This window comes from Streptomyces sp. NPDC051018 (assembly GCF_044456085.1).
Classification (GTDB): Bacteria; Actinomycetota; Actinomycetes; order Streptomycetales; family Streptomycetaceae; genus Streptomyces.
Map to the genome: position 1 here is coordinate 55,536 of NZ_JBITFN010000007.1, position 56,448 is coordinate 111,983.

51 protein-coding genes (1 of these 51 cut by a window edge) are annotated in these 56,448 nt (G+C 71.1%); 19 read left to right on the forward strand and 32 right to left on the reverse strand.

Annotation, left to right across the window (positions count from 1 at the left end; all coding sequences use genetic code 11):
* Positions 1–97: 97 nt before the first annotated feature.
* The 4 genes from ACIBCM_RS14220 to ACIBCM_RS14235 all read right to left on the reverse strand — a co-directional run bounded on the left by ACIBCM_RS14220 (position 98) and on the right by ACIBCM_RS14235 (position 3,911).
* On the reverse strand, positions 98–958 hold the full coding sequence (locus ACIBCM_RS14220; RefSeq protein WP_399242822.1) for a 1,4-dihydroxy-6-naphthoate synthase: 861 nt from the start codon (positions 956–958) through the stop codon (positions 98–100).
* On the reverse strand, positions 955–1,740 hold the full coding sequence (locus ACIBCM_RS14225; protein WP_399242824.1) for a futalosine hydrolase: 786 nt from the start codon (positions 1,738–1,740) through the stop codon (positions 955–957). Before ACIBCM_RS14225 ends, ACIBCM_RS14220 begins: the two co-directional genes overlap by 4 nt.
* A 26-nt stretch (positions 1,741–1,766) precedes the next feature.
* Positions 1,767–2,243 carry a DUF2771 domain-containing protein gene (locus ACIBCM_RS14230; RefSeq protein WP_399242826.1) on the reverse strand — a complete coding sequence of 159 codons (477 nt, stop codon included), beginning with the start codon at positions 2,241–2,243 and terminating at the stop codon, positions 1,767–1,769.
* Positions 2,244–2,534: 291 nt separating this feature from the next.
* Positions 2,535–3,911, reverse strand: coding sequence for an MFS transporter (locus ACIBCM_RS14235; RefSeq protein WP_399242828.1), 1,377 nt, complete (start codon positions 3,909–3,911; stop codon positions 2,535–2,537).
* 302 nt (positions 3,912–4,213) lie between these two features.
* On the opposite strand from ACIBCM_RS14235, the gene ACIBCM_RS14240 reads away from it, so the two are divergent.
* A complete protein-coding gene (locus ACIBCM_RS14240) occupies positions 4,214–5,149 on the forward strand; it encodes a DUF3027 domain-containing protein (RefSeq protein ID WP_399242830.1) in 936 nt (311 codons plus the stop codon).
* Between the two features lie 523 nt (positions 5,150–5,672).
* A complete protein-coding gene (locus tag ACIBCM_RS14245; protein WP_399242832.1) occupies positions 5,673–8,825 on the forward strand; it encodes a sacsin N-terminal ATP-binding-like domain-containing protein in 3,153 nt (1,050 codons plus the stop codon).
* A 325-nt stretch (positions 8,826–9,150) separates the two neighbouring features.
* Here the strand turns inward: ACIBCM_RS14245 and ACIBCM_RS14250 are convergent, their stop codons facing one another.
* The 3 genes from ACIBCM_RS14250 to ACIBCM_RS14260 form a co-directional block, all read right to left on the reverse strand.
* Positions 9,151–9,747 carry a hypothetical protein gene (locus ACIBCM_RS14250; protein ID WP_399242834.1) on the reverse strand — a complete coding sequence of 199 codons (597 nt, stop codon included), beginning with the start codon at positions 9,745–9,747 and terminating at the stop codon, positions 9,151–9,153.
* A gap of 177 nt (positions 9,748–9,924) precedes the next feature.
* The gene (locus ACIBCM_RS14255) at positions 9,925–12,381 is read right to left on the reverse strand and encodes an HAD-IC family P-type ATPase (protein ID WP_399242836.1); all 2,457 of its coding nucleotides are present in this window, start codon (positions 12,379–12,381) and stop codon (positions 9,925–9,927) included.
* Between the two features lie 331 nt (positions 12,382–12,712).
* Positions 12,713–13,006, reverse strand: a complete 294-nt coding sequence (locus ACIBCM_RS14260) for a DUF2530 domain-containing protein (RefSeq protein ID WP_399242838.1) — start codon at positions 13,004–13,006, stop codon at positions 12,713–12,715.
* A 158-nt stretch (positions 13,007–13,164) separates the two neighbouring features.
* On the opposite strand from ACIBCM_RS14260, the gene ACIBCM_RS14265 reads away from it, so the two are divergent.
* Positions 13,165–14,610 carry an NCS2 family permease gene (locus ACIBCM_RS14265; protein WP_399242840.1) on the forward strand — a complete coding sequence of 482 codons (1,446 nt, stop codon included), beginning with the start codon at positions 13,165–13,167 and terminating at the stop codon, positions 14,608–14,610.
* 194 nt (positions 14,611–14,804) lie between these two features.
* Here ACIBCM_RS14265 and ACIBCM_RS14270 read toward each other — a convergent pair whose 3' ends face one another.
* The 3 genes from ACIBCM_RS14270 to ACIBCM_RS14280 form a co-directional block, all read right to left on the reverse strand.
* A complete protein-coding gene (locus ACIBCM_RS14270; protein ID WP_399242842.1) occupies positions 14,805–15,671 on the reverse strand; it encodes a hypothetical protein in 867 nt (288 codons plus the stop codon).
* Positions 15,672–15,713: 42 nt separating this feature from the next.
* Positions 15,714–16,778 (reverse strand): NAD(P)-dependent oxidoreductase, encoded by a 1,065-nt coding sequence (locus ACIBCM_RS14275; RefSeq protein WP_399242844.1) that lies wholly within the window; start codon positions 16,776–16,778, stop codon positions 15,714–15,716.
* A 463-nt stretch (positions 16,779–17,241) separates the two neighbouring features.
* Positions 17,242–17,424 (reverse strand): ribbon-helix-helix protein, CopG family, encoded by a 183-nt coding sequence (locus tag ACIBCM_RS14280; RefSeq protein ID WP_399242846.1) that lies wholly within the window; start codon positions 17,422–17,424, stop codon positions 17,242–17,244.
* Between the two features lie 133 nt (positions 17,425–17,557).
* On the opposite strand from ACIBCM_RS14280, the gene ACIBCM_RS14285 reads away from it, so the two are divergent.
* The 6 genes from ACIBCM_RS14285 to ACIBCM_RS14310 all read left to right on the forward strand — a co-directional run bounded on the left by ACIBCM_RS14285 (position 17,558) and on the right by ACIBCM_RS14310 (position 24,958).
* Entirely contained in the window at positions 17,558–18,028 is a 471-nt protein-coding gene (locus ACIBCM_RS14285) for a MarR family winged helix-turn-helix transcriptional regulator (RefSeq protein WP_399242848.1), read from the forward strand.
* Positions 18,029–18,054: 26 nt separating this feature from the next.
* Positions 18,055–19,371 (forward strand): MFS transporter, encoded by a 1,317-nt coding sequence (locus ACIBCM_RS14290; RefSeq protein WP_399242850.1) that lies wholly within the window; start codon positions 18,055–18,057, stop codon positions 19,369–19,371.
* A gap of 197 nt (positions 19,372–19,568) precedes the next feature.
* Positions 19,569–20,153, forward strand: a complete 585-nt coding sequence (gene thpR, locus ACIBCM_RS14295) for an RNA 2',3'-cyclic phosphodiesterase (protein WP_399242852.1) — start codon at positions 19,569–19,571, stop codon at positions 20,151–20,153.
* 330 nt (positions 20,154–20,483) lie between these two features.
* Positions 20,484–21,473: an aldo/keto reductase gene (locus ACIBCM_RS14300; RefSeq protein WP_399242854.1), complete on the forward strand. Its 990-nt coding sequence runs from the start codon at positions 20,484–20,486 to the stop codon at positions 21,471–21,473.
* A gap of 796 nt (positions 21,474–22,269) precedes the next feature.
* Positions 22,270–23,328, forward strand: a complete 1,059-nt coding sequence (locus tag ACIBCM_RS14305; protein ID WP_399242856.1) for a glycosyltransferase family 2 protein — start codon at positions 22,270–22,272, stop codon at positions 23,326–23,328.
* Between the two features lie 13 nt (positions 23,329–23,341).
* Positions 23,342–24,958 (forward strand): DUF6056 family protein, encoded by a 1,617-nt coding sequence (locus ACIBCM_RS14310; protein WP_399242858.1) that lies wholly within the window; start codon positions 23,342–23,344, stop codon positions 24,956–24,958.
* 286 nt (positions 24,959–25,244) lie between these two features.
* Here ACIBCM_RS14310 and ACIBCM_RS14315 read toward each other — a convergent pair whose 3' ends face one another.
* From ACIBCM_RS14315 to ACIBCM_RS14330, 4 genes are all read right to left on the reverse strand, one after another.
* The gene (locus ACIBCM_RS14315) at positions 25,245–27,947 is read right to left on the reverse strand and encodes a tetratricopeptide repeat protein (protein ID WP_399242860.1); all 2,703 of its coding nucleotides are present in this window, start codon (positions 27,945–27,947) and stop codon (positions 25,245–25,247) included.
* Positions 27,948–28,110: 163 nt separating this feature from the next.
* Complete coding sequence (locus ACIBCM_RS14320) at positions 28,111–28,410, reverse strand: trypco2 family protein (RefSeq protein WP_399242862.1); 300 nt, start codon at positions 28,408–28,410, stop codon at positions 28,111–28,113.
* A 186-nt stretch (positions 28,411–28,596) separates the two neighbouring features.
* Entirely contained in the window at positions 28,597–28,740 is a 144-nt protein-coding gene (locus ACIBCM_RS14325; protein WP_399242864.1) for a hypothetical protein, read from the reverse strand.
* Between the two features lie 331 nt (positions 28,741–29,071).
* Positions 29,072–29,437 carry a hypothetical protein gene (locus ACIBCM_RS14330; protein ID WP_399242866.1) on the reverse strand — a complete coding sequence of 122 codons (366 nt, stop codon included), beginning with the start codon at positions 29,435–29,437 and terminating at the stop codon, positions 29,072–29,074.
* 266 nt (positions 29,438–29,703) lie between these two features.
* Here ACIBCM_RS14330 and ACIBCM_RS14335 point away from each other — a divergent pair, with 266 nt between their 5' ends.
* Entirely contained in the window at positions 29,704–30,681 is a 978-nt protein-coding gene (locus tag ACIBCM_RS14335; RefSeq protein WP_399242868.1) for a WD40 repeat domain-containing protein, read from the forward strand.
* 126 nt (positions 30,682–30,807) lie between these two features.
* Here the strand turns inward: ACIBCM_RS14335 and ACIBCM_RS14340 are convergent, their stop codons facing one another.
* Positions 30,808–31,593, reverse strand: coding sequence for a TetR/AcrR family transcriptional regulator (locus ACIBCM_RS14340; protein WP_399242870.1), 786 nt, complete (start codon positions 31,591–31,593; stop codon positions 30,808–30,810).
* 169 nt (positions 31,594–31,762) lie between these two features.
* Here ACIBCM_RS14340 and ACIBCM_RS14345 point away from each other — a divergent pair, with 169 nt between their 5' ends.
* A complete protein-coding gene (locus ACIBCM_RS14345) occupies positions 31,763–32,728 on the forward strand; it encodes an ATP-binding cassette domain-containing protein (RefSeq protein WP_399242872.1) in 966 nt (321 codons plus the stop codon).
* A complete protein-coding gene (locus ACIBCM_RS14350) occupies positions 32,725–33,600 on the forward strand; it encodes an ABC transporter permease (protein ID WP_399242874.1) in 876 nt (291 codons plus the stop codon). Before ACIBCM_RS14345 ends, ACIBCM_RS14350 begins: the two co-directional genes overlap by 4 nt.
* A gap of 116 nt (positions 33,601–33,716) precedes the next feature.
* Here the strand turns inward: ACIBCM_RS14350 and ACIBCM_RS14355 are convergent, their stop codons facing one another.
* The 3 genes from ACIBCM_RS14355 to ACIBCM_RS14365 all read right to left on the reverse strand — a co-directional run bounded on the left by ACIBCM_RS14355 (position 33,717) and on the right by ACIBCM_RS14365 (position 34,751).
* Positions 33,717–34,001 carry a hypothetical protein gene (locus ACIBCM_RS14355; RefSeq protein ID WP_399242876.1) on the reverse strand — a complete coding sequence of 95 codons (285 nt, stop codon included), beginning with the start codon at positions 33,999–34,001 and terminating at the stop codon, positions 33,717–33,719.
* Positions 33,998–34,381, reverse strand: coding sequence for a hypothetical protein (locus tag ACIBCM_RS14360; RefSeq protein ID WP_399242878.1), 384 nt, complete (start codon positions 34,379–34,381; stop codon positions 33,998–34,000). Before ACIBCM_RS14360 ends, ACIBCM_RS14355 begins: the two co-directional genes overlap by 4 nt.
* Before the next feature lie 139 nt (positions 34,382–34,520).
* On the reverse strand, positions 34,521–34,751 hold the full coding sequence (locus ACIBCM_RS14365) for a hypothetical protein (protein WP_399242880.1): 231 nt from the start codon (positions 34,749–34,751) through the stop codon (positions 34,521–34,523).
* Between the two features lie 102 nt (positions 34,752–34,853).
* Between ACIBCM_RS14365 and ACIBCM_RS14370 the strand changes: the two genes are divergently transcribed.
* Both ACIBCM_RS14370 and ACIBCM_RS14375 read left to right on the forward strand, forming a co-directional pair.
* On the forward strand, positions 34,854–35,693 hold the full coding sequence (locus ACIBCM_RS14370; RefSeq protein WP_399242882.1) for a helix-turn-helix domain-containing protein: 840 nt from the start codon (positions 34,854–34,856) through the stop codon (positions 35,691–35,693).
* Complete coding sequence (locus ACIBCM_RS14375) at positions 35,690–35,905, forward strand: DUF397 domain-containing protein (RefSeq protein WP_399242884.1); 216 nt, start codon at positions 35,690–35,692, stop codon at positions 35,903–35,905. The genes ACIBCM_RS14370 and ACIBCM_RS14375 overlap by 4 nt, the downstream gene beginning before the upstream one ends.
* Positions 35,906–36,026: 121 nt before the next feature.
* On the opposite strand, the gene ACIBCM_RS14380 is transcribed toward ACIBCM_RS14375, so the two are convergent.
* The 9 genes from ACIBCM_RS14380 to ACIBCM_RS14420 all read right to left on the reverse strand — a co-directional run bounded on the left by ACIBCM_RS14380 (position 36,027) and on the right by ACIBCM_RS14420 (position 43,662).
* Positions 36,027–36,470, reverse strand: coding sequence for an NUDIX domain-containing protein (locus ACIBCM_RS14380; protein WP_399242886.1), 444 nt, complete (start codon positions 36,468–36,470; stop codon positions 36,027–36,029).
* Between the two features lie 229 nt (positions 36,471–36,699).
* Positions 36,700–37,119 carry a dTMP kinase gene (locus ACIBCM_RS14385; RefSeq protein ID WP_399242888.1) on the reverse strand — a complete coding sequence of 140 codons (420 nt, stop codon included), beginning with the start codon at positions 37,117–37,119 and terminating at the stop codon, positions 36,700–36,702.
* A complete protein-coding gene (locus ACIBCM_RS14390) occupies positions 37,116–38,660 on the reverse strand; it encodes a B12-binding domain-containing radical SAM protein (RefSeq protein WP_399242890.1) in 1,545 nt (514 codons plus the stop codon). Before ACIBCM_RS14390 ends, ACIBCM_RS14385 begins: the two co-directional genes overlap by 4 nt.
* Positions 38,661–38,672: 12 nt before the next feature.
* Positions 38,673–39,479, reverse strand: a complete 807-nt coding sequence (locus tag ACIBCM_RS14395; protein ID WP_399242892.1) for a hypothetical protein — start codon at positions 39,477–39,479, stop codon at positions 38,673–38,675.
* 308 nt (positions 39,480–39,787) lie between these two features.
* Positions 39,788–40,627, reverse strand: coding sequence for a helix-turn-helix domain-containing protein (locus ACIBCM_RS14400; RefSeq protein ID WP_399242894.1), 840 nt, complete (start codon positions 40,625–40,627; stop codon positions 39,788–39,790).
* On the reverse strand, positions 40,617–41,141 hold the full coding sequence (locus ACIBCM_RS14405; protein ID WP_399242896.1) for a DUF6879 family protein: 525 nt from the start codon (positions 41,139–41,141) through the stop codon (positions 40,617–40,619). Before ACIBCM_RS14405 ends, ACIBCM_RS14400 begins: the two co-directional genes overlap by 11 nt.
* A complete protein-coding gene (locus ACIBCM_RS14410) occupies positions 41,125–41,331 on the reverse strand; it encodes a hypothetical protein (protein ID WP_399242898.1) in 207 nt (68 codons plus the stop codon). Before ACIBCM_RS14410 ends, ACIBCM_RS14405 begins: the two co-directional genes overlap by 17 nt.
* A gap of 513 nt (positions 41,332–41,844) precedes the next feature.
* Positions 41,845–42,963, reverse strand: coding sequence for a phosphoserine transaminase (gene serC, locus ACIBCM_RS14415; protein WP_399242900.1), 1,119 nt, complete (start codon positions 42,961–42,963; stop codon positions 41,845–41,847).
* 72 nt (positions 42,964–43,035) lie between these two features.
* A complete protein-coding gene (locus ACIBCM_RS14420; protein ID WP_399242902.1) occupies positions 43,036–43,662 on the reverse strand; it encodes a GTP-binding protein in 627 nt (208 codons plus the stop codon).
* Positions 43,663–43,882: 220 nt separating this feature from the next.
* On the opposite strand from ACIBCM_RS14420, the gene ACIBCM_RS14425 reads away from it, so the two are divergent.
* Positions 43,883–46,960 (forward strand): FAD-binding and (Fe-S)-binding domain-containing protein, encoded by a 3,078-nt coding sequence (locus tag ACIBCM_RS14425; protein WP_399242904.1) that lies wholly within the window; start codon positions 43,883–43,885, stop codon positions 46,958–46,960.
* 281 nt (positions 46,961–47,241) lie between these two features.
* Here the strand turns inward: ACIBCM_RS14425 and ACIBCM_RS14430 are convergent, their stop codons facing one another.
* The gene (locus ACIBCM_RS14430) at positions 47,242–48,135 is read right to left on the reverse strand and encodes a LysR family transcriptional regulator (protein ID WP_399242906.1); all 894 of its coding nucleotides are present in this window, start codon (positions 48,133–48,135) and stop codon (positions 47,242–47,244) included.
* An 87-nt stretch (positions 48,136–48,222) separates the two neighbouring features.
* Between ACIBCM_RS14430 and ACIBCM_RS14435 the strand changes: the two genes are divergently transcribed.
* Positions 48,223–49,476 carry an EamA family transporter gene (locus ACIBCM_RS14435; RefSeq protein WP_399242908.1) on the forward strand — a complete coding sequence of 418 codons (1,254 nt, stop codon included), beginning with the start codon at positions 48,223–48,225 and terminating at the stop codon, positions 49,474–49,476.
* 169 nt (positions 49,477–49,645) lie between these two features.
* Here ACIBCM_RS14435 and ACIBCM_RS14440 read toward each other — a convergent pair whose 3' ends face one another.
* On the reverse strand, positions 49,646–50,746 hold the full coding sequence (locus tag ACIBCM_RS14440) for a citrate synthase 2 (RefSeq protein ID WP_399242910.1): 1,101 nt from the start codon (positions 50,744–50,746) through the stop codon (positions 49,646–49,648).
* Positions 50,747–51,268: 522 nt separating this feature from the next.
* Here ACIBCM_RS14440 and pdxH point away from each other — a divergent pair.
* Together pdxH and ACIBCM_RS14450 are read left to right on the forward strand one after the other, a co-directional pair.
* Positions 51,269–51,955: a pyridoxamine 5'-phosphate oxidase gene (pdxH, locus tag ACIBCM_RS14445; RefSeq protein ID WP_399242912.1), complete on the forward strand. Its 687-nt coding sequence runs from the start codon at positions 51,269–51,271 to the stop codon at positions 51,953–51,955.
* 471 nt (positions 51,956–52,426) lie between these two features.
* Positions 52,427–53,836, forward strand: a complete 1,410-nt coding sequence (locus ACIBCM_RS14450) for a PAS domain-containing protein (RefSeq protein WP_399242914.1) — start codon at positions 52,427–52,429, stop codon at positions 53,834–53,836.
* A 16-nt stretch (positions 53,837–53,852) separates the two neighbouring features.
* On the opposite strand, the gene ACIBCM_RS14455 is transcribed toward ACIBCM_RS14450, so the two are convergent.
* Positions 53,853–54,062 carry a DUF397 domain-containing protein gene (locus tag ACIBCM_RS14455; protein ID WP_399242916.1) on the reverse strand — a complete coding sequence of 70 codons (210 nt, stop codon included), beginning with the start codon at positions 54,060–54,062 and terminating at the stop codon, positions 53,853–53,855.
* Positions 54,059–54,889 (reverse strand): Scr1 family TA system antitoxin-like transcriptional regulator, encoded by an 831-nt coding sequence (locus tag ACIBCM_RS14460; RefSeq protein ID WP_399242918.1) that lies wholly within the window; start codon positions 54,887–54,889, stop codon positions 54,059–54,061. The genes ACIBCM_RS14455 and ACIBCM_RS14460 overlap by 4 nt, the downstream gene beginning before the upstream one ends.
* Positions 54,890–55,444: 555 nt before the next feature.
* Here ACIBCM_RS14460 and ACIBCM_RS14465 point away from each other — a divergent pair.
* The gene (locus ACIBCM_RS14465) at positions 55,445–55,873 is read left to right on the forward strand and encodes a hypothetical protein (protein WP_399242920.1); all 429 of its coding nucleotides are present in this window, start codon (positions 55,445–55,447) and stop codon (positions 55,871–55,873) included.
* Positions 55,874–56,101: 228 nt separating this feature from the next.
* On the opposite strand, the gene ACIBCM_RS14470 is transcribed toward ACIBCM_RS14465, so the two are convergent.
* Positions 56,102–56,448, reverse strand: the 3' portion of a protein-coding gene (locus ACIBCM_RS14470) for a GNAT family N-acetyltransferase (RefSeq protein ID WP_399242922.1). 226 nt of this gene lie beyond the right edge of the window; the window shows 347 of its 573 coding nt (coding positions 227–573); its start codon lies beyond the right edge, outside the window; it ends in the stop codon at positions 56,102–56,104.

The following is a 56,448-nucleotide window of genomic DNA, read 5'->3' on the forward strand; positions in this document are numbered from 1 at the left end:
CCCGGGGCTCGCGCCGGGCCCTCCCGGTGGCGGTCCCCCTGCCGGCCCCGGTCCCGCCGGGCCCGGCGGACGTACTCCCCGGTGCCGTCAGGGGGGCCTATCCCCGGCGCAGGAACTCCAGCGCGTCCCGGCCGAGGGGCGGTACGAGCCCCTCGGCCGCGGCCCGTGTGAGCAGCCCGCGCACCGCCGCGTAACCGTCGGCCCCGAGGTCGGCGGTGAACTCATTGACATACAGGCCGATATGCCGGTCGGCGACGGCCGGATCCATCTCCTGCGCGTGCTCCCGGACATACGGGCGGGACGCCTCCGGATCGTCCCAGGCCATCCGCACGGACGCCCGGATCGACTCCGCCAGCAGGGCCAGCGTCTCCTCGCCCAGCGAGCGCTTGGCGACGATCGCGCCGAGCGGGATCGGAAGCCCCGTCGTGGACTCCCAGTGCTCGCCCATGTCGGCGAGACAGCGCAGCCCGTAGTTCTGATACGTGAACCGCGCCTCGTGGATGACCAGTCCCGCGTCCACCTTCCCGTCCCGTACGGCGGGCATGATCTCGTGGAACGGCATCACCACCACCTCGCCGACCCCGCCGGGGATCCGGTCCGCGGCCCACAGCCGGAACAGCAGATACGCCGTCGAGCGCTCGCCCGGCACGGCGACCGTACTCCCGGCCAGATCGACGCCCTCCTCACGGGACAGCACGAGCGGACCGCAGCCACGGCCGAGCGCGCCCCCGCAGGGCAGCAGCGCGTACTCGTCGAGGACCCACGGCAGCACCGCGTACGACACCTTCAGGATGTCGCCCTCGCCGCGCTCGGCCATGCCGTTGGTGATGTCGATGTCCGCGAAGGTGACGTCGATGGGGGGTGCGCCCGGCACCCGGCCGTGCGCCCAGGCGTCGAACACGAAGGTGTCGTTCGGGCAGGGCGAGTACGCGATGTCGTACGCGGTCCGGCGGGTCACGGCGACTCCTCCTCGAAGAGCGGGCTGAGCCGCTGGAAGGCGTGGGCCAGCGCCTCCAGGGCGTCCTTGATCCGCCAGGCGGCCCGGTCGCGCGGGCCCACGGGGTTGGAGACCGCCCGGATCTCCAGCACGGGCACACCGTGCGCGACCGCAGCCTCCGCGACCCCGAAGCCCTCCATCGCCTCGGCTCCGGCGCCCGGGTGACGCTCCGCCAGCAGCGCCGCGCGCCCGGCCGAGCCGGTGACCGTCGAGACCGTGAGGACGGGCGCGAGCAGCGCGCCCGTCGCCCCGGCGGCACGCGAGGCGAGGGCGGCGGGCGGAAGATGGCGCGTACGGCCGAAGCCGAGTTCGTCGACGGGGACGAATCCGTCGGGCGTGTCGGCCCCCAGATCGGCGGCGACGATCGCCTCGGCGACCACGAGCGAGCCGACGGGCGCGAGGGTGCCGAATCCTCCGCCGATGCCCGCGGAGACGACGAGTCCGTACGGGGTACGGGCGAGGGCCGCGGCGGTTCCGGCGGCGGCCGCGGCCGGCCCGACCCCGGCGACGAGGACATCCACGGCGGGGGAGTGATGACGGGTGAGGCGATAGGGCAGCGGGGGCGGGGCGTTCCCGCCGGCGGACGGTCCCGCGGGGGCCGGGGTGGCCGCGCCTGGGGTGACGGGGGCGGTGGCGGGGGCCTCGGAGGGTCCGGCGCCGGGCCCGGGGGTGCGGGCCGCGGCGAGTCCGGCGGCGACGGAGTCCGCCTCCGCCGCCACCGCGGTCACCACCAGGACGCGCACCGGTCCTCCTCCGCTGTCTGACTGGGTCAGGAGGTCTTCTCCAGTGTGAACTGCCAGATACCGGTGATCTTGTTGTTCTTCGCCTCGACGATGCTGATGTCGGCCTTGGTGGACGACTTGCCGGTCTGCGAGGCGAAGAAGGCACTGGCGGGAATGGACCGGTACGTCTTCTTGAACGGCTCCTGCTCGGCCTGCTGACCGTCGATGAACAGGGTCCAGCCGTTGTCCGCGATCTCCGGGTCGACACCGAAGCGGACCCGGTCCTCGGCGGACACCTTGATGGTCTTGCCGCGCTTGTTCAGGCAGGCCTGCTGCTCCGACTCCTTGATCGCGTCGCCGCCGTTGTAGCAGGCGGCCTCGGAGCTGACGGAGTTCGTCCCGACCGTCACGGTCGCGAGCGGCGTCGGCTTTTCGCAGGCGGAGAGGACGAGGAGCCCGGCGGAGACGGCACCGATGGTGGCAGCGGCCCGGCGGCGCTTGCCGGAGAAGAACGCAACGGTCATAAGCGGAAGGCTATAGGTCCGCCCCGCCCTGTCCACGCGGGGGTCGTCCCCCGCGTGTGCGGTTCCCCCCGACCGGGGGCTCCCGACCGGGGGCTCCGCCCCCGGACCCCCGCGCCTCAATCGCCGGCGGGGCTGCACACCCCGCCGCTCCCCGAGCCACATGCGGCTCGTGCGGCAAGTTCCAGCCCGTCCGGCGTTTGAGGACGGACCTCGCGGTGGTGACCGCCTGCGGTTCGGGCGGCCCGAACCATGTCGAGCCCGTCCGGCGCTTGAGGACAAAAAACAAGACGGCTACGCCACCCGGGGCCTCGCACGGCTTCCCGCCCGCGCCCCCCGCAACAGCCCCCGCACCGACGCCACCGCCCCCATGCACACGATCGCCGCCGCCACGGACATGCCGAGGACACCGTTCAGTGGGATCACGATGCCGATCGCACCGCCGAGCACCCAGGCCATCTGGAGCAGCGTCTCCGAGCGCGCGAACGCGGACGTACGTACCTCCTCCGGCACATCGCGCTGGATCAGCGCGTCCAGGGACAGCTTCGCCAGCGCCTGGCACAGCCCCGCCGTCGCGGCGAGGACCGCCACCATCCCGGCGCCGAAGAACACCGCCGCGAGCACCGCCGCCGTCAGCACCAGGCCCAGGACCGTCGCGATGATCGTCTCGGGCCCCCGGGCCTTCAGCCACGCCCCCACCGCCGTGCCGAGCGCGTTGCCCGTGCCCGCCGCGACCCCCGCTATCCCCAGCGACACCGCCGCGCTCTGCCCGTTCAGCGGATGCTCCCGCAGCAGGAACGCAAGGAAGAAGATCAGAAACCCGGACAGACAACGGAACGCCGCGTTCGCCTGGAGACCGTGCAGCACCGACGGCCCGACCGTCCGCAGACTCGGCCGTCGGGGCCCCTGGGCGATGATCGGACGCCGTGGCCCCTGCGTGATGATGCGGGCCGTGCGCTCTCCCTTGGCCGAGTCCACCTTGTGCGGCAGCCGCAGGGCCCAGTACGTACCGAGCAGAAACAGCGCGCACGCCCCGTACAGCGTCCACTCCGGCCCGATCCGGTGCAGCCCCGCCCCGATCGGTGCCGCGATCCCGGTCGCCAGCAGGCCCGCGAGCGTCACCCGGGAGTTCGCCTTCACCAGCGAGAACCTCGGTGGCAGCAGCCGGGGCACCACGGCGCTGCGCACCACTCCGTACGCCTTGGACGCGACCAGCACCCCGAGCGCCGCCGGATACAGCTCCAGCGATCCGGTCACCACCGCCCCGGACATCGTCAGCGCGAGCACCGCACGGGTGAGCATCGCCCCCGCCATCGCCGCGCGGCGGCCGTGCGGGAGCCGGTCCAGGAGCGGTCCGATCACCGGCGCGAGCAGCGCGAACGGGGCCAGGGTGATCGCGAGGTAGAGCGTGACCCGCCCCCGTGCCTCGTCCGTCGGTACGGAGAAGAACACCGTGGACGCCAGGGCCACGGTGATCATGACATCCCCCGCGCCGTTCACCGCGTGGAGTTCGATCAGCCTCCCGAGCCCCGACTCACCCGCACCGTGCGCGTGGGTCGCCTTGCGGATGCCGCGCGCCGTGCCCGTGAACGGAAGATGCAGGGCACGCGCGATCCGCCGGCCCGCTCTGCCGAGCGGCCCGGGCCCGTCGGAGGAACTGACTCCTGCCACCTCGCCATAGTGCCCCAAGCCCCGCCGCGGCGAGGGACGATGCGGGGTTGTTAGCTCCTCGTTGGGGCGCGCAGGTGGGCGGGGCGCTGTGGAAGAGGTAGCGTGCCTAGCGCGCCACCGGCGATGTTCCCGGCCGCGCGCCTCTTCGGCATCCCGCAGAATGGATGACGTATAGGTGTGCCCGGGACGGATTGGTCCGGGCGTGGACGTCGATGCGGCCCCCCGGTCCGCTCCGCCTGCTGCCCGTATCTCACGCAACGGCGGGCGCACCCGTGAGACGGCGTAGGAGAGAAGCGAGACCTGTGAGTGCTGCGACGACGCGAAGCCGTACCCCTGACCGTCTGTGCGCCGAGGCGGTAGACCTCGCCCGGGCGGCGGCCGAGGAGGCCGCGGCCCCGGGGGTGGTCGGCGAGCATGTGTCCCTCGTCTCGGAGGGAGACCGCGTCGTCACGCACTTCTTCGAGTGCAAGGAGCCCGGCTACCGCGGCTGGCGATGGGCCGTGACGGTCACCCGGGCCTCCCGCGCCAAGATCGTGACCCTCGACGAAACCGTCCTGCTGCCCGGCCCGGACGCCCTTCTCGCGCCCGAGTGGGTGCCCTGGAGCGAACGCCTGCGGCCCGGCGACATGGGCCCCGGCGATCTGCTGCCGACCGAGGCGGACGACCTCCGTCTGGAACCCGGCTACTTCGCCGAGGACGCGCCCCCGCCGAACTCCGTCGTCGCCGAGACCTCCCACGACCTCGCCGAACGCGTCGAGGCGGAGGACGCGGAGCTGACCGACCGGCGGCCCGCGGACACCGTCATGAACGCCCGCGGCCGGATCGCCTCCCTCGCGGAGGAACTGGGCATGCGCCGCGCGCGGATCCTGTCCCGTTACGGGCTCCACACCGCCGCCGACCGCTGGGACGAGTCCTTCGGCGCGAAGACGCCCATGGCCCAGGCCGCGCCCGCGTCCTGTGCGACCTGCGGGTTCCTGGTGCCGGTCGCGGGGTCCCTGCGGCAGGCGTTCGGTATCTGCGCCAACGAGTTCTCGCCCGCCGACGGGCGGGTCGTCTCCCTGTCGTACGGGTGCGGGGGCCACTCCGAGGCGGCGGTCATGCCGAAGACACCGCGGCCGGCGCCGCCGGTGCTGGACTCGGTGGGCGCGGATGTGTTTCCGCTGCATCCGCAGCGGGACGAGGGGTCGGTCGCGGTCCCCTCGGAACCCACGCCGGACGACGACCTCGGCCACTCCTGATCACCCCCGGGGCTCCGCCCCCGGACCCCCGCGCCTCAAACGCCGGCGGGGCTGTCATCGGGTCACCCTTCCCCGGAGCCAGTCCCGGCCCCACCTCGGGCCTTCCAGCGTGTCCGGCGTCGTGGGCCGAGCGTTCTGGCCCGTCCGGCGTTTGGGGACGGTGGGTGACCCCGGGTCCGTTCAGGATCCCGGGCGGGGACCGGGCAGACCGCGCCCCGTCCGGCGATTGCGGCCGAGCCTTCCAGCCCGTCCGGCGTTTGAGGACGGAGGGTGACCCCGGGTCCGTCCGCGGTCCGGGGTCCGGGCAGACCGCGCCCCGTCCGGCCCGGGGCCGTCCACGGTCCGGGGTCCGGGCAAATCGCGCCCCGCCCGGCGTCGGGGCCCGCGGTCCGGGGACCGGGAACCGCCCAGCCCGTCCGGCGCTTGAGGACAGCTCACAAGAACCAGCGCGGCCGAAACCCCCGCCCTCGCGATACCTTCACCCGCACAAGCCACAGCACACCGCAGAGAGTGGAGCGACACCGTGAGCGTCAGGACCACCGGAGAGGCGGACCCGTTCGGGACCGCCCGGTTGCGGCGTGGGGTGCTCGACGCGTGGGCGGCCAGTCCCGCCCGGTTCCGCGAGGACGCCAACGCCGAGGAGGACCTCGTACTCGGCGGCTACCGCGACCGCCTCATCGTCGAGCTGGCCCAGAACGCCGCCGACGCCGCCGCCCGCGCCCGTGTCCCCGGCCGCCTCCGGCTCACCCTGCGCGAGAACACCCTCGCCGCCGCGAACACCGGCGCCCCCCTCGACGCCGCCGGTGCCGAGTCCCTCAGCACCCTGCGCGCCTCCGCGAAGAGGGACTCCCCGGACAGCAGCGTCGGCCGCTTCGGCGTCGGGTTCGCCGCCGTGCTCGCCGTCAGCGACGAACCCGCCCTCGTCGGCCGTCACGGAGGCGTCCGCTGGTCCCTCGCCGAGGCCCGCGACCTGGCCGTCGACACCGCCACGGCCAGCCCCGGCCTCGGCGACGAGCTGCGCCGCCGCGACGGCCACGTACCGCTGCTGCGGCTGCCGCTGCCCGCCGAGGGCACCGCACCCGAGGGGTACGACACGGTCGTCGTCCTCCCGCTCCGCGACGGCGCGGCCGTCGACCTCGTCGAGCACCTGCTGAGCACCATCGACGACGCGCTGCTCCTCACCCTCCCGGGCCTGTCCGAGATCGTCGTCGAGACCCCGGAGGGCGTACGGACGCTGGAACGCTCCACCCAGGGCCCGTACACGCACATCCGGGACAGCGTCCACGGCGACCGCCGCTGGCGGACCGCCGGCCGGAGCGGCTCCATCGCCCCGGAGCTGCTGGCGGACCGTCCGATCGAGGAGCGGCTGCGGCCCCACTGGTCCGTCACCTGGGCCGTGCCCGTGGACGAGGACGGTACGCCCGCCCGCCCCCGTACCGCCCCCGTCGTCCACGCGCCGACGCCCACCGACGAACCCCTCGGCGTCCCGGCGCTGCTGATCGCGTCCCTGCCGCTGGACACCACCCGCCGCCACCCCGCCCCCGGACCGCTGACCGACTTCCTGGTCGGCCAGGCGGCCCAGGCGTACGCCGGGCTCCTCGGCGACTGGCGGCCCGTGTCCACCGGCACGATCGACCTGGTGCCGGGCCCCCTCGGCAAGGGCGAGCTGGACGGCGCCCTGCGCGCGGAGATCCTCGGGCTGCTGCCCCGGACCGCGTTCCTGGAGCCCGCCGCCCCCCACGGCCCGGAAGCCACAGAAAGCACAGACACCGGGGACCTGGGCCTCCCGGACCGCGAACCCGTCCACGGACTGCGCCCCATCGAGGCCGAGGTCCTGGAGGGCGCGGGCCACGAGACCGTCCAGGTGCTCGCCGAGGTGCTGCCGAGCCTGCTGCCCGCCGGTCTGGAGCGCCGGGTCGAACTGCGGACCCTCGGGGTCGCCCGCGTCCCGCTGACCGAGGCGATCGACCGCCTCGCGGGCCTGGAGCGCGACCCGTCCTGGTGGTGGCGGCTGTACGACAGCCTCGCCGGTACCGACCCGGAGCGGCTCTCCGGCCTCCCCGTGCCGCTGGCCGACAACCGTACGGCCATCGGCCCCCGCCAGACCCTCCTCCCGCTCCCCGACACCTCGCCCCAGCTGACACGCCTGGGACTCAAGGTCGTCGACCCGGAGGCCGCGCACCCCCTGCTGGAGAAGCTGGGCGCCCTGCCGGCGACCCCCCGGGCCGTACTGACCACCCCCCAGGTCCGGGCGGCCGTCGCCGGGTCGCTCGACGCCGGCGAGATCTGGGACGAGGACGAGACCGCGCTCGACGCGGGCGAACTCGCCGACATCGTCCTCGGGCTCGTCCGGGACGCCGAACTCGAACCCGGTGACGAGCCCTGGCTGGGCGCGCTCGCCCTGCCCGACGAGGACGGCGAGAGCTCCCCCGCGGGGGAGCTCGTCCTCCCCGGCAGTCCCTTCGCCCTCGTCATGCGCGAGGACGAGCTGGCGTTCTGCGACGGCGACCTGGCCGCGCGCTGGGGCGAGCAGCCGCTCGCCGCCTGCGGGGTCCTCGCCAACTTCACCCTCGTACGCGCCACGGACGTCGTGCTCGACCCCGACGAGCTGGAGCCGCGCGAGGGGGACTTCGCCGAGCCCGACGACCCCGGGCTGCTCGACGCGGTCGACGTGTGGTGCGAGGACGTCCTCGACCGGCTCCCCGAGACACCCGTACCGCCCGTCGCGACCGAGATCGTCGCCGTACGCGATCTGGACCTCGTCGACGACGACTGCTGGCCGCAGGCGCTCGCGCTGCTCGCCCAGCCGCCGCTGCGGGACGCGCTGACCCAGCCCGTACGGATCCTGCTGCCCGACGGCACCACCGAGACGGTACGGCCGTACACGGCCTGGTGGCTGCGCGACCACCCCGTACTGGACGGCCGGCGCCCCGCCGGGCTGCGGGCCGCGGGCGGTGATCCGCTGCTGGACGGGCTGTACGAGTCCGTGGACGCGACCGGTTTCGACGACGAACCGGTCCTGAGGGCCCTCGGCGTACGGTCCTCGGCCGCGGCCCTCCTGCGCGAACCCGGCGGAGCCGCCGAGCTGCTGGGCCGCCTCGCCGACCCGGACCGCCCGGTACGGCCCGCGCAGCTCCACGGCCTCTACTCGGCGCTCGCCGGACTCGACCCGGAGCAGGTGACCCTGCCCGACGAACTGCGGGCGGTCGTCGACGGCGAGGTACGCGTCGTCGAGGCGTCCGAGGCGCTGGTGGCGGACGCGCCCGATCTGATCCCGCTCACCGGGGGCCTGCCGCTGCTCCCCGTGAGCCCCGAGCGCGCCGCCGCGCTCGCCGAGCTGCTCCAGGTGCGCCGGGTGAGCCGGGCCCTCACCGCGGAGGTCACCTCCGAGGGCGAGGAGCACGAGGTGCCCGAGTCCGTCCGGGTCCTCCTCGGGGCCGGGACCCCCGTGTCGTACGTCGAGCACGACGAGCTGGTCGTGGGCGGCACCGGACTCCCGTGGCGCCGCACCCCCGACGGGGTCGTCCACGCGTCCACGGTGGAGGGCGTCGCGGCGGGCCTGGCCTGGGCGGCCGGCCAGTGGCCGCGCCGCTTCGAGGTGGCGGCCCTGCTGGAGGACCCGTCCCGTACGGAGGAACTGGCCCGGGACCGCTGGTTCGACCCGCTGTTCCCGTGACCACGCCGGACTACCGGGCGTCCGGTCGGCTGTGATCGTCTCCGGGCGGGCGTCCGGGCGGCTGTGACCGTCCTTGGCCGGGTGTACCGGCAGGCTGTGACCGTCCTCGGCCGGGCGTCCGGCAGGCTCTGAGCGTCTCCGGTCCGACGCCCGGCAGGACGTAACCGTCTCCGGCCGGGCGTCCGGTCGGCTGTGACCCGGTGCGTCGCGCCACTCGACGGCGACGGCGCTCTCCCGCGAGGTCCCTGCCACCGGCCCGCTGCCGGGCCAGGGGGCCGTCCGTCCTCAAGCGGCCGCATGGGCTGAGCGGGTCACCCGGAGCGTGTCAGTGGCCGCCGGTGGGCTCCACGCATCCCCCCTCCATATACGTTCCGTGCGCCTCCGCCTTCGGCTTCGCGCCCAGCCGGGTCGTCACACACATGCCCGAGTCCGGCACCCCGAGGGAGAAGCCGAGTTCGCCGTCGAAGGTGTTGAACTGCACCCCGTCCCGGGGGTAGCCGAGCCTCTCCAGCGCGGAGAGGACCGTCTGTTCGTCCCGGGCGTCCTTCACCGCGGGCAGGACGCGACGGGCGTGGGCGTTCGCGCGGCACAGATCGGCGCCCACCAGCCGCTTCTGCGACTTGTACGCGTTGTTCTCCGCGTACTTCGCCGCCTCGGGATCGAGCGTTCGGCTCGCCCCCGGCGTCGGGGACGCCGCGTCCGCCGTATCCGGGCAGAGTTCCGCCACGCCCGGGTAGCGGCTGTCGTGCTTCTTCCGCAGCGCCTCGACCGCCTCCGACAGGGAGGGCGACGAGGGCGTGGCGGACGCGGCAGCGCCGCCCCCGCCCGCCGCGTCCCCCCGTTCCTGCCCGCACCCCGTCATCATGAGCAGCGCGCCCAGTGCGGCCCCGGTCGTCACCGCGATCCCCGTTGAACGTTTCATGCCGCGAGACGCTATGCCACACCGGTCACGGGCACACCGATCGGGGGTACGCGGACCACCGTCCGCACCGGTCACGGCCACACCGGTCACGGGTGCGCGGATCACCTGCCATACCAGTTACACCTGCCATACCAGTTACACCTGCCACACCAGATACGGCGGCCACTGTCACACCGATCACGCCGGGAACTTGCGGTCCATGATCCGCCACGCCACTTCCACCAGCGCCGCTCCCGCCGCCGCGATCCCCACCGCCGTCCACGGCATCGTGGTACCCACCAGCTTCAGCGCGAAGAAGTCCTGGAGCCACGGCACGACCAGCACGATCAGGAACCCCGTCCCCATCGCGGCGACCAGTCCGACGCGCCACCAGGTGTAGGGGCGGGCGATGATCGCGAGGACCCACATGGAGACGAGGAACAGCGTCAGCGTGGCCGCGCTGGTCTCGGCCTCCAGGGAGCCGGGGCCGCTGTAGTGGGACCGGGCCAGGAGATACGTACAGAACGTGGCCGCCGCCGCGATGATGCCGCCGGGGATGGCGTACCGCATGACCCGGCGGACGAAGTGGGGCTTGGCCCGTTCCTTGTTGGGGGCGAGCGCCAGGAAGAACGCGGGGACGCCGATCGTCAGCGTCGACAGCAGCGTCAGATGCCGGGGCAGGAACGGGTACTCGACCTGGCTGATCACCACCAGGATCGCCAGCAGCACCGAGTACACCGTCTTGGTGAGGAAGAGCGTGGCGACGCGGGTGATGTTGCCGATGACCCGGCGGCCCTCCGCCACCACGGACGGCAGCGTGGAGAAGCTGTTGTTGAGCAGCACGATCTGGGCCACGGCCCGGGTCGCCTCGGAGCCCGAGCCCATGGACACACCGATGTCGGCGTCCTTGAGGGCGAGAACGTCGTTGACCCCGTCGCCCGTCATGGCGACCGTGTGGCCGCGTGACTGGAGGGCGCCGACCATGTCCCGCTTCTGCTGCGGGGTGACCCGGCCGAAGACCGCGCCCTCGTCCAGCGCCCGGGCCATCTCCTCCCGCTCGGCGGGCAGGGTGCGCGCGTCGACCGTGTTCTCGGCGCCCGGCAGCCCGAGCTTGCCCGCGACCGCGCCCACGGACACCGCGTTGTCGCCGGAGATGACCTTCGCGGCGACGTCCTGGTCGGCGAAGTAGGCCAGGGTCTCGGAGGCGTCTGGCCGCAGCCGCTGTTCCAGGACGACCAGGGCGATCGCCTCCGTCTCCCCGGGGTCCTCCAGGGTCCCGGCGGCACGGACGAGGAGGAGGACCCGCAGACCCTGCTCGTTGAGGTGCTCGATCCCGGCGAGTTCCGGGTCCTCGGCGGGCAGCAGGACGTCGGGCGCGCCCAGCAGCCAGGTGGAGGTCCCTGCCTCGCCCTCGTCGAAGCGGGCGCCGCTGTACTTGCGGGCGGAGGAGAAGGGCAGGGCGTCGGTGCACCGCCAGCCCTCTCCGTCCTCCGTCCCGGCGGGGTGGGCGTCGATGATGGCCTGGAGGGAGGCGTTGGGGCGGGGGTCGGATGTGCCGATCGCGCCCAGCACCTTGCGTACGTAACCGTCGTCCGCACCGTTGAGGGACCGCACCTCGGCGACGTCCATACCGCCCTCGGTGAGCGTGCCCGTCTTGTCCAGACAGACGACGTCGACCCGGGCGAGACCCTCGATGGCGGGCAGCTCCTGGACCAGGCACTGCTTGCGGCCCAGCCGGATGACGCCGATCGCGAAGGCGACGGAGGTCAGCAGCACCAGGCCCTCGGGGATCATCGGCACGATCCCGCCGACGGTCCGGGCGACCGAGTCCTTGAAGTTGTTGTCCTTGGCGACGAGCTGGCTGATGATCAGCCCGATCGCGGTGGGGACCATCATCCAGGTCACGTACTTGAGGATGGTGCTGATACCGCTGCGCAGCTCGGAGTGGACGAGCGTGAAGCGGGACGCCTCCTCGGCGAGCTGGGCCGCGTAGGCCTCGCGTCCCACCTTGGTCGCGGTGAACGCGCCGCCGCCCGCGACCACGAAGCTGCCCGACATGACCTGGTCGCCGGGCTGTTTGACGACGGGGTCGGCCTCGCCGGTCAGCAGGGACTCGTCGATCTCCAGGCTGTCGGCCTCGGCGACGACCCCGTCGACGACGACCTTGTCCCCGGGGCCGAGTTCCACGAGGTCGCCGAGGACGATCTCGGAGGTGGAGATGCCGGTGGCCCTGCCGTCGCGGCGGACCCTCGGTTTGGCCTCGCCGATGACCGCGAGCCCGTCGAGGGTCTTCTTGGCCCGCAGCTCCTGGATGATGCCGATACCGGTGTTGGCGATGATGACGAAACCGAACAGGCTGTCCTGGATCGGCGCGACGAAGAGCATGATCACCCACAGGACGCCGATGATGGCGTTGAAGCGGGTGAAGACATTGGCCCGGACGATGTCGGCGGTGGAGCGCGAGGAGCGCACGGGGACGTCGTTGACCTCGCCCCGCGCGACCCGTTCCGCCACCTCGGCGGAGGTCAGCCCACCGGGGTTCGCGGCCGGTTCCGGTGGCTTCACGGGGTGTACGGGGTCGAGTTCGGAGCCCGCGTCGATGGAGGGGCCGCCGGGCTCGGGGCCGTCCGTGTCAATCCTCGCCCACTGCGTCATGGTTCGTACGGTACGGCCGGGCGGGCGACTTCACCCACCGGGGCGGCACAAGATCAGACCGGGGTAGGACATGAATCGTCCCAAGGCGGTACGGAGGGGGCGGGGCCTGTCGGGGTCCGGCGGGCACGGGTCCGGCCGGGGCCGCGTCGGGTGTGCGGGCGGTCCGGGTCCGGTGGTCCTGGTTCGGCCGTGAGGAGGCCCGGTGGGTCCTGGTTCGGCCGTGAGGAGGCCCGGTGGGTCCTGGTTCTGGTCGTGAGGAGGTCCGGTGGTCCTGGTTCCGGCCGTCAGGAGGTTTCCGGCCGTCGTGCGACCGTCGTCGTTCCGGACGTCGTCACGGAGCCGGGTCGTGCCCGTTCCCGGCGAGGGGTTCCCGGCTCTCCCGGGCCGCCGAGCGCTTGATCGCCGCGTCGCGTTTGCGTACGTAGGAGATGCCGATGAGCCCCAGACCGCCGCCGGCCAGACAGGTCCACACCCACCACATCAGGCCACGCTCGTCGAACCAGCCGTAGAAGGGGATCTGTACGAGGAAGAGGACGAACCAGACGATGGTGCCGCCGGTGATGGTGGCGACGACGGGCCCCTCCAGGGGCTCGGGTGCCTCGTGCTTGGGGGTCCACTTCGCCATGTGATCAGTGTAGGTGCAGGTCATCGCACCCCCATGGCCCAGAGTTCTACGCGCGGAGATGGCGTAGAAGCTCTCATATCTTCATACTGAAACAGTTTGCTCATGTCCTGAATTATTCGTATGAAGCTCCAAAGGCTCGACCCCTTGATGAGGACCGCATGACCCCCTCGGCACCCGTTGCCACCCCGGATCACCAGCCGAAGGGCTCTCTCAGCGGTCTCGACCGCTACTTCCGGATCTCGGAGCGAGGCTCCACGCTCGCCCGGGAGATTCGTGGCGGATTCGCGACGTTCTTTGCGATGGCATACATCATCGTGCTGAACCCGATCATCCTCGGCAGCGCGAAGGACATGTACGGCCACCAGCTCGACGGCGGTCAGCTGGTCACCGCCACCGTGCTGACGGCGGCCTTCTCCACCCTGCTGATGGGTGTCATCGGCAATGTCCCGATCGCCCTGGCGGCGGGCCTCGGTGTGAACACCGTCGTCGCGCTCCAGCTCGCGCCCCGGATGTCCTGGCCGGACGCGATGGGCATGGTCGTCCTCGCGGGCATCGTGGTGATGCTGCTGGTCGCCACCGGGCTGCGCGAGCGGGTGATGAACGCCGTGCCGCGCAGTCTGCGCAAGGGCATCGCGATCGGTATCGGTCTGTTCATCATGCTGATCGGTCTGGTCGACTCGGGCTTCGTCTCCCGGATCCCGGACGCCGCGCAGACCGTCGTGCCGCTCACCCTGGGCCAGGGCGGCCATCTGACCGGCTGGCCGGTCCTCGTCTTCGTCCTCGGCGCACTGCTCACTCTCGTACTGATCATCCGCAAGGTACCGGGCGCGATCCTGATCTCCATCATCGCGATGACCGTCGTCGCGATGGTCATCAACGCGGTGGCGCACGTCCCGAGCTGGGGTCTGACCACGCCGGAGTGGCCCGGCAGCCCCGTCTCGCCCCCCGACTTCGGCCTGCTCGGCCAGGTCAGTCTGTTCGGCGGCTTCGAGAAGGTCGGCCTTCTGACGGGTGTGCTGTTCGTCTTCACCGTGCTGCTGTCCTGCTTCTTCGACGCGATGGGCACGATCCTCGGCGTCGGCGACGAGGCGAAGCTGCTGGACAAGGACGGCAATCTGCCCGGCATCAACAAGGTGCTGTTCGTGGACGGCATCGCCGTCGCCTCGGGCGGTGCCACCTCGTCGTCGGCGACGACCTGCTTCGTGGAGTCCACGGCGGGCGTCGGCGAGGGCGCCCGTACGGGTCTGGCCTCGGTGGTCACCGGCGCCCTCTTCTCGGTCGCCCTGTTCCTCACCCCGCTCGCCACGATGGTCCCGTCCCAGGCCGCCACGCCCGCCCTGCTCGCGGTCGGCTTCCTGATCCTGGCCGGTTCGATCACGGACATCGACTGGAGCGACTACACGGTCTCCGTGCCGGCGTTCCTGGCGATGGTGATGATGCCGTTCACCTACTCGATCACCAACGGCATCGGCATCGGCTTCATCACCTTCTCGATCCTGCGCCTGGCGGCGGGCCGCGGCCGGGAGGTGCCGGTCGCCATGTACGTGGTCTCGGCGGTCTTCGTCTTCTACTACGCGATGCCGGCACTGGGCCTGGCCCAGTAACCACGCCCGAAACCACCGGGGCGCCCGGGGCGGCCCACCGGGCCCATCCGGTCCGCCCCGGCACCTGGTTCACGGAGTGGCGCCGGCGGGCGGGACCCGGGGTCTCGCGGGGACCGGAAGGGCCATGGCGGGGCGCCGGGACACGGCGGGACCGGCCTCCGTGTTCACCCGCGCGGGATCCGCCCGCCCCGGCCTCACTCGCCCACGACGACCGTGGCAGCGCTCTGGGCCCAGAGTTCCTCGAAGTGCCGGGAGAGCGTCGCCCCAGGCTCGCGGTCCCGGGGCAGTTCCACATATCCCCGGTCCTCCAACTGCTCGGGCTGGGCCGGCGACAGCGTGCCGACGAACCCCTGCATGATCACCCCGTCCATGCGGGCGAAGTGCATGTTCGGGGTGATCACATATCCGCGGTACTCAAAGTTCCGCCGGGTCCGAACCGGCCATCCGGCCACGACACTCCTGACCCTGTCCTCCGACTCGAGCAGTTGCCGGCGCAGGGTCTCCGGTGGTACCTGAGGCCAGGGCAGCACCATCGAAGCCTGTTCGAGAACGCTGTCGCTCGAACCCGAGGAAATGGCCAGGATGCGGTTGTGTACTCCGCGGTTCGCGGCCCGTTCCATCGATTGCAGCAGATCGACGTTGGAGATCTGGAGATTCCGGTACATAAGGAAATCGGCGTTGCTCTGCGCATCGTTCACCACCTGACTGTAGAAGGGCGGCGTGTAATACCCCCGTTCCACCAGTCGGATCATCCGCTGATTACCCGCTCCGTTGCCGCGCATACGGTTCATTGAATCCAAGGCCCGACTGATCCCTTCTATCTGGCCACAGGTGCGTACTAATTCCTCGGCGAGGTTGCGGGCGTCCTGTTCACCCTGCCTCAGGAAGCCGGCGGCCGATCTGAGGTGGTCCGCCAGCGATTCCGTTCCATAGAGCCTGCGCAGTAACGCACGTTCCTCGGTCTGCGCGCGCTGCACCGATCGCACCTTGGTCAAGGTGATGAGGGTGATGGCGAAGCCGATCACTCCCAATATCGTATTGGCGGCTTCGAGCCAGGACATGCATATGCTCCTCGGTCCCCTGATGCCGGAGTGTCCGTCGGCTCAGCCGCGCAGCCGGGCGATCGTTCCCCGTACCGCGCTGTCCTGCATGGCGCCGAGCGATTCGACCGTGACGCCTGCCGTGTGCGGGCTCAGCAGAGCCGTCGGGCCCAGTGCGACGGCTGTGCCATCGGCGGCCAGGCCGAAGTCGTCGACGGCGAGGCGCAGATCGGGCCGGCGGGAGAGAACCGCCGGAAGTCCGGCCAGGTCAAGGACCTCCTTTCTCGCCGTATTGACGACGAGCGCTCCTTCGGGGAGGAGCGTCAGCAGCTCCGCGCCCACGAGGCCGCGCGTCCCGTTAGTCAGCGGGAGGTGGATGCTGAGGATGTCGCTGTGCCGGAAGATCACCTCCAGCGGTGCCGTCGAGAGGTCCGGATGCCTGTCGGGCGTACGGGTCCAGAACATCGGATCGACGCCGAACGCCCGCAGCAGGGGAAGCAGCGCGCGAGCCGTCGCGCCCGCTCCGAGCACCCCGGCGCGCCGGCCCCGTAACTCGATGGGGGGCTCCGGCATACCGGCCCGGTCCGTGCCGGCGAGCACCGCGCTGTGGGCCGTGAGGGTCCGCTTGGCCAGCCCGAGGATCATCATCATCGTGTGCTCCGCGACGGAGACCGCGTTGACCCCGGGCGTGGTGACGACCTGCACATCGCGTTCCCGCAGTGCGTCCAGATCCAGATGGTCGGTGCCTGCTCCGACGGAACCGAGCGCGCGCAGGCCGGGGAGAGCGTCGAGCACCGTGGCGTCGATACGCTCCTTGACGCCGATGATGGCCGCGCATACTCGCGGGCCGAGTGCGGTCATTTCATCGAGGGCCTGCTCCCTGCTCCCCGCGACCCGGACGTCGGAGAAGTTCGTGCAGAGAAGATCGAAAACCCGGTGATTATCACGAAGGTCGCCGAGTGCGACAAAAGCGGTTCCCGGGATGGGGTCGAGGGATAAGCTCCAGGTGGAACCGGCGTCAGCCGTGGAATCGGAACCGGAAGGGGAAACGGATTCGGGCGGGGATTCAGGCGGGGATTCGGAAAAAGATTCAGAAACGGATGCCGATGTGAATTCGGAAGGGATCATTCGACATCCCCTCGCCCGGCGTTGCTTCTGCGCCGATCCTGATGGCTGCCTGCGGGGGCAGCGGGAGAAGTAGTTACCCGGAAGCCCTTCCGTTGTGCGTCGGAGTGCATTTCCCGACGATCGGCGACCTGATGTGTACCCGCGATATCCGGCATCTGGAGACCCTTAACGTGTCGGCGGCGCCGGGACGTATGCTACGGCGTACGGATGCAGCCCGACAGGGGGACTATTCCGTCTTTTCGGTCGAATAGGGGCTCTGTGCCGGCGTTTCCGGGTGCCCGGTTCGGCCGGGGTTCCCGGGGTGCACGGCACGGGTGGGCGCATCATTCGGGCTGCCCCCCGCGTGGAGGCGAGGGGCCTGTCCCCGGGTGCGTACAGGGCCCTCTCGTGGGCGCACGTGGGAGTAGCGCGGCGCTCAGGGGGTGAGGGGCGGTCTCCGGTGGCCCTAGTGGCCCGAGTGGCCCTAGGTGAGGCCGTAGAACTTCTCCGTCTCGTCGACCGCCACCTTGAAGCGTTCGTCGAAGTCGTCGCGAATGAGCGTTCGGACCACATAGTCCTGGACGCTCATTCCGCGTTTGGCGGCGTGCTGTCTGAGCCGTTCGAGCAGCTCACCGTCTATGCGGAGGCTGAGCACAGTCGATGCCATGCCGTCAGGGTCGCCTCACGGCCAGGAGCGGTGCCTCGCTTTCCGTACATGTATCACTCATACGGGTGACGGGGGGTTTGGTGTCGCGAAACCGGCTGGTCTTTAGGCAGGGTAATGAGTTATGCTAACAAACATGTCTGACCAGTCCTCCGGCGACGATGTCACCGGCGCCCGCGCCGACGCCGACATCGATCAAGCCGCAGTGAACGCTCTGCGCTCGGCCGTGATGCGGCTGGGCCGCAGGCTGAAGCACCAGCGTGTCGACGAGTCGCTGAGCCCCACCGAGATGTCGGTGCTCGGCACCCTCGCGCGCTGTGGCTCGGCCACCCCCGGCGAGCTGGCCCGCAAGGAGCATGTCCAGCCGCCGTCCATGACCCGGATCGTCGCACTGCTGGAGGCCAAGGGACTGGTCCGGCTGGAGCCGCATCCCGATGACCGCCGGCAGAAGGTCGTCAGCCAGACCGAGCAGGCCGAGGCGATGCTCGAGGAGAGCCGCCGCAAGCGGAACGCCTGGCTGGCGTCCCTGGCCGAGGGCCTGGACGAGGACGAATGGGCCAGGCTGCGTGCGGCCGCCCCGGTCCTGGAGAAGCTCGCGCACTTGTAGGCACACCACGAAGGAGGCGAATCCCTTTGCGTACGGGACCCGGAGCAGACTCCGCACCCGCACCCTCCCCCACCACCATGTTCAGCTCGCTGAGGATCCGTAACTACCGGCTCTTCGCCACCGGCCAGGTCGTCTCCAACACCGGCACCTGGATGCAGCGCATCGCCCAGGACTGGCTGGTCCTCACCCTCACCGGATCCGCGTCCGCCGTCGGTATCACCGTCGCCCTGCAGTTCCTGCCGATGCTGCTCTTCGGACTGTACGGCGGTGTCCTCGCCGACCGGCTGCCCAAGCGGCCCCTGCTGCTGGCCACCCAGAGCGCGATGGGTCTGACCGGTCTCGCCCTGGCCGTCCTCACCCTCAGCGGCCAGGTCCAGGTCTGGCACGTCTACCTCACCGCGTTCCTCCTCGGGCTGGTCACCGTCGTGGACAACCCGGCCCGCCAGACCTTCGTCTCCGAGATGGTCGGCCCGGACCAGCTCGCCAACGCGGTCAGCCTGAACTCCGCGAACTTCCAGTCCGCGCGGCTCGTCGGCCCCGCCGTCGCCGGTGTCCTCATCACCGCCGTCGGCAGCGGATACGCCTTCCTCTTCAACGGGCTGTCCTTCCTCGCGCCCATCGCCTCGCTGCTGCTGATGCGCCCCTCCGAGCTGCACAGGGCCGAGCGCGCGCCCCGTGCGAAGGGGCAGCTCCGGGAGGGGCTGCGGTATGTCTCCGCCCACCCCGAGCTGATCTGGCCCATCGTCCTCGTCGGCTTCATCGGCACCTTCGGGTTCAACTTCCCGATCTGGCTCTCGGCGTTCGTCGACGAGGTCTACCACTCCGGGGCCAGTACCTACGGCCTCCTCAACACCCTGATGGCCATCGGCTCCCTCGCGGGCGCCCTGCTCGCCGCCCGGCGCGGCACCTCGCGGCTGCGGATCCTCGTCGGAGCGGCGGTGCTCTTCGGAGCGCTGGAGATCGTGACCGCGTTCGCCCCCAGCTTCTGGCTCTTCGCGATCCTGCTGGTCCCCATCGGTATGTTCGGCCTCACGGTCAACGTCACCGCGAACTCCAGCATCCAGATGGCGACCGATCCCGCCGTCCGCGGCCGTGTCATGAGCCTCTTCATGATGGTCTTCGTCGGCGGTACGCCGCTGGGCGCGCCGCTCGTGGGCTGGATCACCGATGCCTACGGCCCCCGGATCGGCTTCGCGGCAGGCGGCGCGGTGTCCCTTCTCGCCGCGCTCACCGTCGGCGTGATCCTCGCCCGCTCGGGGGGACTGCGGGTGAAGGTGGACCTGAGGCGGGGGCGGAAGCATGTGGAGCTGGTGCGGAGGGAGAGTCTGGCCCCGGCGGCGTGATTCTTCCGGGGTGACGGGCCCCGGGCCCACGCGCCTCAAACGCCGGCGGGGCTTGGTACGTGCGGGTTCTCGCGCTTCAGCGGTTGCTGGTGGGCCCCGGTCGTGTGCGGGTTCTTGCCGGGGGCAGCGCCCCCGGCAAGGGCCCGCGCATGGTGAGCCGCGCCGGAGGTTGAGGTGGGAAGAGGGAGACTCGGGGGATGAGGCTGTTTACCGCGGTGGTGCCGTCGGCGCGGGCGCTCGGGGAGCTGGGGGTCGCCGTCGGGCGGCTCAGGGAGATGCCGGGGGCGGACACGCTGCGGTGGACCGGGGCCGAGGGATGGCACTACACCCTCGCGTTCATGGGAGAGGTCGACGAGAGGCTGCTGCCCGAGCTGGCGGAGCGGCTGGGCAGGGCGGCGCGGCGGGCGGAGCCGTTCGGGCTGCGGATCCGGGGGAGCGGGCACTTCGGGAACCGCGCGCTGTGGGTCGGCGCGGACGGCGGCGTCGACCAGATGAGGCTCCTCGCGGCCCGTGCCACCGCCGCGGCCCGCCGTACGGGTATCCCGGTGGAGGCCCACCGCCGCTACACCCCCCACCTCACGGTCGCCCGCGGACGCCGAGACGTCTCCCTGCTCCCCTTCGCCGACGCGCTGAGCGATATCGAGAGCAGCCCCTGGCAGGCCACGGAGCTGGCACTCGTCCACAGCCGGCTGCCGGCGGGCGGGACGGCGGGGGAGCGGCCGCGGTACGAGACGGTCGGAACGTGGGCCCTGGGCGCGGGCCCCGTCGAACAGCCGCGTTAACCTCATTGCGTGAAGACCAAGACCAGGAACCGGATCATGGCCGGTGTGCTTGTGCTGATGTTCGCGATCATCGCCGTGGCGGCCGTGGCCGGTCAGTAGCCGCCCGGCCACCGTGCCCCACGGCGTGGACCGCCCCTCGGCGTACGGGCCTCGGCGGACGGCGGACGTGCCGGACCGACGGGGAGGACCGGAGCACCGCGTGCCCGCGAGTCCCGCCGCCCGTCCAGAGCGCGGCCCGCGCCGGCCACCGTACGGCGCTTGCGCGGCCGGGGTGAACCCCCGGGCGGGACCCTTGCCTCGAGCAGGCTCGAAGGCGTTGGCTGGGGTCTCATGAAGTACACGCAGCTCGGACGCACCGGACTCAAGGTCAGCAGGCTGGTCCTCGGGACCATGAACTTCGGACCGCAGACGGACGAAGCCGACAGCCACGCCATCATGGACGCCGCGCTGGACGCGGGACTGAACTTCTTCGATACGGCCAATGTGTACGGGTGGGGTGAGAACAAGGGCCGCACGGAGGAGATCATCGGGACCTGGTTCGCCCGGGGAGGCGGCCGCCGCGACAAGGTGGTCCTGGCCACCAAGGTGTACGGGAACATGGCCGGGGACGGGCAGCCCTGGCCCAATCACGACCGGCTCTCCGCCCTGAACATCCGCCGGGCCGTCGAGGCCAGCCTCCAGCGGCTCCGGACCGACCACATCGACCTCTACCAGTTCCACCACATCGACCGCCGGACTCCCTTCGAGGAGATCTGGCAGGCCGTGGACGTGCTCATCCAGCAGGGGAAGATCCTCTACGCCGGCTCGTCCAACTTCCCCGGCTACAAGATCGCCCAGGCGAACGAGACCGCCGCCCGCCGGGGCATGGTCGGGCTGGTCAGCGAGCAGTGTCTCTACAACCTCGCCGAGCGGCGCGCGGAGATGGAGATCGTCCCGGCGGCCCAGGAGTACGGGCTCGGGGTCATCCCGTGGTCCCCGCTGAACGGGGGCCTGCTGGGAGGCGTGATCAAGAAGGAGGCCGAGGCCGGGCGCCGCGCCTCGGGCCGGTCGGCGAACGCGCTGGCCAGCACCTCCGTACGGGCCCAGGTCCAGGCGTACGAGGAACTCGTGGACAAGCACGGCCTGGAGCCCGGTGAGACCGCGCTGGCCTGGCTGCTGACCCGGCCCGGGGTGACCGGCCCGATCGTCGGGCCCCGTACGGCCGGGCAGCTGGAGAGCGCCCTGCGCGCCCTGGAGCTGGAGCTGGGCGACGAGCTGCTGAGTGCCCTGGACGAGGTCTTCCCCGGGCCGGGCCCGTCCCCGGAGGCATTCGCCTGGTGAGCGGGCGGCCGTTACGCGGGGTGGCCGTCGTCCCTCCTCCGGGACGGCGGCCACTTCTCGTTCGAGCGAGCCCCTCCGCATCCGTGGCGCGAGCCCCTCCGCACCCGGCGCGCGGGCGCCCGCCCGCCCCCGAGCGCGGCGCCCGTCGCCGTGTGACGGCAGGCCATGAGTCCGGTGCCTCCGAGCCGCCCGTACGCCGGGAAGTCCCGGCCGTTTCCCGGGCCGTACGGTCGGGGACGGGCCCGGGGCCCGCCCGGTGGTGCCGGGGCCGCCGCCCGCGAGGGCGCTGAACCGCGTACGCCGCTCCAGCGGACGTGACCCCCGCGCCACCCCGCGGACACGCACGGTCCGGGCCATGGACCCCGCTCCGGGGCGGCCGTCCACCGCGCGTTGTCCGTCCTCCATTCGGGCGGACCCGCCCCCGCGTGCCGGGACAGTGCCCGTCACGGCCGAACCGCCCTGTGGGACACCGCCGTTCACCCGGGGGCGATGCCCGGCCGCCCCTTCCGCGCCCCTCCCGGCGGCAGACGCCCACGGGAAGGGTCCGCCCGAGGCGAAGAACGAGTAAAACAGCGGCGTACGGGGCCATTTGCGACCACGAACCGAACACAGGAGTGGCAAAGTAGCACCCACTTACGCTGCGGCGCGCACAAGGCCGCGGTGGTTGACGCACATGGCCGGACCTCTGACCCTGGTCCCGGTCGCGTCACGGGGGGACCTGCTCTCACCGGCGTGCGACGGTGTGCCGGGACGCGGTCGCCGTCACACGACCTTCATACGCAGGCAGGAAGCAGCGATGCCACAGATCTCCGTCGTCGTGCCGTGCTTCAACGAGAGCGAGGTGATCGAGACCTTCCACAGCGAACTGCTCGCGGCACTCGTCCCGACCGGGGAGAGCTTCGAGATCTGCTACGTCGACGACGGCAGCGGCGACGGCACCCTCGACCTCCTGAAGAAGCTCACCGCGGGCGACCTCCGCGCCCGCTACACCTCCTTCAGCCGCAACTTCGGCAAGGAGTCCGCCATGCTGGCGGGCCTGCGCATGTCCCGTGGCGGCGCGGTCGTGCTCATGGACGCCGACCTCCAGCACCCGCCCGCGCTGATCCCCCGGATGCTGGAGCTGCACCGCCATGGATACGACCAGGTCGTCGCGCGGCGCGACCGCACCGGCGAGGGCGTGGCGCGCACCGTGCTCAGCCAGGCGTACTACCGGCTCATGCGCCGCTTCATGGACGTCGAAGTCATCGACGGCGCGGGAGACTTCCGGCTGCTGTCCCGGCGCGCGGTCGACGCGCTGCTCGCCCTGCCGGAGAGCAACCGCTTCTCCAAGGGCCTGTTCTCCTGGATCGGGTTCGACACCGTCGGCTTCCGCTACGAGAACGTGCGGCGCGCGGCCGGCCGGTCCAAGTGGGGCGGGCGCCGGCTCCTCAACTACGGCATCGACGGGCTGCTCTCCTTCAACAGCCGCCCCCTGCGCCTTGCGATCCACACCGGACTGTGGCTGGTGCTGTCGGCCCTCGTCTACGCCCTCTGGATCATCGCGAACGTCCTGGCGAACGGCGTCGACACCCCCGGTTACGCCACCCTGATCACCGCCATGGTCGGTCTCGGAGGCATTCAGATCGCCACGCTCGGGGTGATCGGGGAGTACGTCGGACGCATCTACCACGAGTCGAAACGCAGGCCGCCCTATGTGATCCGGGAGACCGACGCCGACCACTCCGCTCTGTCGGCCTCCTCCGCTTCCTCCGCTTCCTCCGCTTCCTCCGCCCCGTCCGTCACCTCCGCCACCACCGCGTCCGGCCCTCCGGTGCTCTCCGGACTGCCCGGCCGCCCGCACGAAGGGCAGCGGTGAGGTGAGCCTCGATGTGCCGAACACCCCCGCGGGCACCCGGTTTCCCGGCGGCGCCGGACCCGGCCCCGCCCAGAACGCGCCGGGCCCGCGCGGACGGTGGATCCGCTCCCTCCGCACCCTCTGGCCCTTCGCCCTCGCCCTGCTGCCGCTCGGGCTGCTCGCCAGGGCCTTCTGGGCGGGCCGCCATGTCCGGCCCAGCGCGGACGAGTGGTGCTTCCTGCCGCAGGTCAGGGAGGACGGCATCTGGGGTCTCGTCGGCACCTTCTACCTCACCGACAACGGCCGGCTCGCCAACGGCCTCCTCGTCGGCGCCTACGCCGAGTTCCCCGTGGGCGGCCACCAGTGGTACGGCGCCGTCAGCGGCGCGCTGATGCTGGTGCTGCTGTGGGCGGTGACCGCGACCCTGCTGCGCCGGGCAGGGCAGCGGGTCCCGCGCGGGCTGCCGCTGCTCGTCGCGTCGGTGATCGCCGTGGTGTTCCTGTTCGCCACGCCCAACACGTACAAGACGTTCTACTGGCCGGCCGCCTCGGTCTCCCACACCCTCGCGCCGGTGCTCGCCGTGGCCGCGGCGATTCCGCTGATGCGGGCGCGGGGCCGCCGGGGCCGGATCGCCGCGCTGGCGACCGTCGCCGGCGCGGGTGTCTTCCTGGGCACGCTCTCCGAGGAGACATCGGTCGTCGCCCTGGTGGTGCTCGGCGGTACGGCGGTCTTCGCACGGGTGGTCTTCGTCGGGCGGGTGTGCCGCTTCGCCCGGATGTGGTCCCTCGCGGGCATGGCGGGGATCGGCATCGGCACGATCCTGCTGGTGACGTCCCCCGGCTCCCGCAACCGCCGGGTCCGTTACGAGGCCGAGAGCGTGTCCATGCTCGCCCCGGAGTCCCTGATGGGTTCGCTGCGCGGCTTCACGCGCATCCTGGAGACGGTCCTGACCACCTGGCAGTACGCCGGAGCCGTCGCCGCGGGCGTCCTGCTCGGGCTCCTGGCGCGGGGCGCGGGGGACCGCGGCCGGGTGCTGCGTCCCGCGCGTCCGCCGGTACTCCTGTCGCTGGGCGCGGTCGCGTTCCTCGTCTCCGGCTATCTGTGCACGGTCATCACGTACCCCGTCTTCGGCGACGCGGTCATCACCACGGAACGTACCTGGAACGACTATCTGCTGATGTACGTGCTGCTGCTGGTGGCCGCGGGGGCCTTCCTCGGCCGGTGGCTGCGGCTGAGGCCGGGTCCGGGTCACGGTTCGGATCCGGGTCCGGAGCCGGGGGCAGGAACAGGGACGGGGACGCGACAGCGCGCGGTGGGGGCGGGCCCGGTGGGCGCGGGGCCGGTCGCCGTCGTCCGCGCCGCCGCCGTGGGCGCGGCCGCCCTCTGCGCCGTCACGGTCGTGGGGCTCACCGTCCCGCTGCTCGAACTGGAGCAGGACATGCGCGTACGCGCCGGTGAGTGGGACCGTCAGGACGCCTTCCTCCGCGAGGGCGCCGCCCGGGGGGAGACGGTCCTGCCGTACACACCCACCAAGGTCGGCCGGATGCTGGAGCCGTTCGGCGCGAACGGGCGGAAGGTGTGGCCCGCGCAGTGCGTCGCCGAGTACTACCGGCTGGACAGGGTGACCTACGCGCCGCCGCCCCCGCCGTAGCGTGTGGCCGCGTGGTGGTGTCGACCGTCGCCGGGGCTCCGGGAGGGGTACGACCGCATTGGAGCGAGCGTTCCATTCAATCGGCAACACCACCTCCGCGGGATCTCACCGCATCTGAGTGAGCTCTCACCGCGCGGTCCCGCCGCAACCTCCCCCGGGGTCCGGCCGTACGTCTCCGGAGTCCTGCCGTACGTCCCCGGGGCTCCGGCGCACGCACCCCTCCGCGGGGTCTCGCCGTGAGCGCGAGGAGCGGGCGGACCAGCCCGACTCACCGTTTCCGGGGGCGTCAGTTCTCCTCCAGCGCCGTCAGTTCCGCCTGGATCTCCGCCACCCTCCCGGGCGCGTCGATGCTCCGGACCAGTTCCAGCGCCTCCCGCAGCTCCGTCCGCGCCAGGTCGGGCCGGCCCGCGTGGGCGTGGACCCGGCCCAGCGCGGTGAGCACCGTCGCCAGGCCGCCCCGGTCGTGCTCGGCCCGGTGGAAGGCGATGGCCTCCGCCAGAGCGCCCTCGGCGTCCTCGTAACGTCCGGCGGCGTCGTAACAGAGCCCCAGGTGCCAGGCGCACCAGGCGACTTCGGCGGGGTCGTCCCGCCTCCGGCTCAGCCGTAGCGCGGCCTCCTGGGTACGGGCGGCCTCCTCCGGGCGGCCCGACTGGAGCTGGGCGTCGGAGACATGGGCCGAGAGCCAGATCCGGGCGCCGTCGTCGTCCTGCTCCTCGTAGATGACGGCGGCCTCCGCGTACCGGCGCAGACCCTCCTCCGGGCGGCCGAGCCGGCATTGGAGATCCCCGTAGTGGGTGAGGACCCAGCCCCGGCGGCCGTCGTCGCCGAGGGAACGGGTGATCTCCAGGGCGCGTTCGTACAGCTCGGGAATGCCGTCGGTGCGGCCGGTCAGCCGGCGGGCCTCGGCGAGATGGATGAGGGAGCCCAGTTCGGCGGACTCGTCGTTCAGCTCGCGCGCGGCCTCGACGGCCCACTCCTCGGTGGCCTCCATGTCCTCCCAGCGCCCCCGGTAGAAGAGCAGCCCGTACAGGGACCCGGCGATCCCCAGCACCAGGTCCCATTCACCGAGGTCACGGGCGGAGCGCAGCCCGGCCCGCACATTGAGGTGCTCGTCGGCGTACCAGGCGAGCGCGTCGGCGGGCGGACGCTCATGAGCGCCCGGCCGAGACATCAGGGCCGTGAGGGAAGTCTCGTACCACTGGAGGGCCCGGCGGACCGCGGCCCTGCGGCGCGGCGCCGGATCCTCCCGCTCCGCGCGCTCCCGGGCGTAGATCCGTACCGTGTCGTGGAGCTGGTAGCGGGCGACCGCCTCGCCCCTGACCTCGACGAGCTGGCGCTCGGCGAGTTCGGCGAGCAGCCGCTCCACCTCCCCGGCGGGCAGTCCGGCGGCGCTCGCGGCGACCTCGGGGACGAAGTCGAGACCGGGCAGCAGCCCGAGGCAGCGGAACAGCTCCCGGGTCTCGTCCCGCAGGAGCTCGTAGCTCAGATCAAAACTGCTGCGCAATCCGATGTCCCCGCTCCGCATGCCGAGCAGCCGCTGTCTGTCGTCCGCCAGCCTCTCAGCCAGGACGGACAGCGGTCGACGCCGCATCGCGGGGGAGGCGGCGGCCGCCGCCGTGACCCGGATGGCCAGTGGAAGCCCGCCCACCAGCGTCACGATCGTCCGGCCGGCCTCCGGGTCGCCGGGCAGGGTCCGGGTGCCCACGATCCGTTCGAACAGGCGGACCCCCTCCTCACCCGGCAGCGGATCGAGCGGGACCCGGTCGGCGCCCTCGATCGCCGTCAGCGCCGAACGGCTCGTCACGATTGCCGCACTGCCCGGAGCGTCGGGCAGCAGCGCCTCCACCTGGCGGGGGCCGGACGCGTTGTCGATGACGACCAGGCAGGGCCCCTGACGCAGTCGGCGCCGCAACTCGCGCAGCCGCTCACCGGGTTCGCGCGGCATGCTGTCGGGCCGTACGCCGAGACGGCCGAGGAGCTGGACGACCGCGCCGTCCGTGGAGACCTCGGGCGCCGGGCCGCCGCCGAGTTCCACCAGGACGCGGGCGTACGGGAACACCGTGCCGAGCCGGTGGCCGACCTCGCGGGCGAGCGCCGTCTTGCCCACCCCGCCCATCCCGTACAGCACCACCACGGGCACGGTGCCGGCCAGATCGCGGGTGAGCATCGCGGTGACGTCGGCGGCCTCGCGCTCGCGGTCGGTGAAGTGGGCGCTGGGTCGGCCGAGTTCCAGCGGGCCCGTCGGGACGCTCGCGGCGGGCGGCGGCAGGGTGACCCAGGCGCCGAGGCCGAGCCGCCGCCACCAGCCGCTGCCCGGTCCGCCGTCCAGCGCGCCGAGACCGGTCACCGGGACGACGGTCAGCGACGAGTCCCCCTCCGGGCGGTGGTGTTCGGAGACCACCCCCACGGCCAGCGGGCCGCGCGCCGGGTCCCGGGCGAAGACGACCGCCCCCGACATGCCCTGCCACTGGGAGCCCTTCCCGGACCGTGCGGCCGGGGCGGCCGTGGTCAGCAGCTGGAGGAGCCCGCGCCGCAGATGGGAGCCCGGCGGTACGACCCCGTCCACCTGGACGCTGTCCCGCAGCGGGGGCAGATCGGGGGACTCGGCGGGGCGGGTGTTGAAGCCCGGGTAGCCGATCGCCCAGCAGCCCGTCAGCGGTACGGCGCCCTCGCGGTCCACGCGGGCGAAGGCCACCGTCGGTACGGCGTCCGGGAACTCTCCGTCCACGATGGCGAGTACGGCGAGATCCGGGCCTTCCGGCGGGCCCGCGGCCAGCACCTCGGCCGGGTACTCGCGGTGGTCGAGACAGCGGACGAGCACCGCCTCGTCCACGGCGGAACCCGTGGTCACATTGTGGGCGGCCGTCAGGACGTACCGACCGCCCACCAGATATCCCGAGCCGACGGTCCAGGTGCCGCACCGCGGCCCGCTCGACGGCCCGCGTCTGCGCAGCACCTCGACGGCGCGCCCCGCGTAGTTCACCGACACCCCCAGTTCACCGACGCCCCTGGTCCCGACGACTCCGGCCCCGAAGATCCCGGCCCCGACGACTCCGGCCCCGAGGATCCCGGCCCCGACACCCCCGGTTCACCCACGCCCCCGGTTCCACCGGCGCCCCCAGCCTCTTCCGAGTTTCCTCGCCAGCCGCCGGTCATGGCTTGCGGGCGCTCTCCTCGCCGACCTTGACGGTGTCGCCGTGCCCGTCGCGGGGCGGCAGCAGCGTGAGCGTGATCCGCTGTATCTGCTCCTTCGCGTACGAGCCCTCGCCGCCCATCTCCACCACCCAGAACCGCACACCGGCCCGGCCGCCCGACTGCCGGGTCACCCCGACGTGGAACTCCAGCTCGATCTCACCGACCTCGAACCGGATGCCCGCGTCGTCGGCCGCCGCGACGGCCTCGGTCAGCTCCCCGCGCAGTGCCGCGATGCTCTCCGCCAGTCCCAGTTTCACGACTCCCCCTCCCGGCCCGCTCCCCGCGGGCGCGAAAGCCCAGTCTCGCGGCAGACGGGCCCGTGCGCGGGGGGAACGGCGAGGAACCCCCGGCAGGGATGGTGCCCGCGGCCGCGGACGGACGGCGCCGGTGCGAGTGCGGAGGAACCGCGGCAGGGTTTGTCCGCCGTACCTGCGCCCTGCTCGTCAGCGCCCGGCGAGGTAGCCCGCGATCTCGAAGATCAGGACGACGGCACAGATGATCGCGATCACGGCGCCGAAGGGGCCGATCTCGGGCGGATCGGGGCCGCCCCAGCGCTGCCGTATCCATGGATCGTTCCTGTTGGACATGCTGCCCTCGCTCCCCCCGTGCCCGTCTCCCGCCCGGCCGTCGGCCGGACCGCCTGCGAACATCCCGCAGACCCTCGTACGACGCCGTGTGCGGCCTGTTTCCGTGCCGCCGTTCGTACGGTCGCGACGAGTGTGGGGGCGACCATGCCATGATCGCCAGGGTTATGGGGCATACGTGGATCAGCCACTCAGAATGTCCGCCCGGCGGATCGCGGATCGGGCAGGTCCGGCCTCTCCCGCCGCCGCCTCTCCTGCCCGTTCTGGCTCTCCCGCCTGTCCTTGCTCTCCCGGCTCTCCCGGCTCTTCTGCCGGTTCTGCCGATGCGGCCGGTTCAGCCGAGCACGGGCGCGCTCGCCATCGCGAACACCACATAGAGGGCGACCACGGCGGCCGGGGCCAGCAGGGAGACGACCCGCCGCCGTACGACGTTCCGCTCCTGCCAGGGCAGGGCCCAGCTCGTGATCAGCAGCCCCAGCGGGATCAGCAGCCCGCCGAGGAAGAGCCGCATGGCGGTCCAGAGCTGGGCGTGCTCGGCCCGGGTGCATGTGTTGCACATCATCGGTGAGAACGCGACGCCTATGAAGGCCACGAAAGCCAGGGGCAGGGTGATCAGCGTCGATACGAGTGCCGGGAACCAGGCACCCGTGTCACGGGTGTCGCCTGCGGCACGGGTGTCGGGTGCGGTGTCCTCGGTCATGGGCACCACTGAACAGCCGTGCGGACCGGGTCGCATGAGTTGTTGTACTCAGTACGGATGTGGGTGCGGGGCGGTGCGGTACGGGGGTCTTGCCCACCGCGTCCGTGACGGCGACCGCCCAGCGGCGAACCCCCCGGCCTCTCCGGCCCCTTGCCCCTCCGGCCGCCCGTTCCAGACCGCCCGTTCCAGACCGTCCGGCCCCGGCCGCCCGGCCCGGCAGGTCGAGTGGTTCGGCCGGGGCGCGCCCGGAGTGGCAGGCTTGGGGCATGCGTTCGCTTCCGTATGTCACCGGTGCCGCCGCCCTCTTCCTGCTGCTCGCCGCGACGCCCGCCGCCGCGTCCGGATCCGACTCCGACTCCGACTTCACGATCGAGGACCCGAGGATCACGGAGTCCAGCGGGCTCGCGGCCAGCCGGACGCACCCGGGGATCTACTGGACGCACAACGATCAGGACCAGCCACGGGTGTTCGCGGTCGACTCGAAGACGGGGAAGACCGTCGCGACCGTCACCCTCCAGGGGGTGGGGACCCCGCGCGACATGGAGGCGATCTCGATCGGGCCCGACGGGAAGGTCTACGTCGGTGACATCGGTGACAACAAGGACGGCACCTGGAACCACGTCTGGATCTACACCTTCCCCGAGCCCGAGGCGCTCAGGGACATGAGTGTCCAGGCGACGCAGTACACGGTGAAGTACGCGGACGGGCCCCGCAACGCCGAGGCGCTGATGGTCCACCCGAAGACCGGCCGGGTCTACATCGCGTCGAAGAACGAGGACAGCGGCGGGCTGTACGAGGGCCCGGCGCGGCTCAGTTCCACCAAGACGAACACGTTCCGGCGGATCGGGGAGGTGCCGTGGGTGACGGACGGGGCGTTCTCGCCCGACGGCACCCGGCTGGTACTGCGTTCGTACTTCTCGGCGCGCGGCTACGAGTGGAAGAACGGCCGTCTCGGTGACGACTACCGGGTGAGGGCCCCCATGCAGGGGCAGTCGGAGGCGGTCACCTACACCGCCGACGGCAAGGCCCTGATGTTCGGTTCGGAGGGCGAGGGGTCCGAGGTCCGGCGGGTCGCGGTCGAGAGGGGTGACGGGGGCGGCGGGTCGCCCTCGCAGGGCGGGAACCCGTCCTCCGGGGCGTCGGGGGAGACCGGCGAGAGGGGCGGATTCACCTATGGGGCCATCGTGCTCGTGGTCGCGGCCGCGCTGGTCCTCGGGGTGAAGCGGCTGCGGCGCCGGGGGTGACGGGGCGCCCTGCCGGGTCCGGGCACCGCCCCGGCCCGACCGGGCCCCCTCACGTCGTCCCCCACGTCGTCCCCCACGTCGTCCCCCACGTCGTCCCCCACGTCGTCCCCCACGTCGTCCCCCACATCATTCCTCGCCCCGCTCCCCGTCACCCGAACCCTTCTGCCGGGCCGTGACCAGGGCCTCCATACCGTCCTTGAGGCGCTGGAGGCCGAACTCGAAGTGGTCGAACTCCAGGCTGAAGGTGTCATCGTCCAGCCGGGCCATCAGCGGATACTCCCCGCTGTCCATGGCCCTGACCAGGAACGGCTCCTGGACCTTCCAGAACTCCTCGTGCCCCAGCCCGGTCTGGTCGATGGCCTCGGCCGAGTCCGCCTCCATGCGGGCGATGCCGGAGACGAAGCTCTGGGTCGCGATGATCACCGACAGCAGTTCGGCGTCCCGCAGCCCCATCCCCCTGAGCCCGGTGAGCGCGGCCTCCAGGCTCCGCAGGGTGCTGGGGCCGAGCACGGTCCTCGCCTGGTTGACCTTCAGCAGCCAGGAGTGGGCGCGGTACAGCTCCAGATAACCGCGCGCGAGGGAGTCCAGCGCCTCGCGCCAGTCGACCGTCTCACCGGGCGGCGGCGGGTCCCAGGGGCCGGGGTCGCTGACCCGGTCCAGCATCAGATCGAGCAACTCGGCCTTGCCGGGGACGTATCGGTACAGGCTCATCGTCCCGGTACCCAGCTCCGTGGACAGGCGCCGCATCGAGACCGCGCCCAGGCCCTCGGCGTCGGCGACCTCGACGGCCGCCGCCACGATCCGGTCGAGGGTGAGGCCGGGCTTGGGCCCCCGGCTCGGGCGCTCGCCGGTGCCCCACAGCAGCTCCAGGCTGCGGGCGACATCGCCGCTGCCGCTCGTTTCGGTCGTCATGTACCTCACTTTATTTCCTCATGTGTTCCCCGTGGATTCCTCGTGATCTCCGTGCGCCCGAACGCACTGGACAAAAACTGGGTACGCTGTACTCTCTTGCGGGTACGCTGTACTCAGTACACCGTACTCAGTTAAATCCGGCACGGGAACACCCGACCCAGGAGGAAAAGTGAACGACTACGCCGTGCGGGCCGAGGCGCTGGAGAAGCGGTACGGCGAGAAGCGCGCACTCGACGGTTTCGACCTCACGGTCCACCGGGGCACCGTGCACGGTCTGCTCGGCCCCAACGGCGCGGGCAAGACCACCGCCGTACGGGTCCTCTCCACCCTGCTCAGGTACGACTCCGGGCACGCCGCCGTCGCCGGGATCGATGTGGCCCGCGACCCCCGCCGTGTCCGCAGCCGTATCGGACTCGCCGGGCAGTACGCGGCGGTCGACGAGATCATGACCGGGCGGCAGAACCTGGAGATGTTCGGCCGTCTCTTCCATCTCGGCGGTCGGCGGGCCGCGCTGCGCGCCACCGAGCTGCTGGAGCAGTTCGACCTGGTGGACGCGGCCGACAAGGGCGTCGAGGACTACAGCGGCGGGATGCGCCGCCGGCTGGACCTGGCCTCGTCGATGATCCTCGCGCCCGATGTCCTCTTCCTCGACGAGCCGACGACCGGTCTGGATCCGCGCGGACGCGGCGAGGTGTGGGAAGCGGTGCGGGAGCTGGTGGCGGGCGGTACCACCGTCCTTCTGACCACCCAGTATCTGGAGGAGGCCGACAAGCTCGCCTCCCGTGTCACCGTGATCGACAACGGCCGGGCGATCGCCGACGACACGCCCGACGGGCTGAAGAACACCGTCGGCGGCGACCGTATCGAGGTCCAGGTCGCCGGTCACGAGGACCTGGACGCGGCATGGCAGGCGGTGGCCCGGGTGGCCGAGTCCGTGCCCCAGCTGGACCGGGCCGAGCGCCGGGTCCACGCGGCCGTGACGGACCGCGTGGCCGCGCTCACGGATGTGGCGCGCGCCCTCCAGGACCAGGGGATCGCGGTGGAGGACATCGGGCTGCGCCGCCCGAGCCTGGACGATGTCTTCCTCCGCCTGACCGGACACCGTACGGACACCGAGGAGGAGAGTGCGGCATGAGCGACATCGCTGTGGACACCCGGAAGGCCGGCGGCCCGGCCCCGGACCGGGTCGATCTGTCCACCGTGGGCACCGGCGGGGAGCGCCGGGCCTACTGGGCGGTCATGGACTCCTGGAACGTCGTCCGCCGGGGCCTGACCCACTACCGGCGCCAGCCGGTCAACATCGTCTGGCAGCTCGGCTTCCCGATCATCTCGGTGCTGCTGTACGCGTATGTCTTCGGCGGTGCGATGAAGCCGCCGGGCGGCGGTGACTACCGCGAGTTCCTGATGCCGGGGATGTTCGTGATGACGATGGCCTTCGGCTTGATGAACACGGCGATCACCATGGTCTACGACACCACCAAGGGGGTCGTCGACCGCTTCCGCTCGATGCCGATGGCCCCCTCCGCGGTGGTTTCCGGCCGGGGCGTCACCGATCTCATCGTCGCCGCCGCCGAACTCACGATCCTCGCGGCGACGGCGTTCGTCACCGGCTGGCGCGTGGACGGCGGGTTCATGGCCACGGTGAGCGCCTTCGCCCTCCTGATCCTGCTGCGGTTCAGCCTGATCTGGGTCGGCGTCTGGGTGGGCCTCCTGGTGCCGACCCCGGAGGCCGCGGGCGGACTGTACGCGGTCGTCTTCCCGCTGACGATGATCTCCAGCATCTTCGTACCGCCGTCCACGATGCCGGACTGGCTGGGCGCGGTCGCGGCCTGGAACCCGATCTCCTCGACGGCGTCCGCGACCCGTGAGCTGTTCGGGAACCCGGTGGCGAGCGACGGCAGCTGGATCCAGGAGAACGCGATCCTGATGTCGGCCGTCTGGCCTCTGGTCCTGACGGCGATCTTCCTGCCGCTGGCGGTCGGCCGCTTCCAGAAACTGAGCCGGTGACCGCCGGCGGCACGGCGAAGGGGCCGGGGGCGCTCGCGGCCCCGGGCCCCGGGGACCCCTGAGACCCGGGAAACTGCGGACCGACCGGAACACGCCCCGGGGTCCCGCCCGGTGAATCAGCCACCCTCGTCGGCCTCTGCTCCGATGCCCTGCCCCATCCTCGGTCCGGTCTCCTCCCCGGGCTGGTCTCCAGGGGAGCACACATCCTGCTCCAACTCTCCGGGCACGGACGCGGGAACAAGGCTCTCGGCGTGCGGGGGACAGGCGTACAGGGTTACGGGGGCGCCACCGGTGCGGGGGATGCAGCGGACGGGGAGCGCCGCCCGGCTCCACTCTCCGCAGACACAGCACTGTGCGCGGAACCCCGGGGGCGGATCCCCGGTGAGGGCGTCGCGCGTCATGCGGACATCCCCGCCCTGGTCACGGGGGACCCGTCGCAGGGGAAGGGCACGTCGTACCCCATGGTCGCGGCCACGGCGGACACCCGGCGCCGCCGCTGCTGCTCCCACTCGGCCTCCTGCGCGGCGATCCACCCGTGGAGGTAGGGCGGAACCCTGGGCGGCTTGGGGACGGGCACGGTCCGGGCGAGGACGTGTTCGGGGAGCGGGGTGTGGGACGCGCAGATGATCAGGGATAACGGCGCGTGGGCGTGGGCGGGTGCGGTCCGCCGGGCGCGGGCTTCGCCGAAATGCTCGGCGGAATGCCGCCCCGGCCGGACCCGCCGGGTCAGGGGCAGTTGTACGAGCACCCATATGAGGGCACGGGCGATACGATCACGCATACGTCGGTCAGCTCCTCTGAAGCTGGTTCGGCCAGCCCCGACGGGCCGTTGCTGCGGCCTGTCGGGGCGTTTCGTCGTGCTGGCGGTGGTGTACGGATCCCTCCGTCAACGCGCACACCAGGTGCCGGGCGGCCCGTCTTCATGTGACAGGCCCCCACCGGCCGCTGTTGGCGTTCCGCTCCGCCAGGGCCGGCGAGAGCGTGTCGGCGACGGTGGCGGGCCGGACTTCCTCCCGTAACGCGTCCCACTCCCGCCCTCCACGCAGCGGGCGCAGCGCGTAACGCGTCCCGTAGACCTCCATGACCACTCCCAGGACCCCGGCCACGGTGTCGTACACGACAGACCCGACAGCCAGTTCGTCATCAGGCACGGCGACTCCTCTCCGTAGCTGTTCGCTACCAGGGCGGCTCAGCGTGGCCTAGAGTCGACAGTCCTTCAACATGTCAGAGATGAAGGAAAGGTTGGGTCTACGTTGGTTAACCGCAAGGAGTTAAACCCCGAGGAAGGTCCGGAAGCAGCTTTCGGGGCGCGTCTGCGCAGCTCACGGGAAGCGCTCGGCTGGACTCAAGATCAGCTGGCCGAGCGGATCGGGTACTCCAGCACGCACATTTCAGCCGTTGAAACTGGTCGCAAACCCCCAACTGTGCGGTTCTCGCGTAGTGCAGACGCCGCCTTCGACCTCACAGGGACAGCCGACACCTTTGAACAGGCGTGGCGCGAGATCCGGCGCGGTTCGTTGCTGGAGGGATTCCCCGAGTACGTGGTGAACGAAGGCCGGGCAGCCGAAGTCCGGTTGTACGAAGTGGGCATTGTCCCCGGTCTGCTCCAGACGCCGGAGTACGCCTCGGTGCTGGCAGACAGCGCCGTCAGGCGGGGGACGATCACGGAAGACCAGGCGCACGAGCGGGTCGCGGTCGTCGCCGAGAGACAAGCCGCACTCCGTCGCACACACCCGCCTATGATCCTGGCCGTACTGGATGAGAGCTGCATCCGCAGACCGATCGGCGAACCTGCTGTCATGGACGCACAGTTGCAGCGGTTGGTCGAGTTCGCCGAACTGCCGAACACTGTGCTTCAGGTCGCGAACTTCGGCATGGGGGAGCGCCGCCCGTTCAACCTGCCGCTCTACATCCTGACCATGGCCGACCGGTCACTCATGTCCTACGCCGAGTCGGCCCATCGGGGGCATCTCGAACGGGACAGCACCTTCGTACTGCCCATACTGGGGGCCTACCATCAACTACAGGCGCACGCACTCTCCCAAGCCGCGTCTGTCGACTTGATCAACCAGTTACGAAAGGGCACCCCGTGACGACCGAATCCCTGTCCCCGCGTTGGTTCAAGTCCTCCTACAGCGACAACGGCGGCGCTTGCGTGGAGGTTGCCGCCAACTTCGCCGTCACCCTCGGCATGGTCCCTGTTCGTGACTCCAAGATCTCGGACGGTCCCGCCCTCGCCATACCGACCCCCGCCTTCGCGTCCTTCATAGCAGGGGTCAAGTCCGGCGAGTTGGGCGCTGTCTGATCCTTCAGGATCAGCTCGCTCGGCAATCCGGCGCAACGACAGACAGCCCCGCCGACTCCAGTCATTCGGAGCGGCGGGGCTTCCTACGTCGCCCAGGGCATCGCCATGCGTCGTCCAGGAACTACGTCCACGCGTGTTCGGTCAGGGCACAGGGGGCCTTCAGATAGCCGAGGAGCCCGAGTTTCGGGTACTCGATGATGTCCTCGGGTAGCTCGTGGACGCTGAACCACTCCAGTCCAAGGCACTTCGACGGCTCCCGGTTGACGGGTTCCCCGCTCCATTCGGTCGCCTCGAAGAAGAACCCGATCCGTTCGACGCTGGCGCTCTGGCGGTGATGCACGACATGCACCATGCGCAGGTGGTCCGGCTCGACGGAGACGCCGGTCTCTTCGAGCAGTTCGCGCGCAGCGCCGACACTCAGTGGCTCGCCCCGGTCGAGCTTGCCGGAGGGCATGTGCCAGCGTCCGTAGCCGTAGGGTCCGCCGCGCTGGGAGAACAGGAGCTTGTCGCCGTCGCGGAGAATGACGTGGGTGTCGATGACGGGCTGTGCGGGACTCGGGTTCATGGTTCCTGGGATGTTGTCGGCTGTGATGGGTGCGCTGACGGTACTGGGACGCCGGGCAGTGTCTCGGCTATCCGGGATGCTGCCTGCGCCGGAGTCGTGTCGCTGGTGTCCAGGAGGAGGACCTTGACGTTCTTGTCCTTGAGGATCTGGGCGGCTTGGGCGTAGAGGTCGACCTCACGGGCGGGCCCGGTTGGGTCGAGGTGGAATCGGTGCCGGATTCCGCGCTCGGCTATGCGGTTGGCGATGAGCCGGGCGAGGCGGTGAGGATGACCGCCAGGTCGGGGAGCACGATGTCAGCGTTCAGGGCGAGCAGGTAGGGCAGCGGTACGCCGTCGAGGCGCTGCAGGACGAGTGTCGAGGCGACGTAGCGGTCGCACAGGACCGTGTCGCCGGCGCGGAGCCACGGCCCGATCTCATGCTCGATGTGCGCGTACCGGTCCGCCGCGACCAGGCAGGCCAGCGCGTGGCCGTGGACGCCGTCGGCGTTTTGGCGGGTGAAGGTGCCGATGGGGTTGCTGGAGGGCTCCGCGGTCCGGCGGATGGCCAGGCCGCTCTCGGTCATCTCCTCGGCCAATGCGTTGATGGTGGTGGTCTTTCCGACGCCGCTGGGGCCGTCGACGGTGATGAACAGGCCGCGTCGCTGCGTCATGCGGCGGCCTCCTGGGACGGCTGGTTGCGTTGGTGCTGCTCGCGGGTGAGTGTGGCCAGTGTGGAGCGGACAGTGGCGAGGGGAACATCGCCGAACTGAATGCCGACGGAGAAGTTGAATTCGTCGCGTTGGCGCATCGCCTCGTCGGCGCCGTCCTCGGTCAGATCGACGTCTGCATAGTCGAGGAGTGCATCGGGGTCGTGACCCGCTTGGGTGAGGATTTGCCACACGGGCGTTCCGGGATAGGGGCGGAACTCGAACACGCTGGCGCGTATGTCGCCGGGGTTGCTGTCGGCGATGCGCCAGAGATTGTGGATGTGGCGCACGGTGGCGTTCAGGTCGTCGGGGGTCTCGCCGGGGTAGCCGAGGATGAAGTAGCCCTTGACGCCAATGCCGTGTTCGACCAGGCGGCGGGCGACGCGTTCGGTCATCTCGGCGTTGATGCGTTTGTCCATCGCCCTGAGGATGCGATTGCTGCCGGATTCGATGCCGAGGGCGACCTCTCGCAGGCCGTTGGTGACGAGTCGGTCCAGCTCTGTGTCGGAGAGTCGGTCGAGGACGTTGATGCGCCCGGTGGCGTCCCATACGAACCGGTCGCCGATCCCGTGGCGGTTGAAAGCTCGCATTTGTTCCTCGATGACACGGCCGACGCCGAGGAACAGGTCATCGACGAACCGGAAGGCAGTCACCCCGTATGCGTCATGCAGTTGGTTGAGCTCGCCAATGATGTTCTCGGGGTCGCGAACGCGGATCTGGACATCCGGGTTGGCGCTGACGGCTGCTCCGCAGAAGGTGCAGTTGTAGGGACAGCCGCGGCTGGCGACGATGTTCGCTTCCCTGTGTCCCTGGCTGGCAGCGGTCTTGAGCGCTGCCGTGGCGCGATGGACGGCGAGGCGCTGGTCCGTCCTCGTAGGGGAGGCTTGGTACGGGTCCTGCGGAAGGAACGCGCGATTGACGTAGGGCAAGGTGTTGATGTCGGGGCTGAGCATTCTGGTGTTCAGTTGTGCGTCTCGTGGGATGCCGACCGCCCTGGTTCCGAGCAGGCGGTCACGCCACAGCACGCCGGGCAGGTCGTAGCGGCGCTTCTCGTTCTCCAGCAGTGCGGCGACTCGCACTTCGCCTTCCCCGATGACCAGGGCGCGGAGGTTGGACATGCGAGGGTCGGCGAGGACACGGTCGGGCATGGCCTTGGCGTGGTGTCCGCCTGCCATCAGCGCGATGTCCGGGGCGAGCTGAGCTGCGATGCGTGCGGACATCTCGTAGGTGGGGGCGAGGAGATTCAGGGCCGTCCATCGCGGTGCCGCATCATTGACCAGTTCCGCTGTCGCCGTGATGCCGAGCCCATGTGCCTCGGCGTCGAGGACGCCTACGTTGAAGCCGCCCTGCTGCGCGCATGTGGCGATGTAGGCCATGCCCAGCACGGGCAGTGTGTAGTCATTGGTACGAGGCCGTTGGTCGTAGTCGCGGAGCGGCGCGTTCACGAAGAGGGCGTCGAGCGAACGTGCCGGATCGGAACCTGTGATCAGCGGTAATGGCGTCATAGCGCCTCCTGTTCAGCGGGCGTGTGAGCCCCAGGTGAGGGTGGAGAGTGTCAGAGTGTGCAGGGCGGTGCGGTCGGGGCCGGCCGCTCCGGTCCACATCGGGCCGAACGCCTTGTCCTTCTTGTCGGGCCAGGAGTGGTCGGGGGCGATCTGGGCGGCCCAGGTTCGGACGGCGAGGTCGTCATGCGGGTAGACGCTGAAGTCACCCGTGTAGTCGGCCGCTGCGGCCGACGCCGTCCACGTTCCGATCCGGGGAACGGAGGTGAGTGCGGCCGCCAGTTCCTTAGCCTCCATGCGCCGCCAGCCAGCAGCACATTCCTCATAGCAGGTTGCGGCAGCCTGGAGGGCGCTGCGGTGGAATTTGGCGCCGACGGCCGTGAACTGATCCTCGTCGAGTGCCAGGACCTGTTCTGGCGCTGGGGCGATGGTCAGAGGCCCGTATGGACTGTCGATGGTGGTGCCGTAAGTCGAGCACCAAGTCCGGTACAACTTTCGCGCCTGCCCCGCTCGTACGACCTGCCGCAGAACGGCGGTGGTGATGGCGTCCCACAACGATGGGTTGGCCACGCGCCGCGTCGGGCCGAGGTTCTCCAGCCCGGCCCTGAGCGCGGCGGGCACGGTGTCTGGCAAGCACCCGGGATCGGTGGAGACGACTGTCGGCTTCATGTCCTCGACACCGTGCAGGCAGGTCATGTGCAGACCATCGCGGTCCCACGACAGGCCCCAGTACCCGGACGCGGTAGCCACGGCCCGTACGCGGCCGGTGTCATCTGCCGTCTCGAGCCAGGCCGGATGGTCGGTCGTCAGTACAGCGGGCATGAAGGGCTCCTCGTGCTTGAAGGGTTGACGGCCCATAGCCTCCCGCATCGAGGAGGTGCGGCGGCGCGGATATGGGGTACCTGACCGGATCGGCTGACGAGCGAGCGCCCGCGTCACCAGGGCCCGGCGATTTTCCGGGCCGCGGCTGAGGCCCCTGCCCGCGTTGCCAAGTAGACGTCGCTTGCCGCAGCTCCCGGTGCTGATCGCTTGCAGATTCTGTCTAGTAGTTTCCTCTGGCACTCATTCGTGTCCCTTCGCGCTGGAATGGGATTCAAAGTAGAGGCGGTCTCCGCTCTTTACCAGGACTATTAGCGTTGTCGGGTAAAAATCATGGACCACTCCTCCAAGAGTTTCCGACAGTCATTCCCGAAGATGGCATATCGCTCGTATGTCTCAAAGTCATTGAGGTAAGCCGCTACGTCTCTGTGGTCCCGCAAGATCAATGCTCCTGTGCCCGTTTCCACGGTGGCCATTCTCCGGTCGTAAACCGTAAAAGTGTTCAGTGGTCTTTCCGGAATGTGTCCGCTCAACGGAATGACTCCCAGGCGCACATTCGGAATACGGGAGACCGATGCAAGCCTGTCCAACTGCACAGACATGGCCATAGGGGGCAGCAGTGGCCACCTGACGGCTTGCTCGGTAAGGATGAATGTGAACGACTTCGAAGATTCGTGAAGAACCTGCTGTCGTTCCAATTTCTTCGTAACGGTCTTCGACTGATCGCCGGGCACGTCGGCAATGCTGGCGCGTACGTAGTCAGGCGTTGCGAGTAGTCCCGTGATCATCGACAGGAGGAAGAAACGGAACTCTTTCGAGACGGCTTCCAGCCTGGCTAGCTCATTCTGTTTCTTGTCCAATCCTCTGCGGCGAGAGGACCAGTGATCCTGCCATTCGGTATTGGCCCTTCTTGCCAACGACAGAATCTCCGTCGATATGGCTTCGTCTGCTCCCAGTGCCTCCAGTATCAGTTCAACATCGACCAGTGATGGTGTGAGTTTGCCGCTCTCGATGTTGCTGACCTTGGTTTGCGACATGGTGCAGCGGCGAGCGAGCCAGGTCTGCGTTCTCCCGGCTCGCTTACGCTGATCTCTCAGTACTTCTGCTAGGTCGGATCTGGACTGACCGAGCTTCTCGGGCTCAAACGTCAAGGCCCTTCACGTACTCCTCGAAGGGAACCGACTCGGCTAGCGCGATTCGCTGGTACTCGATGAACCGGGCCACGTCCCCATCGTGGACCTCACGATTGATCTGCCGTCCGTCCGGGTGATAGTTCATCAGAACCACTTCGGAGCGGTCGAAGATCCAGAAATCTTGAACTCCTTCCAAAGGGTTCGTCCGGTTGGTCACGTCCAGAATCCGGATCTTCTCACCCGCCAGCGCATGAGGTGCGTAATATTGGGAGAACTCGAATCGCAGATAGGCCGAGAGCGGTCGAGTCACGATGTGTACGCGCCCCTGCGAGCGTCCTTCTGCTGCCTGTCGACGCAGTCGGTCTGTGTATTCGTTCGAGACGGTGTACGGGTCGATACGTGTACCGGCCCTGAACGCCGCGAATTCCTCTTCCTCCTGCGGCATGAGGTACTGCGATAGGGTCTCAAGTCGCCATGCTTCGCGCTGGAATCCCTCGAATCGTGCTGCCCATTCCTCACCAGCCAAGAGCACGAACGGCCTCCCTCAGCACGTTTTCAGGGATTTCCACGAGCGCTTCCCCTCCGGGCGGTGTGAACGCCTCGGAAACGCTGCCCTGGACGATGAACGAGCCGCTGGCGGTGCGGTAGACGTTCGGACAGTCGTCCTTTCCGCAGTCCCCGTTGCCGTTGCCGGTAAGTCGGGTCAGTTCCTCGCGCGCCATGCTGAAACCCCCTTGCGCCCGGCCCTGGTTGGGCCGCTGGCGTCGAAGCTACGGTGCCGAGCCTGGGTCGTCTATCTGACAGCGCCAATATTCGCGTTGTCGGGTAACGATCTTCCTCAGGCGCCTCAAGCTCAGCGTTGGAAGGCGGGGCCACGATGCGGACAAGGTCGTCAGCGGAGCCTCTGGTGCTCCTGGTGGCTGGTGTCGAGAGCATCCTCGTAAGCCGGTGGGAACGGCGTGTCCTGTGTTCCAGGGCTTACCTGTACGGGTGAGGGCCCCGGCGGGGTTGACGCCCGCCGGGGCCCTCACAACAGCGTTTGACCAGGTCAGAAGGTCGGGTTCCAGGCGCGGACCGGACACCCGGCCAGGGCTCCGGCCCGGTCGGAACCCCCGGGACGGTCAGGCTCCGCCCGGCCCGGGACTCCAGCCCGGGACTCCGGGCCGCGGTGGACGACCAGCCGAGCCGAAGGGCAGGGCGGCGGCCCGGGCCTCAGAGGAGACCCCCGGGTCCCGTCAGAGGTGCTCGATCACATAGTCGACGCACGCCGTGAGCGCCTCGACGTCCGACGGGTCGACCGCCGGGAACATCGCCACCCGCAGCTGGTTGCGGCCCAGCTTGCGGTACGGCTCCGTGTCGACGATGCCGTTGGCGCGCAGCGCCTTCGCGACGGCGGCGGCGTCGATCTCGTCGGCGAAGTCGATCGTGCCGATGACCTGCGACCGCTTGGCCGGGTCGACGACGAAGGGGGTCGCGTACTTGGACGCCTCGGCCCACCCGTACAGGTTCCGCGCGGAGGTCGCCGTGCGGCGGACCGCCCAGTCGAGGCCGCCCTGGCCGTTCAGCCAGGTCAGCTGCTCGTTCAGCAGGAAGAGGGTGGTGAGGGAGGGAGTGTTGTACGTCTGGTTCTTCAGCGAGTTGTCGATGGCGGTCGGCAGGCTGAAGAACTCCGGGACGTGACGGCCCGAGCCGTGCACCCGGGCGGCGCGCTCCAGCGCGGCCGGGGAGAAGACACCCACCCACAGGCCGCCGTCGGAGGCGAAGCACTTCTGGGGGGCGAAGTAGTAGACGTCCGTCTCGGCGATGTCGACGGGCAGACCGCCCGCGCCCGAGGTCGCGTCCACCAGGACCAGCGCGCCCTCGTCGGCACCGGCGACCCGGGCGATGGGAGCGGCGACACCGGTGGAGGTCTCGTTGTGGGTGAAGGCGTAGACGTCGGCGCCCGCCTCCGCCACGGGCTCCGGGTGGGAGCCCGGGTCGGCGGAGATGACGGTCGGCTCGGCCAGCCAGGGCGCCAGTTTGGCGGCCTTGGCGAACTTGGAGGAGAACTCGCCGAACGACAGGTGCTGCGACTTGTTCTCGATCAGGCCGTGGGTCGCGATGTCCCAGAAGGCGGTGGAACCGCCGTTGCCGAGGATCACCTCGTAACCGTCGGGGAGCTGGAACAGCTCGCGCACGCCCTCGCGCACCGCGCCGACCAGGTTCTTGACCGGGGCCTGGCGGTGGGAGGTGCCGAGGAGGGAGGTGCCGGTGGCGGCCAGCGCGTCGAGCGCCTCCGTACGCACCTTGGAGGGGCCCGCGCCGAAACGGCCGTCGGCGGGCGTGATGTCAGCGGGAATCCGGATCTCAGCCACGCCTCGGAGCGTATCCGGTCGTCCCGGGCCCCGGGCACGCGGTCCGTCGGCTGAGACGGTGACCGGCGAGGTTCAGCCTTTCTGGTGCAGTGAGAGGGCGTGCAGATGCTCGACCAGCGCGATCAGCACGAACTTGCTCGACGAGTGGTCCCGCGCGTCGAACTCCACCAGCGGCACATCGGCATCGAGCGCGAGCGCCTCACGGATGTGCTCGTCGCTGTGGAGGGGGCCGCCGAAGTCGTTGACGGCGACGATGTACGGCATGCCGTGGTGCTCCAGGCGGTCCAGCGCGTACCAGGCTTCCGGGAGCCGGCGGGTGTCGACGAGGACGACCGCGCCGATGGTGCCCGCGAGCAGCCGGTCCCACAGGAACCAGAAGCGCTCCTGGCCGGGCGCGCCGAACAGATACAGGATGCTGCGGGTGTCGATGGTGATCCGGCCGAAGTCGAACGCGACGGTGGTGGCGGTCTTGGCGGTGACCCGGCTGGTGTCGTCGAGGGTGCGCCCGGCGCGGCTCATCACCTCCTCCGTGTGCAGCGGACGGATCTCGCTCACGGAGCGGACCATGGTCGTCTTGCCCACTCCGAAACCGCCGACGACGACGATCTTCAGAGCGTTCTCGGCCTTCTGGGGCAGCGCCGTCCCGGGGAGCGTACGACGGTGCTCGGCGGGGCGGGCCGCCCGCGTTCCGCGGGTCATCGGGCCTGGACGGTGCCGGTCATCGAGTGTTGCCTTCCGAGGGGTGGCGGGGGCAGAACTGGAGCCGCGAGTTCCTGATCAAGTGATCGTCACTATAGGAGAGTTGGCGATCACTTTGGGCGCTTACCCCGGGGTTTGCCAAGGGCCTTAGGACCCTAATGGTCTCAGGGGGAAGGTTTCCTCCCGGTGTGACAAGGGCGACGCGGGCATCCTGGAACACATGGCTGAACCACGCTCCCCCCGGTGGGACGGAAGTGGCACGGGCGCCTCGCGTGGCAGGGGTGAGCCGCGTGATCGGAGTGATCCGCCACCGCGGGGCGGGGAGGGCTCGCTACGGGGCGGGGCGGGCGCCCTGGCGCGGGAACTCGCCGCCCATGTCCGGGGCGAGGTCGACTTCTCGGCCACCGCCCGCGCCCTGACGACCATGGACGCCTCCAACTACCGCCGGGTCCCCTCCGGCGTCGTCTCACCGCGCGACGCCGAGGACGTGGCGGCCGTACTGGAGGTCTGCCGGGTCCACGGGGTGCCCGTGGTCGCGCGCGGCGGTGGTACGTCGATCGCCGGGCAGGCCACGGGCACCGGCGTCGTGCTGGACTTCACCCGCCATATGAACGCCGTGGTGGACGTGGACGCCGGAGCCCGTACGGCCGTCGTACAGCCCGGTGTCGTCCTGGACACCCTCCGGGAAGCCGTACGGCCCCTCGGCCTCACCTTCGGCCCCGATCCCTCCACCCACGCCCGCTGCACCCTCGGCGGGATGATCGGCAACAACTCCTGCGGAGCGCACTCCGTCGCCTGGGGCACCACCGCCGACAATGTCCGAGAACTGTCGGTCCTCACCTACGGGGGCACCCCGCTCCGCCTCGGCCGGGGCCTCGCGCCGGGCGCCGCCCCCGCCGGACTGCGCGACCTCGTCGACGCCAACCTCGCTCTCCTGCGGACCGGCTACCCCGGCGGGCTGCCGCGCCGTATCTCCGGATACGCCCTGGACGCGCTGCTTCCCGAGAACGGCACCGACCTCGCCCGCGCCTTCTGCGGCAGCGAGGGCACCCTCGCCGTGGTCACCGAGGCGGCCGTCCGGCTGGTCGAGGCACCCCCGGCGAGGGCCCTCGCCGTCCTCGGCTACCCCGACGAGACCGCCGCCGCCGACGCGGCCGCCGGGCTGCTGGTCCACCGGCCCCTGACCGTCGAGGGCATGGCCGACGATCTGGTGCCCGACGCCCGGGGGCTGCCCCGCGGCCGGGCCTGGCTCTTCGTCGAGACCGGCGGCGCCGTCCCCGCCGAGGCCCGCTCCCGGGCGGCGGCGATCGTCCGCGCGGCCGGCGCCCTGGACGGGACGGTGGTGTCCGACGCCGCCGGGATGCGGGCGCTGTGGCGCGTACGGGAGGACGCGGCGGGCACCGCCACCCGCACCCCCGACGGCGCCGAGGCATGGCCCGGCTGGGAGGACTGCGCGGTACCGCCCGCCCGTCTCGGCGCCTATCTGCGCGACTTCCGCGCCCTGCTCACCGACCACGGGCTGCGCGGGACGCCGTACGGGCACTTCGGCGACGGCTGCATCCATGTCCGGATCGACTTCGACCTGCTGAGCGAGGCGGGCGTGCGGGCCTATCGGAGGTTCTCCGCCGAGGTGGCCGATCTGGTGGTCTCCCACGGCGGTTCCCTGTCGGGCGAACACGGCGACGGGCAGGCGCGCGCCGAACTGCTGCCGAGGATGTACGGCCCCGATCTCGTCGGTCTCTTCGGCCGGTTCAAGGACCTGTGGGACCCGGCGGGCGGGCTGAACCCGGGGATGCTGGTACGGCCCGCGCGGCTGGACGAGGGGCTGCGGTTCGCCGTGCTGCCGCGCGAACCCGTCGACGTCGTCTTCGGCTACCCGAAGGACGGCGGTGACTTCGCGGGCGCGGTCCGCCGCTGTGTCGGGGTCGCCAAGTGCCGTGACACGGCTCCCGGCCCGGGAGTGATGTGCCCGTCGTTCCGCGCGACGGGCGAGGAGGCCCACTCCACCCGCGGCCGGGCACGGCTGCTGCACGAGATGCTGGCCGGGGAGGTCGTACGGGACGGCTGGCGCTCGCCCGAGGTGCGGGACGCCCTCGATCTGTGCCTGTCCTGCAAGGGCTGCCGCAGCGACTGCCCGGTGGGCGTCGACATGGCCACGTACAAGGCGGAGTTCCTGCACCACCACTACGCCGGACGGCGCCGCCCGGCGTCCCACTACACCATGGGCCGGCTGCCCGGGTGGCTGCGGGCGGCGGCGCCCTTCGCGCCCCTGCTGAACGCGCTCGCCCGGGTGCGGCCCCTGGCCGCCGTCGCCAAACGGGTGGCCGGGATCGCGCCGGAGCGCGAACTGCCCGTCCTCGCGCCGGTCACCTTCCGGCGCTGGGCGCGGGGCCGGCCGGAAGGGCTGGACGGGTCAGGAGGGCTGGATCGGCCTGGAGGGCCCGGGGGTCCGGGAGGTCCGGGAGCGGTTCGGCGGAGGGCGGTGCTGTGGCCGGACACGTTCACCGAGTATCTGTCGCCGCAGGTGGGCCGCGCGGCGGTCCGGGTGATGGAGGCGGCGGGGCTCGGGGCCGTGCTGCCACCGGGCCGGGTCTGCTGCGGGCTCACCTATGTCACCACGGGCCAGCTCGACCGGGCCCGCGCGGTGATGCGGCGCACCCTCGACACGGTGGAGCCGCTGCTGGAGCCGGGCGTTCCGGTGGTGGTGCTGGAGCCGAGCTGCGCGGCGGCCCTGCGGACGGATCTGCCGGAGCTGCTGACCTCGGATCCCCGCGCGGCCAAGCTCGCCTCGTCCGTCCGTACCTTCGCCGAGGCGCTGGAGGAGTACGCCCCCGACTGGACCCCACCGCGCGCCGACCGCGAGGTGGCGGGCCAGACGCACTGCCACCAGCACGCGGTCCTCGGCGACGCGGCGGACCGGCGGCTGCGTGAACGGGCGGGTCTGCGCGGCGAGCTCAGCGGCGGCTGCTGCGGGCTGGCGGGCAACTTCGGTTTCGAGGCGGGCCACTACGACGTCTCCGTGGCCTGCGCCGAGGACCGGCTGCTGCCGTCCCTGCGCAACGCCGGGCCGTCCGTGGAGATCCTGGCCGACGGATTCTCCTGCCGTACGCAGACGGCCCAGCTGGCGGGCCGGCGGGCCCGGCACCTCGCGGAGGTCCTGGCGGAGGCGCTCGGGGCGGAGGGCGAGACGCGGCAGGCGGAGGACGCGGGCGAGACGCGGCAGGCGGGGGAGACGGGAGAAGGAGCGGAGGGGGAGGCGCGGGAGCCCGGGACACCGGGGGACACGGGGGGCGGGTGAGGCTCGGACAGCCGGGTGACGGGCGGCGGGGGCGCCCAGGGGCCGGGTGAGGGCGGTGCGGACCTCGTGCGGTGGGCGGGCGGGCCCCCGGTAGGCCGTGGCCTCCGTGCCGTGCGGCCCGCGGTGGAGGCCCGCGGTGGAGGTTCACGGCGGAGGTTCACGGCGGAGGTTCACGGCGGAGGTCCGCGGCTCCCACTCGCCGTAACCCTGCGCGGTCCGGCAGCGCGGCTCTGGTGCGCCTCCGGGGCCGCAGAGCCCAGGGGGAGTGCCGTTGCCCGGCGTCACGGGCCGCTGAACGCCGCCGGTTCACCGTGCCGGCCCGGTGGGCGGGTCAGTTCGCGGGCCAGGGCGACCAGTTGCGGTACCGCCGGGTGGGTCGGGCCCGCCCGGTGGGCCAGCAGGACCGGGACCGGCGGCGCGTCCGGGAGCGGGCGGAAGGTCACACCGGGGTGCGGGTGCACCTTGGCCGTCGAGGCGGCCGAGACCCCCGCGCCCCGGCCCGCGGCGATCGCCGTCAGCCAGTCGTCGGTGTTGGTGACGGTGACCGTGGTGGCCGGGCGGGCGTCCGGCGGCCACAGATCGAGGGTGGTGATCCCGGAGACCGGGTTCACCAGGACCGGCCCCGACGCCAGATCCGCCAGGGTCAGCCGGGGCAGCGCGGCGAGTGGCCCGTCCGATGTCACCGCCGCGACCCGGGGCTCCGTGAACAGCGGTACGGTCACCAGCCCCGGCTCGTCCACGGACCCGCGCAGCACCGCCACGTCCACCCGGCCCCGTACGAGACCGGCCGTGCGGTCGTCGATACGGAGCAGTTCCAGCGGGGTGTCCGGATGCTCGCGCTCCCAGCGGCGCAGCAGCGGTGTCGTGTACGGCCCCAGGGCCGCCCAGGCGTGGCCCAGCCGCAGCGGCCGGCCGCGCAGGCCCGCCGTGTCCACCGCGTCGTCGAAGGCGGCGACGGCCGACGCCGCCTTCTCCCGGAAGATCCGGCCCTCGTCGGTGAGGGTGAGGTGATGAGTGGAACGGTCCATCAGGCGGACGCCCAGGTGCTTCTCCAGGGCCGCGAGGGAGCGGGAGAGCGCGGGCTGGGTCAGATGGAGCCGGGCCGCCGCCCTGGTCACGCTCGATTCCTCCGCGATGGCGAGGAAGGCCCGCAGATGGCGCAGCTCAATGGTCATGCGTGTGGAGCATAACGACAGCGCAGTCGGCATTTCACTCGACAGCGCCCGGCCACTAGCGTGAACGGGGTCGGCGGTGTGCCGCGTATGCCCGGTTCGGTGTCCGGCCGGGCGCTCGATCAGGACGGGAGGAACAGGGTGGACGAGGTCCGTAACCCGGTCGTGGGTGAGCCCGGCCACCCCCCGTTCGTCACGGCGGAGCCGGAGGCGGCCGCCGCGCTCGGCGGGGTGTCCGGAAGCGGTACCGGTGACCCGGCCGGCGGAACTGCCCCGGGCGACCCGGCCGACCGTGCGGGCGGCCGGGTGGAAGGCCGCGCGGGCGGTGGCGCCGGCAGTGGCGCCAGGAGGGGAGGCAGGGGCGCGCGGGCCGCCCTCGGGCCGGTGGGGCTCGTCGTCGGCGGGGTGCTCTCCGTGCAGTTCGGGGCGGCCGTCGCCATTCTGCTCATGCCGCGTGCCGGGGCGATGGGCGTCGTCACCCTGAGGCTCGTCCTCGCGGCGGCCGTGATGCTCCTCGTCTGCCGTCCGCGGATCCGTGGCTACTCGCGGGCCGACTGGGGCACCGTCGTCGTCTTCGGCACGGTCATGGCCGCGATGAACGTCCTCTTCTACCAGGCGGCCGAGCGGATTCCCCTCGGCGCTGCCGTGACCCTGGAGGTCCTCGGGCCGCTCGCCCTGTCGGTGATCGTGTCCCGGCGGCTGGTGAATCTCGTCTGGGCCGCCCTCGCGCTCGGCGGTGTGGTCCTGCTGAGCGGACTCCTGGGCGGCGGCGGGGTCGACGGGCTCGATCCCGTGGGCGCGCTGTTCGCCGTGGCGGCGGGGGTGATGTGGGCCGCGTACATCGTCTTCAGCGCCCGCACCGGGCGGCGCTTCCCCAAGGCGGACGGGCTGGCGCTGGCCCTCGCGGTCGGCGCGGTGCTCACCTTGCCGATGGGGCTCGCCGAGTCCGGGGCCACGCTCGTCGAACCGTCCGTCTTGCTGCTCGGGCTCGGCGTCGCGCTGATGTCCTCGGTCCTCCCGTACACCCTGGAACTGCTGGCCCTGCGGCGGCTGGCCGCGCCGACGTTCGCGGTGCTGATGAGCCTGGAGCCCGCGGTCGCCGCGATGGCCGGGTTCCTCGTTCTGAGCCAGGCGCTGTCCGCGACCGACGCGCTGGCGATCGCGCTGGTCATCGCGGCGAGCATCGGGGCGGTACGGACCCAGGTCGGCAAGGGCCGCCCCTCGGGCCCGGGCACCCCCGCTCCGGGTGCCCCCGCGCCCCGGGGCCCTGCTCCCGGCGAGGGTGGCCCATCGGTTCACGGCGACCCGGCCCGGGGTTCCGCGACCGGCCGCCCCGCTCCCTGAGCCGCCCCCCTGTACCGGCCGTACCCGCCCCTGTACGCGGCCGTCCCCGGCTCCTGAGCCGACCCGCCCCGGCCCCCTCTTTGCGGTCACGGGACTCCGGGCACGGAAACTGTGGCGGGACTCCGGGCTGTCCCGAGTACCCGAGTACCCGTGTACCCGACCCCGGGCTTCAGTGGGCGATGTCGTCGTACCCCGAGATCTCGCGGGGGTCCCGGGTGCCCGGGCCCACATAGCGTGCCGAGGGACGCACCAGTCGGCCCGTGCGCTTCTGCTCCAGGATGTGGGCGGACCAGCCGGCCGTACGGGCACAGGTGAACATCGAGGTGAACATATGGGCCGGGACCTCCGCGAAGTCCAGGACGATGGCCGCCCAGAACTCCACGTTCGTCGCCAGTACCCGGTCCGGGCGGCGGTTGTGCAGCTCCTCCAGGGCCGCCTTCTCCAGCGCCTCGGCGACCTCGTAGCGCGGTGCGTCCAGCTCCTTCGCCGTACGCCGCAGCACCCGTGCGCGCGGGTCCTCGGCGCGGTAGACGCGGTGGCCGAATCCCATCAGGCGCTCGCCCTTGTCGAGGGCCTGCCGGACATAGGCGGTCGCGTCGCCGGTGCGCTCGATCTCCTCGATCATCCCGAGGACACGGGAGGGGGCGCCGCCGTGGAGCGGCCCCGACATCGCGCCGACCGCGCCCGACAGCGCCGCGGCGACATCCGCGCCGGTGGAGGCGATGACGCGGGCGGTGAACGTGGAGGCGTTCATCCCGTGCTCGGCGGCGGAGGTCCAGTAGGCGTCGACGGCCTTCACATGACGGGGGTCCGGCTCACCGCGCCAGCGGATCATAAACCGCTCGACCACGGTGCGCGCCTTGTCGATCTCCCGCTGCGGCACCATCGGCAGACCCTGACCGCGGGCACTCTGTGCCACGTACGACAGGGCCATCACCGCCGCCCGCGCCAGATCCTCACGGGCCCGCTCCTCGTCGATGTCCAGCAGCGGTTTCAGACCCCATACGGGCGCGAGCATCGCCAGCGCGGACTGCACATCGACCCTTATGTCCCCGGAGTGCACCGGGATCGGGAACGGCTCGGCCGCCGGCAGCCCCGGATTGAACGCTCCGTCGACCAGCAGACCCCATACGTTCCCGAAGGACACATGACCGACGAGATTCTCGATGTCGACGCCCCGGTAGCGGAGCGAACCGCCCTCCTTGTCGGGTTCTGCGATCTCCGTTTCGAACGCGACGACTCCTTCGAGCCCAGGTACGAAGTCGGACATCAGGCGGCTCCTCACGGTGCGTACGACAGGTCGGGCGGGGCGATCGGAAAAGTCCGGACACCTCGGTGATGCCCCGTACGGCCGGGGGTCACCCGCCCGCCGGGGGCCAGGAACGATATCCCCTGCTGTGGAATTTCCACAGAGTCCCACCTATGGATTTTGGCGGGTTCCCATGATGCGGGGAAGCGTGAGAACCGGCACACTGCGGCGTTCCGTCCGGGGAGGGTTAGCGGCACTGAGTGCCGGGGATACTGGCCCGTCACTCCGCCGAGCCCGTCGGCACCACTCGGGGCTCCGCCCCGTTCCGGACCCCCTTTGTGCTTTGTAGTGAACGTTCCATTCAGTGAGGGAGAGCGTGCTGCGGCCGCGGGCGCGGAGGGCGAGGGGCCGCACCGCCCCCGGGCGGCCGGGAAACTCCGGGGCCCGGAACGCGGCGCCTGCCCGGGACCGCGGCGCGCTCCGGGGCGGCCCTTCCCATGACCGGGGTACGCGGCCTCGGTGCCACCACGGCCCTGCGGCAGGATGACCCCCGTGACCGACCATGCCTCCTCCGCGAACGCAGCCGTCCCCGATCCCGCCGTGATGCGTGAGCAGTACCGTTCCACTCCGCTCCTGGAGACGGACCTCGCGCCGACGCCCATGGAACAGTTCGCCCGCTGGTTCCACGCGGCCATCACCGCCGGACTGCACGAGCCGAACGCCATGGTCGTCTCCACCGCCACCCCCGACGGCCGCCCGTCGTCCCGCACGGTGCTGCTGAAGGAGTACGACTCCCGGGGCTTCGTCTTCTACACGAACTACGGCTCCCGCAAGGGCCGCGAGATCGGGGCCAACCCGTATGTCTCGCTGCTCTTTCCCTGGCACCCCATCGCCCGCCAGGTGGTGGTCACGGGCACGGCCTCCCGTATCGGACGCGACGAGACGGTGGCGTACTTCCGCAGCCGCCCGCACGGCTCCCAGCTCGGCGCCTGGGCGAGCGAGCAGTCGTCGGTGATCGCCTCCCGGGACGAGCTGCTCACCCGGTACGAGGAGCTGGCGGCCCGCTACCCGGAGGGCGAGCAGGTCCCCGCGCCCCCGGAGTGGGGCGGCCTGCGGGTCGTGCCGGAGACGGTCGAGTACTGGCAGGGCCACGAGAACCGGCTGCACGACCGACTGCGGTACACCACTGGGGCGGACGGCGCCTGGACCGTCGAGCGGCTGTCCCCCTGAGCCCGGCGGAGAAGCCCCTTCAGCCCTCTCAGCCCTCTCAAGAGGAGGAAAGGGGGCCGGGGCCCTTCCCCGGGCTCTCGTGCCGAAGTCTTTCCGGGGGCGGGAACGCAGACGACCCGCGGGCCTGGTTCCCTCCGTACGGGACGGAGAGAAGCCGGCCGGACTGACCGGCGGCCCACGGGTCGGGTGACTGCATTGGATTTCGGCAGGTGGCCTGCCGTACCGCACAGAGTGCGACGACGGGCGACTAGCCCGCAGTCACCTCACGAGTCCGGTGAGAAATCACTTCCGAACCACCTCCCTTCAGTGTGCGCACCACCTTAGGAACCTCCGCCCCGGGCTTCAACCGATTAAACGAACCGGTTTCCCGGCGCAACGATTTCCCGGAACCGGGTGTGCTCTGGGTCACGTTCGAGTTGAATGGTTCGACGTGCATCAACTCGCGCGGACACGTCCTGCAGGGGGCCCAGGATGAGTGCTTCGAAGAGCGGCACGGCCAACGCACTGGGGCCCGACGAACCGGAGCGGCCCGCCTCCGGGGCGGCCCCCGATCCGGCCGCGGGCTCGGAGGAACTGCTCGCCGCCCTCCTCGACGGCATGGACGCCGCACTCTGCGCCTTCGACGCGGACGGCACGATCACCCACTGGAACCGCGAGGCCGCCCGTATCCTCGGCTGGTCCCCGCAGGAGGCCGTCGGCCGCCGCGGGTTCGCCGGATGGGCGGTCCGGCGCGCCGACGCCGGTGAGGTCGAGGGCCGGCTGATGGCCGCGATGGAGTCCCCGGGGCGGCAGGTCCACGAGTTCGCGCTGCTGCGCAAGGACGGCGGGCGGGTGCTCGTACGGACCCAGTCGGCGCGGGTCCTCGGCGCGGACGGCAGGCCCGCGGGCCTGTACTGCGCGTTCAGCGAGGTGCACGCCCGGATCGACCTGGAGCGCTCGATCTCGCTCAGTGAGGCCCTGTTCGACGACGCGTCCTGGGGCGTGGTCCTCGTCGACGTGGATCTGCGGCCCACCGTCGTCAACGGCTACGCGGCCCGCGCCTTCGGCTCCGGCCGCACCGCGCCGCTCGGACGCCCGCTCGGCGAACTCCTCGTCCAGGGCGTCGAGCAGCTGGAGGGCGCACTGCACCACGTACTCGCCGAGGGCCCGCCGCGCGCGCTCACCGACATATGGGTGACCTTGGCGGGCGGGGCGGACGGAGAGCGCCGCCGGTGCTGGCGCAGCGGCTTTCTGCGGCTCGCCTCACCGCTCACGGAGGAGCCCGTACCGCTCGGCATCGGCTGGCTGTTCCACGACATCACCGAGTCCAAGCTCGCCGAGCAGGCGGCGGACCGGCTCCGTTTCCGCTCCGGCCAGTTCCACCGCGCGGGCCGCGCCGCGGCGGAGTGCGAGGACCCGATGGAGGCGGCGACCGTCTGCCTCGACTTCGCCCTCGTGGGGTTCGCCGACCACGCCCTGATCGACCTCGTCGAACCGGGCGACGGCATCAGGCTCGTCCGTACGGCGGCCACCGCCACGGGTACGCCCGGCCCCTGCGTCCCCGTGGCGACGGGCGGCATCCCCGTGGGTTACGCCCCCGGCCACCCCGCCCTCCAGGCCGCCACCCGGGGAACCCCGGTCCGCGCGAGCGCGCCCGCCGCCCCCGCCCAGGACGCGCCGCCGTCGGCCGCCGACTGGTGCCGGGCCCGCCGCTGGCCCGAGGGCATGGTCCACGCACTCTGCACCCCGCTCCGCAGCCGCGGCCGAACCCTGGGCGTCGCCACCTTCCTCCGCGGCCCCACCCGCCCCGCCTTCGACCGCCCCGACACCCTCCACGCCGAGAACATGTCCCTCCTGACGGCCACGGCCCTGGACCTGGCAGCCCTGACCGCCCCCGAGTGAGCCCCCGTTGGCGGATTCAGAGGGAGATCGGTGTGTTCTTGATGCCTTGTATGAAGGCGTCCCAGGCTGTGTCGGGGAAGGCGAGGACGGGTCCGTGGGGATTCTTGGAGTCGCGCACGGGGATGTGACTCCCGCCGTCCATGACCTCTAGGCACTCGCCCTGGTTCGATCCGCTGTAGCTGGACTTTCGCCATGCTTCGACGGGATACCGCTGCTTATCGGTCATTTGTGTACATCCTTCATGATCAAGTTGATCACGGATACCGATTCGTCCAAGGGCAGTGCTGTCGCCTTGAGGAGATCATAGGCTTTTTGGGCCTCGGCGACAGGGGTGGAATCGGCAACTGTGTACCCGGTCGGGAAGCCGTCTACATGGACCACATCGGCACCTTCCTTGAACGACAGTAGGCCGTAAGGGTTATTGCTGCCGTGAACGTATCCGGCGGCTTCCGGGAGCACCTGGACCACATTCCTCGGGACTTCTGCCAAGTCCTTGAGCCGCTGGAGTTGGTCGCGCGTCACGTCGGCGTTCCCAACAGTCCTGCGGAGTGCATACTCAGTGACGACAATCCAGAGTTGGGGATGGTCGGCCGTGACCAACACGCGCTGACGCTCCATCCGGGCGGTCACTGCGTCCTCCAGGCTGTCTGGCCGCCCGGCTCGGAGGATCACTCGGGCGTACTCCTCGGTCTGAACCAACCCTGGCACCAGCAGCGGGTTGAACAACTGGATGCGGGCCGCGACGCCCTCCAGTTCGACGTACCGGCGGAACCACACGGGGTACGCGTACTTCAGCGCCAGCGGCCACAGCCGCATGAACCTCCCGTTCGCATGCGGGAACACCCGGTCGCACGCCTCCGCGAACTCCCTCGGCGGGACCCGCTGTCCGTTCTCGATCTTGGCGACGAGTGAGTACCCACAGGTCGCCTCCGTGCCGAAATCGGCACGGGAAATGCCTAACGCCTCCCGCTCCAGGCGCGCCTCGTGGCCGAAGTGCGCGAGTGCGGAGGACGCGGGGTCGGCGGGATCGGTGCCATCGGTCTCGGCGGTCATTTGTTCTAACGCCCTTCTGTGATTGGACAGTTCGCGCTGTCTCTCCATCCCCCCTGGTGAGGTTAGCCGCCCTCACGGAAGGTTGTACTCGCGTTGATGAAAAGCGAGCTGTGAAGAGGAACGGCAATCACCATGACCAACCGGAAAGCGCCCGTGGCCCACGTGGACGACATTACTGATCTGGTCGCACTGATAGAGGCCGGGGGATTCTGGTGCCTCGCTCCGGATTGGGTTCCGCGCGGTGGTTACGCGGAGGCGACTCCGGAGTTGCTGCGAGCCGTCGGGGACGGGCTGAGGAGGCAACCGCGGTGAGTTCTCCGGAGAATGCGCGCGAGCATCCGTATGAGCCGGTTCCGGGGGATGTGGTGAGGGACGCGGCGACGAGGAGGGTGGGCCGGGTGATGGACCGGATGGGGTTAAGGGTGCAGCTCAGGCCGTTGAACGGTGGGCGGGAGTGGGACGCGATGCCACAGGATCTGAGCCCGGCGTCCCAGTCGGACGCGATGAGCGCGGCGGTGGCCGAGGCGAATGCGCAGAGTTGGCGGGGACGGTAGCGTGCCCGGACACGAGCCCCGGCATATCTGCGCGGCAAGGGCGCGACTTCCGCTGCGGTTGATTGTTCTCGCGCTGGACATCGTGCCGGAGGATCCCGGGCATCCGTTGGAACTCGTCACGGCCCTGCGCTGTGGTCTGGAGGCCCATTCGGCGGGCCCGCATTTCGACCTCGTACGCGAACTCACGGACGCGAGGCGGGGCGAGGTATGGGCCCGGTGGGAGAACGGCCGGGAGCCCGACGGGATATCCATTCTCGGTGACTGCCCGGCCGACAACGGAGAGCCCGGACCGTCGAATGACGGTTGCACGCTGTTCGCCGAACACCGAGGGGGCCACTCGTTCGAGTTCTCGGACCCGGAGTACGACGCGATCCGCACCAGCCCCGCCTACGAAGAACTGAGAGAGGAAATCGACAACCGGCTGGGCTGAACCCGCCCGTACTCACCGATCCACCGCACCCGGCCGGAGGCCCCCGCCGCCAACCTCCGGCCGGGGCGCGGGACGCCCGTCCGGCTGCCGCCCCCGGTCGCACCACGGCAGCCGGACGGGCCTTGTGTCCCGGGAGGGGACAGCCGAGCGTCCGCGTCGGGACACACGCACAGAGGTGCACCAGCCGGCAGACGGCCGCACCGGCCGTCGAGGCGCCGGGCTGATCCTTCAGCGCAGGTCGAGCCGCATCAGGACTCGGGGGTGACCGGCCAGCACCGAGGTGGTGTCGGAGGCGTGGGCGAACCCGGCGCGTTCGAAGTTCTTCCGGATCCCGGCGTACGCCATCGTCATGTCGACCCTGGCGCCACCGTTGTCGAGCGGGTACGCCTCGATCGCAGGGGCGCCGTGGGCGCGGGCGAACTCGACCGCGCCGGCGATCAGGGCGTGCGAGATCCCTTTTCCGCGGTGGCCGGGACGTACGCGGACGCACCACAGAGACCAGACGGGCAGGTCGTCCACGTGCGGGATCTTGCGGCTGCGCGCGAAGGACATGTCCGAGCGCGGTGCCACGGCGG

Excerpts from the sequence above, each read along its gene's own strand:
- ACIBCM_RS14340 (WP_399242870.1), bottom strand. The coding sequence starts at position 31,593 with ATGACGACCGAAACGAGCGGCAGCGGCGATGTCGCCCGCAGCCTGGAG.
- ACIBCM_RS14380 (WP_399242886.1), bottom strand. The coding sequence starts at position 36,470 with ATGAACCCGAGTCCCGCACAGCCCGTCATCGACACCCACGTCATTCTC.
- ACIBCM_RS14360 (WP_399242878.1), bottom strand. The coding sequence starts at position 34,381 with ATGCGTGATCGTATCGCCCGTGCCCTCATATGGGTGCTCGTACAACTG.
- ACIBCM_RS14335 (WP_399242868.1), top strand. The coding sequence starts at position 29,704 with ATGCGTTCGCTTCCGTATGTCACCGGTGCCGCCGCCCTCTTCCTGCTG.
- ACIBCM_RS14410 (WP_399242898.1), bottom strand. The coding sequence starts at position 41,331 with ATGGCGCGCGAGGAACTGACCCGACTTACCGGCAACGGCAACGGGGAC.
- ACIBCM_RS14330 (WP_399242866.1), bottom strand. The coding sequence starts at position 29,437 with ATGACCGAGGACACCGCACCCGACACCCGTGCCGCAGGCGACACCCGT.
- ACIBCM_RS14420 (WP_399242902.1), bottom strand. The coding sequence starts at position 43,662 with ATGACCCGCGGAACGCGGGCGGCCCGCCCCGCCGAGCACCGTCGTACG.
- ACIBCM_RS14325 (WP_399242864.1), bottom strand. The coding sequence starts at position 28,740 with ATGTCCAACAGGAACGATCCATGGATACGGCAGCGCTGGGGCGGCCCC.
- ACIBCM_RS14450 (WP_399242914.1), top strand. The coding sequence starts at position 52,427 with ATGAGTGCTTCGAAGAGCGGCACGGCCAACGCACTGGGGCCCGACGAA.
- ACIBCM_RS14250 (WP_399242834.1), bottom strand. The coding sequence starts at position 9,747 with ATGAAACGTTCAACGGGGATCGCGGTGACGACCGGGGCCGCACTGGGC.
- thpR (WP_399242852.1), top strand. The coding sequence starts at position 19,569 with ATGAGGCTGTTTACCGCGGTGGTGCCGTCGGCGCGGGCGCTCGGGGAG.
- ACIBCM_RS14255 (WP_399242836.1), bottom strand. The coding sequence starts at position 12,381 with ATGACGCAGTGGGCGAGGATTGACACGGACGGCCCCGAGCCCGGCGGC.
- ACIBCM_RS14435 (WP_399242908.1), top strand. The coding sequence starts at position 48,223 with ATGCCCGGTTCGGTGTCCGGCCGGGCGCTCGATCAGGACGGGAGGAAC.
- ACIBCM_RS14390 (WP_399242890.1), bottom strand. The coding sequence starts at position 38,660 with ATGACGCCATTACCGCTGATCACAGGTTCCGATCCGGCACGTTCGCTC.
- ACIBCM_RS14350 (WP_399242874.1), top strand. The coding sequence starts at position 32,725 with ATGAGCGACATCGCTGTGGACACCCGGAAGGCCGGCGGCCCGGCCCCG.
- ACIBCM_RS14440 (WP_399242910.1), bottom strand. The coding sequence starts at position 50,746 with ATGTCCGACTTCGTACCTGGGCTCGAAGGAGTCGTCGCGTTCGAAACG.
- ACIBCM_RS14455 (WP_399242916.1), bottom strand. The coding sequence starts at position 54,062 with ATGACCGATAAGCAGCGGTATCCCGTCGAAGCATGGCGAAAGTCCAGC.
- ACIBCM_RS14430 (WP_399242906.1), bottom strand. The coding sequence starts at position 48,135 with ATGACCATTGAGCTGCGCCATCTGCGGGCCTTCCTCGCCATCGCGGAG.
- ACIBCM_RS14425 (WP_399242904.1), top strand. The coding sequence starts at position 43,883 with ATGGCTGAACCACGCTCCCCCCGGTGGGACGGAAGTGGCACGGGCGCC.
- ACIBCM_RS14395 (WP_399242892.1), bottom strand. The coding sequence starts at position 39,479 with ATGCCCGCTGTACTGACGACCGACCATCCGGCCTGGCTCGAGACGGCA.
- pdxH (WP_399242912.1), top strand. The coding sequence starts at position 51,269 with ATGACCCCCGTGACCGACCATGCCTCCTCCGCGAACGCAGCCGTCCCC.
- ACIBCM_RS14260 (WP_399242838.1), bottom strand. The coding sequence starts at position 13,006 with ATGGCGAAGTGGACCCCCAAGCACGAGGCACCCGAGCCCCTGGAGGGG.
- ACIBCM_RS14385 (WP_399242888.1), bottom strand. The coding sequence starts at position 37,119 with ATGACGCAGCGACGCGGCCTGTTCATCACCGTCGACGGCCCCAGCGGC.
- ACIBCM_RS14285 (WP_399242848.1), top strand. The coding sequence starts at position 17,558 with ATGTCTGACCAGTCCTCCGGCGACGATGTCACCGGCGCCCGCGCCGAC.
- ACIBCM_RS14280 (WP_399242846.1), bottom strand. The coding sequence starts at position 17,424 with ATGGCATCGACTGTGCTCAGCCTCCGCATAGACGGTGAGCTGCTCGAA.
- ACIBCM_RS14305 (WP_399242856.1), top strand. The coding sequence starts at position 22,270 with ATGCCACAGATCTCCGTCGTCGTGCCGTGCTTCAACGAGAGCGAGGTG.
- ACIBCM_RS14460 (WP_399242918.1), bottom strand. The coding sequence starts at position 54,889 with ATGACCGCCGAGACCGATGGCACCGATCCCGCCGACCCCGCGTCCTCC.
- ACIBCM_RS14355 (WP_399242876.1), bottom strand. The coding sequence starts at position 34,001 with ATGACGCGCGACGCCCTCACCGGGGATCCGCCCCCGGGGTTCCGCGCA.
- ACIBCM_RS14300 (WP_399242854.1), top strand. The coding sequence starts at position 20,484 with ATGAAGTACACGCAGCTCGGACGCACCGGACTCAAGGTCAGCAGGCTG.
- ACIBCM_RS14230 (WP_399242826.1), bottom strand. The coding sequence starts at position 2,243 with ATGACCGTTGCGTTCTTCTCCGGCAAGCGCCGCCGGGCCGCTGCCACC.
- ACIBCM_RS14275 (WP_399242844.1), bottom strand. The coding sequence starts at position 16,778 with ATGATCCCTTCCGAATTCACATCGGCATCCGTTTCTGAATCTTTTTCC.
- ACIBCM_RS14265 (WP_399242840.1), top strand. The coding sequence starts at position 13,165 with ATGACCCCCTCGGCACCCGTTGCCACCCCGGATCACCAGCCGAAGGGC.
- ACIBCM_RS14270 (WP_399242842.1), bottom strand. The coding sequence starts at position 15,671 with ATGTCCTGGCTCGAAGCCGCCAATACGATATTGGGAGTGATCGGCTTC.